Source organism: Parajatrophihabitans canadensis (genome assembly GCF_053764775.1).
In genome coordinates this window covers 3,257,179-3,314,849 of record NZ_CM132445.1, presented here as the reverse complement: position 1 = coordinate 3,314,849, position 57,671 = coordinate 3,257,179, and the positions used below count along the sequence as shown (strand labels likewise).

The 57,671-nt window shown below is 63.6% G+C and carries 50 protein-coding genes and 1 tRNA gene (1 of these 51 running past the window's edge); 40 read left to right on the top strand and 11 right to left on the bottom strand.

The window, feature by feature from the left end; all coding sequences use genetic code 11:
- The 8 genes from murC to ACSMXN_RS16025 all read left to right on the top strand — a co-directional run.
- Positions 1 to 623, top strand: partial view of a UDP-N-acetylmuramate--L-alanine ligase gene (gene murC / locus ACSMXN_RS16060; RefSeq protein WP_022912772.1) — the 3' portion only. Its footprint begins 967 nt before the window's first position; only the last 623 of its 1,590 coding nucleotides appear in the window; its start codon lies off the left edge, out of view; the stop codon is at positions 621 to 623.
- 98 nt (positions 624 to 721) lie between these two features.
- Positions 722 to 1,351: an FtsQ-type POTRA domain-containing protein gene (locus ACSMXN_RS16055; RefSeq protein ID WP_196811234.1), complete on the top strand. Its 630-nt coding sequence runs from the start codon at positions 722 to 724 to the stop codon at positions 1,349 to 1,351.
- A gap of 184 nt (positions 1,352 to 1,535) precedes the next feature.
- Positions 1,536 to 2,732, top strand: coding sequence for a cell division protein FtsZ (gene ftsZ, locus ACSMXN_RS16050; protein ID WP_022912774.1), 1,197 nt, complete (start codon positions 1,536 to 1,538; stop codon positions 2,730 to 2,732).
- A 44-nt stretch (positions 2,733 to 2,776) separates the two neighbouring features.
- Positions 2,777 to 3,511, top strand: coding sequence for a YggS family pyridoxal phosphate-dependent enzyme (locus ACSMXN_RS16045; protein ID WP_027139316.1), 735 nt, complete (start codon positions 2,777 to 2,779; stop codon positions 3,509 to 3,511).
- A 53-nt stretch (positions 3,512 to 3,564) separates the two neighbouring features.
- The gene (locus ACSMXN_RS16040; RefSeq protein WP_022912776.1) at positions 3,565 to 4,068 is read left to right on the top strand and encodes a cell division protein SepF; all 504 of its coding nucleotides are present in this window, start codon (positions 3,565 to 3,567) and stop codon (positions 4,066 to 4,068) included.
- Positions 4,069 to 4,186: 118 nt separating this feature from the next.
- Positions 4,187 to 4,498 (top strand): YggT family protein, encoded by a 312-nt coding sequence (locus ACSMXN_RS16035; protein WP_022912777.1) that lies wholly within the window; start codon positions 4,187 to 4,189, stop codon positions 4,496 to 4,498.
- 222 nt (positions 4,499 to 4,720) lie between these two features.
- Positions 4,721 to 5,710, top strand: coding sequence for a DivIVA domain-containing protein (locus tag ACSMXN_RS16030; RefSeq protein ID WP_022912778.1), 990 nt, complete (start codon positions 4,721 to 4,723; stop codon positions 5,708 to 5,710).
- A 38-nt stretch (positions 5,711 to 5,748) separates the two neighbouring features.
- On the top strand, positions 5,749 to 6,201 hold the full coding sequence (locus ACSMXN_RS16025) for a hypothetical protein (RefSeq protein ID WP_022912779.1): 453 nt from the start codon (positions 5,749 to 5,751) through the stop codon (positions 6,199 to 6,201).
- Positions 6,202 to 6,269: 68 nt separating this feature from the next.
- On the opposite strand, the gene ileS is transcribed toward ACSMXN_RS16025, so the two are convergent.
- On the bottom strand, positions 6,270 to 9,497 hold the full coding sequence (ileS, locus tag ACSMXN_RS16020) for an isoleucine--tRNA ligase (protein ID WP_022912780.1): 3,228 nt from the start codon (positions 9,495 to 9,497) through the stop codon (positions 6,270 to 6,272).
- Positions 9,498 to 9,897: 400 nt separating this feature from the next.
- Complete coding sequence (locus ACSMXN_RS16015; RefSeq protein ID WP_196811252.1) at positions 9,898 to 10,872, bottom strand: hypothetical protein; 975 nt, start codon at positions 10,870 to 10,872, stop codon at positions 9,898 to 9,900.
- Positions 10,873 to 10,936: 64 nt separating this feature from the next.
- Between ACSMXN_RS16015 and ACSMXN_RS16010 the strand changes: the two genes are divergently transcribed.
- The 3 genes from ACSMXN_RS16010 (at position 10,937) to ACSMXN_RS16000 (ending at position 12,991) form a co-directional block, all read left to right on the top strand.
- Positions 10,937 to 11,413, top strand: coding sequence for a TraR/DksA C4-type zinc finger protein (locus ACSMXN_RS16010; protein WP_027139318.1), 477 nt, complete (start codon positions 10,937 to 10,939; stop codon positions 11,411 to 11,413).
- Positions 11,414 to 11,483: 70 nt separating this feature from the next.
- Positions 11,484 to 12,065: a signal peptidase II gene (lspA, locus tag ACSMXN_RS16005; RefSeq protein WP_022912783.1), complete on the top strand. Its 582-nt coding sequence runs from the start codon at positions 11,484 to 11,486 to the stop codon at positions 12,063 to 12,065.
- A complete protein-coding gene (locus ACSMXN_RS16000) occupies positions 12,062 to 12,991 on the top strand; it encodes an RluA family pseudouridine synthase (RefSeq protein ID WP_022912784.1) in 930 nt (309 codons plus the stop codon). Before lspA ends, ACSMXN_RS16000 begins: the two co-directional genes overlap by 4 nt.
- 24 nt (positions 12,992 to 13,015) lie before the next feature.
- On the opposite strand, the gene ACSMXN_RS15995 is transcribed toward ACSMXN_RS16000, so the two are convergent.
- The gene (locus ACSMXN_RS15995) at positions 13,016 to 13,387 is read right to left on the bottom strand and encodes an antibiotic biosynthesis monooxygenase family protein (protein ID WP_022912785.1); all 372 of its coding nucleotides are present in this window, start codon (positions 13,385 to 13,387) and stop codon (positions 13,016 to 13,018) included.
- Here ACSMXN_RS15995 and ACSMXN_RS15990 point away from each other — a divergent pair.
- The 6 genes from ACSMXN_RS15990 (at position 13,377) to ACSMXN_RS15965 (ending at position 20,389) form a co-directional block, all read left to right on the top strand.
- A complete protein-coding gene (locus ACSMXN_RS15990; RefSeq protein WP_022912786.1) occupies positions 13,377 to 13,505 on the top strand; it encodes a hypothetical protein in 129 nt (42 codons plus the stop codon). The two genes, ACSMXN_RS15995 and ACSMXN_RS15990, sit on opposite strands and share 11 nt — an antisense overlap.
- 49 nt (positions 13,506 to 13,554) lie before the next feature.
- Positions 13,555 to 17,109, top strand: a complete 3,555-nt coding sequence (gene dnaE, locus ACSMXN_RS15985) for a DNA polymerase III subunit alpha (RefSeq protein ID WP_022912787.1) — start codon at positions 13,555 to 13,557, stop codon at positions 17,107 to 17,109.
- 38 nt (positions 17,110 to 17,147) lie between these two features.
- A complete protein-coding gene (locus tag ACSMXN_RS15980; protein WP_022912788.1) occupies positions 17,148 to 17,594 on the top strand; it encodes a cupin domain-containing protein in 447 nt (148 codons plus the stop codon).
- Positions 17,595 to 17,649: 55 nt separating this feature from the next.
- The gene (locus ACSMXN_RS15975) at positions 17,650 to 18,303 is read left to right on the top strand and encodes a hypothetical protein (protein ID WP_022912789.1); all 654 of its coding nucleotides are present in this window, start codon (positions 17,650 to 17,652) and stop codon (positions 18,301 to 18,303) included.
- A 96-nt stretch (positions 18,304 to 18,399) separates the two neighbouring features.
- Positions 18,400 to 19,671 carry an amidohydrolase family protein gene (locus ACSMXN_RS15970; protein WP_081649046.1) on the top strand — a complete coding sequence of 424 codons (1,272 nt, stop codon included), beginning with the start codon at positions 18,400 to 18,402 and terminating at the stop codon, positions 19,669 to 19,671.
- Positions 19,672 to 19,777: 106 nt separating this feature from the next.
- Positions 19,778 to 20,389: a hypothetical protein gene (locus ACSMXN_RS15965; RefSeq protein WP_155958322.1), complete on the top strand. Its 612-nt coding sequence runs from the start codon at positions 19,778 to 19,780 to the stop codon at positions 20,387 to 20,389.
- On the opposite strand, the gene ACSMXN_RS15960 is transcribed toward ACSMXN_RS15965, so the two are convergent.
- On the bottom strand, positions 20,390 to 21,133 hold the full coding sequence (locus ACSMXN_RS15960; RefSeq protein ID WP_155958323.1) for an LON peptidase substrate-binding domain-containing protein: 744 nt from the start codon (positions 21,131 to 21,133) through the stop codon (positions 20,390 to 20,392).
- A gap of 58 nt (positions 21,134 to 21,191) precedes the next feature.
- On the opposite strand from ACSMXN_RS15960, the gene hisD reads away from it, so the two are divergent.
- Genes hisD through priA form a run of 5 tightly spaced genes read left to right on the top strand, consistent with a single transcriptional unit; the run spans position 21,192 to position 25,889 of the window.
- Complete coding sequence (gene hisD / locus ACSMXN_RS15955; protein ID WP_455407779.1) at positions 21,192 to 22,574, top strand: histidinol dehydrogenase; 1,383 nt, start codon at positions 21,192 to 21,194, stop codon at positions 22,572 to 22,574.
- Positions 22,571 to 23,803, top strand: a complete 1,233-nt coding sequence (locus ACSMXN_RS15950; protein ID WP_022912794.1) for a histidinol-phosphate transaminase — start codon at positions 22,571 to 22,573, stop codon at positions 23,801 to 23,803. The genes hisD and ACSMXN_RS15950 overlap by 4 nt, the downstream gene beginning before the upstream one ends.
- Complete coding sequence (gene hisB / locus ACSMXN_RS15945; RefSeq protein ID WP_022912795.1) at positions 23,800 to 24,402, top strand: imidazoleglycerol-phosphate dehydratase HisB; 603 nt, start codon at positions 23,800 to 23,802, stop codon at positions 24,400 to 24,402. The genes ACSMXN_RS15950 and hisB overlap by 4 nt, the downstream gene beginning before the upstream one ends.
- A gap of 3 nt (positions 24,403 to 24,405) precedes the next feature.
- Positions 24,406 to 25,152, top strand: a complete 747-nt coding sequence (hisH, locus tag ACSMXN_RS15940) for an imidazole glycerol phosphate synthase subunit HisH (protein ID WP_022912796.1) — start codon at positions 24,406 to 24,408, stop codon at positions 25,150 to 25,152.
- Complete coding sequence (priA, locus tag ACSMXN_RS15935; RefSeq protein WP_022912797.1) at positions 25,149 to 25,889, top strand: bifunctional 1-(5-phosphoribosyl)-5-((5-phosphoribosylamino)methylideneamino)imidazole-4-carboxamide isomerase/phosphoribosylanthranilate isomerase PriA; 741 nt, start codon at positions 25,149 to 25,151, stop codon at positions 25,887 to 25,889. Before hisH ends, priA begins: the two co-directional genes overlap by 4 nt.
- A 14-nt stretch (positions 25,890 to 25,903) precedes the next feature.
- On the opposite strand, the gene ACSMXN_RS15930 is transcribed toward priA, so the two are convergent.
- Positions 25,904 to 27,511 (bottom strand): FAD-binding protein, encoded by a 1,608-nt coding sequence (locus tag ACSMXN_RS15930; RefSeq protein ID WP_022912798.1) that lies wholly within the window; start codon positions 27,509 to 27,511, stop codon positions 25,904 to 25,906.
- Between the two features lie 112 nt (positions 27,512 to 27,623).
- Between ACSMXN_RS15930 and hisF the strand changes: the two genes are divergently transcribed.
- The gene (hisF, locus tag ACSMXN_RS15925; protein WP_027139321.1) at positions 27,624 to 28,397 is read left to right on the top strand and encodes an imidazole glycerol phosphate synthase subunit HisF; all 774 of its coding nucleotides are present in this window, start codon (positions 27,624 to 27,626) and stop codon (positions 28,395 to 28,397) included.
- A gap of 81 nt (positions 28,398 to 28,478) precedes the next feature.
- On the opposite strand, the gene ACSMXN_RS15920 is transcribed toward hisF, so the two are convergent.
- On the bottom strand, positions 28,479 to 30,398 hold the full coding sequence (locus ACSMXN_RS15920) for an FAD-binding protein (RefSeq protein ID WP_022912800.1): 1,920 nt from the start codon (positions 30,396 to 30,398) through the stop codon (positions 28,479 to 28,481).
- A 158-nt stretch (positions 30,399 to 30,556) separates the two neighbouring features.
- On the opposite strand from ACSMXN_RS15920, the gene ACSMXN_RS15915 reads away from it, so the two are divergent.
- The 9 genes from ACSMXN_RS15915 (at position 30,557) to trpA (ending at position 39,933) form a co-directional block, all read left to right on the top strand.
- On the top strand, positions 30,557 to 31,681 hold the full coding sequence (locus ACSMXN_RS15915; protein ID WP_022912801.1) for a LuxR C-terminal-related transcriptional regulator: 1,125 nt from the start codon (positions 30,557 to 30,559) through the stop codon (positions 31,679 to 31,681).
- 88 nt (positions 31,682 to 31,769) lie between these two features.
- Positions 31,770 to 32,501, top strand: a complete 732-nt coding sequence (locus ACSMXN_RS15910; RefSeq protein ID WP_022912802.1) for a response regulator transcription factor — start codon at positions 31,770 to 31,772, stop codon at positions 32,499 to 32,501.
- On the top strand, positions 32,498 to 34,156 hold the full coding sequence (locus tag ACSMXN_RS15905) for a sensor histidine kinase (protein ID WP_081649047.1): 1,659 nt from the start codon (positions 32,498 to 32,500) through the stop codon (positions 34,154 to 34,156). The genes ACSMXN_RS15910 and ACSMXN_RS15905 overlap by 4 nt, the downstream gene beginning before the upstream one ends.
- An 83-nt stretch (positions 34,157 to 34,239) precedes the next feature.
- Positions 34,240 to 34,692: a phosphoribosyl-AMP cyclohydrolase gene (hisI, locus tag ACSMXN_RS15900; RefSeq protein ID WP_022912804.1), complete on the top strand. Its 453-nt coding sequence runs from the start codon at positions 34,240 to 34,242 to the stop codon at positions 34,690 to 34,692.
- Positions 34,689 to 36,206, top strand: coding sequence for an anthranilate synthase component I (locus ACSMXN_RS15895; protein ID WP_022912805.1), 1,518 nt, complete (start codon positions 34,689 to 34,691; stop codon positions 36,204 to 36,206). Before hisI ends, ACSMXN_RS15895 begins: the two co-directional genes overlap by 4 nt.
- Complete coding sequence (locus ACSMXN_RS15890) at positions 36,203 to 36,802, top strand: Trp biosynthesis-associated membrane protein (RefSeq protein WP_022912806.1); 600 nt, start codon at positions 36,203 to 36,205, stop codon at positions 36,800 to 36,802. The genes ACSMXN_RS15895 and ACSMXN_RS15890 overlap by 4 nt, the downstream gene beginning before the upstream one ends.
- A gap of 76 nt (positions 36,803 to 36,878) precedes the next feature.
- Positions 36,879 to 37,691, top strand: a complete 813-nt coding sequence (gene trpC, locus ACSMXN_RS15885; RefSeq protein ID WP_022912807.1) for an indole-3-glycerol phosphate synthase TrpC — start codon at positions 36,879 to 36,881, stop codon at positions 37,689 to 37,691.
- A gap of 209 nt (positions 37,692 to 37,900) precedes the next feature.
- Positions 37,901 to 39,139 (top strand): tryptophan synthase subunit beta, encoded by a 1,239-nt coding sequence (gene trpB / locus ACSMXN_RS15880; RefSeq protein ID WP_022912808.1) that lies wholly within the window; start codon positions 37,901 to 37,903, stop codon positions 39,137 to 39,139.
- Positions 39,136 to 39,933, top strand: a complete 798-nt coding sequence (gene trpA, locus ACSMXN_RS15875; RefSeq protein WP_022912809.1) for a tryptophan synthase subunit alpha — start codon at positions 39,136 to 39,138, stop codon at positions 39,931 to 39,933. The genes trpB and trpA overlap by 4 nt, the downstream gene beginning before the upstream one ends.
- A 72-nt stretch (positions 39,934 to 40,005) precedes the next feature.
- Here trpA and ACSMXN_RS15870 read toward each other — a convergent pair whose 3' ends face one another.
- Positions 40,006 to 40,815 (bottom strand): SDR family oxidoreductase, encoded by an 810-nt coding sequence (locus ACSMXN_RS15870; protein WP_022912810.1) that lies wholly within the window; start codon positions 40,813 to 40,815, stop codon positions 40,006 to 40,008.
- A 169-nt stretch (positions 40,816 to 40,984) separates the two neighbouring features.
- Here ACSMXN_RS15870 and lgt point away from each other — a divergent pair, with 169 nt between their 5' ends.
- The gene (gene lgt, locus ACSMXN_RS15865) at positions 40,985 to 42,067 is read left to right on the top strand and encodes a prolipoprotein diacylglyceryl transferase (RefSeq protein WP_022912811.1); all 1,083 of its coding nucleotides are present in this window, start codon (positions 40,985 to 40,987) and stop codon (positions 42,065 to 42,067) included.
- A complete protein-coding gene (locus ACSMXN_RS15860; protein WP_022912812.1) occupies positions 42,036 to 42,767 on the top strand; it encodes a VIT1/CCC1 transporter family protein in 732 nt (243 codons plus the stop codon). The genes lgt and ACSMXN_RS15860 overlap by 32 nt, the downstream gene beginning before the upstream one ends.
- Here ACSMXN_RS15860 and ACSMXN_RS15855 read toward each other — a convergent pair.
- Positions 42,696 to 43,466, bottom strand: a complete 771-nt coding sequence (locus ACSMXN_RS15855) for an ion channel (RefSeq protein ID WP_022912813.1) — start codon at positions 43,464 to 43,466, stop codon at positions 42,696 to 42,698. The genes ACSMXN_RS15860 and ACSMXN_RS15855 overlap by 72 nt on opposite strands.
- Entirely contained in the window at positions 43,463 to 44,179 is a 717-nt protein-coding gene (locus ACSMXN_RS15850) for an ankyrin repeat domain-containing protein (RefSeq protein WP_022912814.1), read from the bottom strand. Before ACSMXN_RS15850 ends, ACSMXN_RS15855 begins: the two co-directional genes overlap by 4 nt.
- A gap of 185 nt (positions 44,180 to 44,364) precedes the next feature.
- On the opposite strand from ACSMXN_RS15850, the gene gltB reads away from it, so the two are divergent.
- From gltB to tesB, 4 genes are all read left to right on the top strand, one after another.
- Positions 44,365 to 48,996, top strand: a complete 4,632-nt coding sequence (gene gltB, locus ACSMXN_RS15845) for a glutamate synthase large subunit (protein ID WP_027139327.1) — start codon at positions 44,365 to 44,367, stop codon at positions 48,994 to 48,996.
- 130 nt (positions 48,997 to 49,126) lie between these two features.
- Positions 49,127 to 51,004 (top strand): Na+/H+ antiporter, encoded by a 1,878-nt coding sequence (locus ACSMXN_RS15840; RefSeq protein WP_022912816.1) that lies wholly within the window; start codon positions 49,127 to 49,129, stop codon positions 51,002 to 51,004.
- A 57-nt stretch (positions 51,005 to 51,061) separates the two neighbouring features.
- Positions 51,062 to 52,492, top strand: coding sequence for a pyruvate kinase (gene pyk, locus ACSMXN_RS15835; protein WP_027139328.1), 1,431 nt, complete (start codon positions 51,062 to 51,064; stop codon positions 52,490 to 52,492).
- Positions 52,482 to 53,390: an acyl-CoA thioesterase II gene (gene tesB / locus ACSMXN_RS15830; RefSeq protein WP_022912818.1), complete on the top strand. Its 909-nt coding sequence runs from the start codon at positions 52,482 to 52,484 to the stop codon at positions 53,388 to 53,390. The genes pyk and tesB overlap by 11 nt, the downstream gene beginning before the upstream one ends.
- 52 nt (positions 53,391 to 53,442) lie before the next feature.
- Here tesB and ACSMXN_RS15825 read toward each other — a convergent pair whose 3' ends face one another.
- A complete protein-coding gene (locus ACSMXN_RS15825) occupies positions 53,443 to 54,867 on the bottom strand; it encodes an aminotransferase class V-fold PLP-dependent enzyme (protein WP_027139329.1) in 1,425 nt (474 codons plus the stop codon).
- A 200-nt stretch (positions 54,868 to 55,067) separates the two neighbouring features.
- A tRNA-Leu gene (locus ACSMXN_RS15820) sits at positions 55,068 to 55,149 on the bottom strand.
- A 96-nt stretch (positions 55,150 to 55,245) separates the two neighbouring features.
- On the opposite strand from ACSMXN_RS15820, the gene ACSMXN_RS15815 reads away from it, so the two are divergent.
- Positions 55,246 to 55,908, top strand: a complete 663-nt coding sequence (locus tag ACSMXN_RS15815; protein WP_081649065.1) for a response regulator — start codon at positions 55,246 to 55,248, stop codon at positions 55,906 to 55,908.
- A gap of 424 nt (positions 55,909 to 56,332) precedes the next feature.
- Complete coding sequence (locus ACSMXN_RS15810; RefSeq protein ID WP_022912821.1) at positions 56,333 to 57,532, top strand: branched-chain amino acid ABC transporter substrate-binding protein; 1,200 nt, start codon at positions 56,333 to 56,335, stop codon at positions 57,530 to 57,532.
- Positions 57,533 to 57,671 lie beyond the last annotated feature (139 nt).

Sequence of the window (57,671 nt, the reverse complement as noted above, 5' to 3'; positions counted from 1 at the left end):
CGCTCAGCCCTGAGCCGCATCGCATCCGGGTCGGGGCTCTTATCGGCCACCACATGGCCCTCAACGCGTCGGCCGCCTTTGCTTTGTCGGTCGCGCTGGGCATGGACCCTGACAAGACAGCGGAGGCCTGGCGTGGTTTTCAGGGCGTACATCGTCGATTCGAGTTCCGCGGTTCAGCGGGTGGCGTCAGGGTGTACGACGATTACGCCCATCATCCGACGGAGGTGCGTTCGGCTCTGACTGCAGCGCGATCGGTGCTCTCGGGCGACGGGCGTCTCGTCGCGGTCTTTCAACCGGGCACGTACAGCCGGACGCAGACCTTTGCCAAGGAATTCGCCGAGGCCATGGCTGTCGCCGATATTGCTGTCGTCATGGACATTTTTCCGGCGCGTGAGGAGCCGATCCCGGGGATCACCGGCGCTCTGGTGGCCGAACAGATTCCGCTTGAACCCGACCACGTGATCTACGAACCCAGTTGGGGGGCCACCGCGCGCCGGATCGCATCAGTCGTGCGGCCTGGGGACGTCGTGATGACGATGGGGATCGGCGACGTGCACCTGCTCTGTCCGGAGATCCTGGCAGAGATCACTGAGCTGACTGCGACTGGGATCGAAGACCTGTGAACCGCGTTACGTCTCGTCCGGATGAGGTGCAATCGGAAGGGGTTTCGCGAACGCGGACAGATCATTCTCCGTGGGCACGAAAGTGGTTGATACTGGGCGTGCTCGTCGTCGTCGTTGCCATCCTGACCTGGGTAATCGCGTTCTCGAGTCTGCTTGGCGCCACGTCGGTCAAGGTGACGGGCACGAAGTTCCTGTCGACGGCGCAGGTAAGGCAGGCGGCGGCGATCAAGCAGGGGACGCCGCTAATACGACTTGACACCGCGGCAGTCACGCGGCGGGTCGAAGCGTTGGCCGAAGTGCAATCAGCGCAAGTCACAACGAGCTACCCCAACGCGGTCAGCATCTCGATAGTCGAGCGCACCGCCATTGGATATCGCAGCACCGGGGGAGGGTTCTCGCTTGTAGACGTTGACGATGTGGCCTTTCGCCCGGTGCAGGTACCACCTACCGGTCTGCCTCGACTCGACGACGGGGCAACGTCTTTCGCGTCCAACGTGGCTACCGTCGCGGGATCGCTCAGCCCCGCCGTCGCGAAGCTGGTTCTGAGTATCGCGGCACCCACCGCTGAAACCATCACACTCACGCTACGCGATGGTCGTACTGTGTTATGGGGTGACACGGATCGCAGCGAAGACAAGGCCAAACTCCTGCCTGCGCTGCTAACTCAGCCTGGTCGCCTGTTCGATGTCAGTGACCCCGACACGGTAATCAGCCGTGGCTCGAATTGATCGAATCGGTGTCCACATCACCAACATCTGAATGCTGCGACCGAGGGACAATTGATCTGCATTGCGGCGCGCCTGCTTGTACAAGTCGATCCGGCAACTACCTTCGCAATATCGCCTAGGTTGACATAACGTTAAGGGTCTACCTGAGGGTGAGAGTTCACACCGACGATCGAAAGAGTGCCTCATGACTCCACCGCACAACTACCTGGCCGTCATCAAGGTCGTCGGTGTCGGCGGCGGCGGCGTAAATGCCGTGAACCGCATGATCGAGCAGGGCCTCAAGGGCGTTGAGTTCATCGCGGTGAACACCGACGCACAAGCGCTGCTCATGTCGGACGCCGACGTGAAACTAGACGTCGGTCGAGAATTGACGCGCGGTCTGGGTGCCGGTGCGCAACCCGACGTGGGCCGGAAGGCCGCCGAAGACCACCGCGATGAGATCGAAGAGGTGCTCAAAGGCGCGGACATGGTCTTTGTCACCGCGGGCGAGGGCGGTGGCACCGGCACCGGCGGCGCGCCTGTTGTAGCGAGCATCTCGCGCAAGCTGGGGGCGCTGACGATCGGCGTCGTAACCCGACCGTTCTCTTTCGAAGGTAAGAAGCGGGCAAATCAGGCCGAATTAGGCATCGAGCAACTGCGCGCCGAGTGCGACACGTTGATCGTGATTCCGAATGACCGGCTGCTCCAGATTTCGGATAACAACGTCTCGGTCATGGACGCATTCCGCAGCGCCGATCAAGTCCTGCTATCCGGTGTCCAGGGCATCACCGATTTGATCACCACGCCGGGCCTCATCAATCTCGACTTTGCTGACGTGAAGAGCGTCATGAGCGGAGCGGGGTCTGCGTTGATGGGCATCGGGTCGGCGCGCGGCGAGGGGCGCGCACGCGCGGCGGCAGAGATGGCGATCGCGTCGCCGCTGCTCGAGGCGAGTATGGAGGGTGCCCACGGAGTCCTGCTGTCGATCTACGGTGGGTCAGACCTTGGTCTCTTCGAGATCAACGATGCGGCTACCTTGGTCGCCGAATCTGCTCATCCGGATGCGAACATCATCTTCGGTGCCGTCATCGACGACACCTTGGGCGATGAGGTCAAGGTCACGGTCATCGCGGCGGGGTTCGATTCGGGTCAGCTGCCCTATAAGAAGGTCGAAGTCCGCCGAGAGGGCGACGCGCCCGCTATGGGTCCGAGTGCAGGTGCTTCAGTCACGCCCGATTCGGTCTCCCGACCTTCACTACCGGCCGGTTCATCTGTCACGGCTGGCGGCACGACCTCGAGCACCGTAAGCCCCGGCTCAACGTGGACGCCGAGCCCTTCGGCGGCTCGCAAGCCGGTGAACGTGGACGAGGACGAACTCGACGTTCCCGATTTTCTCAAATAGGACCGCCTCGGCGGCGAGAGCATGAACACCGAAGAGCAGTGACGATGCTTACTCATGCGGAGCTTACTGATACGGACCGCTCAGCACAGCTGGAGACGAATCTGGCTGCGGTCCGCGATCGGATAGCGCAAGCTTGCCAAGCCGCGGATCGATCGCCGGACGAGGTGCGTCTGGTTGCTGTCACGAAGTTCTTCCCAGCCCTCGACGCGGCGATCTTGGCCGCCCTGGGGGTTTCGGACCTCGGTGAGAGCCGCGATCAGGAGGCCGCCGCCAAGGCCGCCGCAGTCGCGGGAATGACCGATCAGCGGGTTGATTGGCACTTCGTCGGCCGGTTGCAGACGAACAAGGCTCGGTCCGTTGCCGGCTACGCCAGCTTCGTCCATAGTGTCGATCGGGTCGAGTTGCTCAAGCCTCTCGCAACGGGCGCGGCGCAAGCGGACCGTCAGAATCTCGGCGTATTTGTACAGGTCAGTCTCGACGGCGACGTGTCGCGCGGCGGCGTTGTCGGCACCGACGTTCTCCGACTGGCTGGCGAGATCGTCCGTCACGAGTCACTCAGGTTGCAGGGTGTGATGGCAATCGCACCCTTGGGGGCCAATGCCGACCGGTCGTTCGCTGATTTGGCGGTGATTTCTGCTCGACTCAGTTCGGAGTATCCAGGCGCCACGATGATCTCCGCAGGAATGAGCGGCGACCTCGAGGCCGCAATCCGCCGGGGTGCGACACACGTTCGAATCGGTACGGCGTTGCTTGGCCGCCGAGCGCCAACTTTCGGATAACGTCGCGACGCAAGTAGCGGGTAGTAAGTGCAGCACCGACACAGGAGGACGAGATGGCTACAGCCTTTCGGAAGATGGGCGTCTACCTCGGGCTAGTCGAGGACGACGACTACGCCGACGGGACGGAGTCTTACGGTGCGCTCGCTCGCGACCCGCATTACTCGCGCCGGGAGGTCGACGTTCCTCAGCAACGTGGCTATGAGAATCATGGTGCCCAGGCTGATCAAGCGCATGCGGCGGAGGCCTACGACGACTACGACGTCGCCTACGAACAGCCGACGCAGCGGATCACCACGCTGCATCCGCGGACGTACAACGAAGCCAAGACGATCGGCCTGCAGTTTCGCGCCGGCACTCCGGTGATCATGAACCTGACGGAGATGGACGACGCAGACGCCAAACGGCTGGTCGACTTCGCAGCAGGCCTTACCTTCGGTTTGCACGGCAGCATCGAGCGCGTCACTCCCAAGGTTTTCCTGCTCAGTCCTCACAACGTCACCGTGACCGCGGCCGACAAGCAACGAATCGCCGACACCGGTTTCTACAACCAGAGCTGAGTCCGCTACCACCAAAGCCGCCGCCGTCGAATGGCCCCGGTACTCGGCTCGGGCTGAGCGAAGGACAAGCGGCGTCGCGATGGTGCTGCAATGAGCGCGGCACAACTAGACTTGATCTATGTCGACGTTCTGGGCTGCAATTGGACTTGCCCTACTGGTCTTCTATTTACTGGTGATTGCCCGTCTGGTCGCGGAGACTACCCGCAGTTTCGCGCGTTCGTGGCGGCCGGCGGGCCTGACCGCAGTAGGGCTGGAAGTCGTTTACTCGGTAACAGACCCACCGATGAAGCTGCTGCGCAGGATCATCCCGCCGCTCCGACTTGGTGGCGTCAGCCTTGATCTCAGCGTCATCGTGCTCTTCATCATCATCATCATTTTGCAGCAAATCGTCGGCTCTCTTGCCGGTGCCAGTTATGGTCCGAGCCACTGATTTCGGTCCCGGCGGTCGCGTCGGGGCATACATTTCTATGGTGGAAAATGCCCGTCCTGCGCACGTAACGCGTCGTGATCGGTATTCTCTCTTTGCGTTCACTTAGACCAATCGAGCGCACAGGGGCTACCTTTGCGGGTGCCGCTGTACTCCGTCCGTCCGATCTCCAGGTCGAAATGCTCCAAAACAGGAGCGTTTCAACCCGACACATGAGGTGAATCGATGCCTTTGACACCCGCCGAAGTCCACAATGTGGTCTTCAAGAAGCCCCCGATCGGCAAACGCGGGTACGACGAAGAAGAGGTCGACGCTTTCCTCGACATCATCGAGGTCGAGCTCGCCCGACTGATCGAGGAGAACAAAGATCTCCGCGATCATGCAGACAAGGTCGGCAGCGCGCCGGCAGACAGCGCTGGTCAAGGCGCCGACGTCGCGGCACTGAACGCCGCTCGCGACGAGAATCGCAAGCTGGCCGCCCGCGTCAACGAACTGGACACGACGCTCGCCCAAGCCAAGCAGGCCGCCGCCAAGGCGCAACAGGACCTCACCGCTGCTCAGCAGGAGCTTGCGGCGTCACGTCAGCGGGCGACCGCGGCCGGCGGTGACACGGCGGCACTGGCAGCTGCTCGCGACGAGAACAAGCGCGTTGCCGCTCGGGTGACTGAACTCGAAGCCGCGCTCAACCGCGCGCAGCAAGAGCTGAACGCTGCGCGTGCTGCCGCTCAGGCCGCTCCTAGCGCAGCGCAGGCAGCGGCGCCGGCTTCCTCGGGCGTGGCACAGCTCAGCCAGGCCGAACGCGTTCTCGCGCTGGCCCAGCAAGCAGCTGATGAGCAGACCGCCGCCGCTCGCGCGCATCACGAGAAGACGATCGCCGAGGCGAAGGCGCATCAGGACCGCGTTCAAGCCGAGGCGCGCGCGTTCCACGAGAAGACCGTGAGCGAAGCTCAGTCCCGGGCAGACCAGCTGGCCCGCGAATCTCAGGCGAAGGCGGCCAGCACTGTGCAGGAGGCCGAACAACGGGCCGCACAGATCACGACCCAACTCGAGCAGCGCAAGGCCGCTCTCGAGAAGCGTCTCGAAGAACTACGCACCTTCGAGCACGAATACCGTTCGCGGTTGAAGAGCTACCTCGAATCTCAGCTGCACGATCTTGATGCCAGTGGCAAGGCCGAACCGGCAGACGATCGCGGCCAGGGCGATGGCAACGGCTGATTAGAGCCGCGCCATTGTGAGATCGCCGGAGCGGCGCCATGCAGTTTGCGATTCTGCTGCTGCTCGTCGTTGCCCTCGGGCTCCTAGTCATAGGCATCGTTGCAAATAGCGCGGCGCTCGTGACCGCATCGATTGTTATCAGCGTGCTCGCTGCAATGGCAGTGTTGCGAATACGACGGCTCCGCAGCCGCGCTCTCACTGTGTTGGCTGCCGGTGCTGCGCCCGGCCAACGGGCGGAACCTGAAGCACGGCAGGCCGGACTGGCAAAGAGCGCCGGCCCGGCGGAGCCGGCGATGGCTGAGACCGTCGCCCCGCTATCGCGATCTGGGGACGTGATCGTCCGAGTCGTCCATGGCAGGCCCCGCTACCATCTGTCGAGCTGCGAGTTCATCAACGGCCGCGCCAGCGCCCCCGTCGCACTGACGCGAGCCGTAGAAGATGGATTCACGCCATGCGCGCTCTGCGATCCGGATACGGCCCTCGGTAAATAGCATGGATCGCAAGACATTGCGTTAACCGAGGCGGGGGCCACACCCCGCGTACGAGTGTGACTCGTCGGTCAACTGTTGATGCGTGCCAGCCAGAGGTGAAGCCCCAGGTCCTCCTCGGTTGACTCGGCAAAGTCGGCTGGAACAGCGGGAGCGCCCTCGACCAGTTCGGTCGCGAGGACTTCGCGGGCAAGCTCATCGGCATGTTCGCGAATGGCCTGCGCTGGTTCAGGTGAGCCTCCGACACGCCAATGCAAGGAGATCCGATCGGTCACGTCATAGCCAGCGTTCTTGCGTGCCTCCTGCACAAGTCGGATCACATCGCGCAAGATGCCCAGCCTACGTAGCTCGGGGGTGAGCTCCAGATCGAGCGCGACCGTTTCGGAGCTGTCGCTGGCCACCGCCCAACCTGAACGCGGGGTCTCCGTGATCAAAAGATCGTCAGGGCCGAGCGTGACCACTTCGCCCTCGACGCGGACCCGAGCTACTCCGGCTCGCAGGTCGCGCACGAGGGCGGTCGGCTCGAGCTGAGTGATGGCCGCAGACACGAGCTTGGTGCGGGGCCCAAAACGTGCACCGAGGGAGCGAAAATTCGGTTTCACCGTGAGATCGACAAGTTCGCCGGCGTCCGCGAGGTTCGCGAGCTCCAGCACATTGAGCTCGTCCATCACCTCAGACTTGAGGGACGGCGGCAACGCCGCCCAGCCAGCTGCCGAGATCAGTGCGCGGCCAAGGGGTTGGCGGGTCTTCGCCTTCGCCTCGGCACGAGCAGAACGCCCCAGCTCGACGATGCGGCGTACCAAAGCCACCTGCTCGGACAGGATGATGTCGACGTCCGCATCGGCCGCCGGCCACGATGCCAGATGTACCGACTCGATTCCGCTCGGCTCGGCGAACAACGCATGCCAGACCCGTTCGGTAACAAAGGGCACGAACGGCGCGAGCATTCGGGTCAGTACGTCCAGGCAGTCATGCAGCGTCTGCAGTGCTTCGGGATCACCTTCCCAGAATCGGCGCCGCGATCGCCGTACGTACCAGTTCGAGAGATCGTCGATCAGGCCTGCGAGCGCCTTGCCTGCGCGCGCCGGGTCATATGCCTCGAGTGCGGCATCGACTTCGACAGCCACGCGGCGGGTTTCGTTGCGAGCCCACCGATCAAGCGGGGTGGCCGCCGCCGCGCCGTCGGCAGACTTCGAAGCGGCGGGAGCCGGATTCCAGCTGTTCGCTCGGGCATACAGCGACTGGAAGGAAGCTATCGACCAGTAGGTGCGAAGTACCTTCGACGCGATCTCTTCGAGGTTCTTGTGGCCCACCCGGCGCGCGGACCAGGGCGATCCGCCGGCAAGCATGAACCAGCGCACGGCGTCGGCGCCGTGCTGATCCATGAGAGGGATGGGTTCGAGGATGTTGCCGAGATGCTTACTCATCTTGCGACCGTCCTCGGCCAGAATGTGGCCCAGGCAAACAACGTTGCGATAGCTGGATTCGTCGAACACCAAGGTGCCGACGACCATCAAGGTGTAGAACCAGCCCCGGGTCTGATCGATGGCTTCGGCGATGAAGTCCGCTGGGTAGTTCTCGCGTGCGAGTTCGGCGTTGCGGTGCGGGGCCCCGAATTGAGCAAAGGGCATCGAGCCGGAATCGAACCAGCCATCGATGACCTGCGGCACGCGGCGGAAAGTGCCCGCGACACCGGGCAACGTGAAGGTCGGCGCATCAACGAAGGGACGATGTGGATCGAGGTCATGCAAGTCCTCGCCGCTGAGTTCGGACAACTCGGCGAGCGAGCCGACGCAGACGAGGTTTTCCGGATCGAGGTCGTTGCGCCAGATCGGCAAAGGTGTACCCCAGTAGCGATCGCGTGACAGCGCCCAGTCGATGTTGTTGTTGAGCCAGTCTCCATAGCGCCCGTGCTTGATGGTGTCTGGGTACCAGTTGGTCGCCTCGTTCTGAGCCAGCAGCTCCTGCTTACGCTCCGTCGTCCGGATGTAGAAGGACGGCAGCGCGTAGTACATCAGCGGGGTATGGCATCTCCAGCAATGTGGATAGGAGTGCTCGTAGTTCACATGCCTGTAGAGCAGGCCGCGCGCTCGAAGGGTTGCTACCAGCGTTGAATCGGCGTCTTTGAAGAAGACTCCGCCGACTTCGGGCACATCAGCCAGGAAGTGCCCGTCCGGGCCGATCGGATTGACGACCGGCAGGCCATAGGTGCGACTGATCGCGAGGTCATCAGCGCCGAAGGCGGGCGCCTGGTGCACGAGGCCTGAACCGTCCTCGGTGGTGACGTAGTCGGCGAGCACAACATAGTGCGCGGGATTGTCCGCATCGCCGATCGGGATGTAGTCAAAGGGACGCTGGTAGGTCCAGTGCTCGAGCTCGCGTCCGGTGAAGCGGGCCAGTTCGGTGTAGTCGGCCCCGCCCAGTGCCTTTGCGAGCAGCGGCTCGGCAACGACGAGGGTATCGACCGATGACTCGGACTCGGCCGTCTCGCCCTCTACGGTCTGCACGACGACGTAGGTAACGTCCGGGTTGACGGCAACCGCAGTATTGGACACCAGCGTCCATGGTGTGGTCGTCCAGACGAGCAGGTCCGCCTTACCAGCAAACGGCCCCGAGGTGAGCGGAAACTTCACGTACACCGACGGATCGACGACTGTCTCGTACCCCTGCGCAACCTCGTGTTCGGACAGGCCTGTGCCGCACCGTGGGCAATACGGCGCTACGCGGTGACTCTCGACGAGAAGTCCTTGGTCAAAGATCCTCTTGAGCGCCCACCACACTGACTCGATATAGGAGGCGTTCATCGTCCAGTAGGCGTTGTCGTAGTCCGCCCAGTAGCCCATGCGTTCACTCATCGCAGTGAACTGATCGACGTTTCGTTGCACCTCAGCTCTGCACTGGGCGTTGAACTCGGCAATGCCGTACCTCTCGATATCCGGCTTGCCCGTGAAGCCAAGCTGTTTCTCGACCGCGAGTTCGACGGGGAGCCCGTGACAGTCCCACCCGGCCATCCGCGGGACGTGATACCCCTTCATGGTCTTGAAACGCGGGAAGAGGTCCTTGAACGCGCGGGCTTCGATGTGGTGCGTGCCTGGGGTTCCGTTGGCGGTCGGCGGTCCTTCGTAAAAGGTGAAGGTAGGGCCGTTCTCGGTCTGTTCCAGGCTGCGATCGAAGACCTTGGCCGTCCGCCAGAACTCGATGATTTGTCGGTCGTTGGCAGCGAGATCGATGTGGGCCGGCAGCGCCTCGTAGCTGCTCACATACGGCGTAGCGGCCTGCGAGGTGGGCAATTCTGCCATCGTTGTTCTCCTTCACCTGGGCTGTGGCCCGAGCAGACGCTGGCTCTCAGGCCCTTCGGTGAAGGGACGACAGCTCTCGCTGCCGCGGTACCACCCCTCTTGACCGCTCGATCGTGCTGACCGGCCCGCTCTTCAGTGCTGCGCTCGGTTCTACTGGGGCTGTGAGCCTGTTCTTCCGAAACTCCGAGGTGATTTCACGTGCGGAACGTAACCCCGGGCTCGCACCGTCCCCAGGTCGCTGGTGTTCGTTTCCGTCGCTACTCGTCCTCATCGACGTCCGGCAACAGTCTACTTGGCCCCACAACTTTGTCTCGCGGCCGAATGCTGCTCATTCTCGGCACCCGCCCGATTCACCCTCATTAGGGGAGAATGACATTTGGCGCGGCCCCTAGCGCTTAGATCATCTCGCTCGTATTCTGAGCGCTTTGCTGGACCACGTGACATGGTCGAGTAACAACGATGGGAAGCGACGCCATGGCTGGTGTTCTGAACCGGATAGAGCAGGTCCGAAGCGGGCTGGCGGCTCCGGGTCGGACGCTGCCGCGGCAGTTGGTGACATTGTGAGGGGCGCCGATATCACCGGTATCGGTGTTGGGGTCCTTGGCGACGATGCTTCGCCGACTTCTCTGCCGACAAAGAAGTCAGCAAGGAAGCCGGCAAAGAAGACACATCCAGCGCAGGCACGAAGAGTGGTCGCGGCGAAGACGCTGGCGCCGGCCAAGAAATCACCATCGGCTAACAAAGCAGCCGAGCCAGCGAAATCACCAGAAAAGGCGGCGCCTGTGACCGCAGTGCGATCAACTCCGGCGAAGAATTCAACCGCGAATCGTTCGGTCCGCAGTGCGGACCAAACCGGGAAGGCCGGGTCCACCAACGCTGGCGCGCCAGCACAAAAGGCACAGCCGAGGCAAAAGACACCGGCTAGCAAGGCGTCGGCCAAGGCAACGGCGGCGGCAAAATCCGTCGCTCCTGCCAAAGCACCTGCGCCAACGCGGAAAGCGGCAGCCGTGAAGAAGGCTGACATGGCTGAGGCGTCGGTGACGGCCAAGAAAGCGTCGCCAGCCAAAGCGTCGCCAGCCAAAGCGTCGCCAGCCAAGAAAGCTTCGCCATTGCGAAAGGCTTCGCCGGCAAAGAAGGCTGCCCCAGCCAACGTTGCGCCGGCAGACGCAGTCTCGGTTGCATCGAGGCCGAGCAAGGCCGGCCCAACCAAGAAGGCAGCGCCGGCCAAGCCTGCAGCCCCCACGAAGACTGCAGCGCCCGCGAAGGCTCGTTTGGTCAAGGCAAGTGCAACCAAGGCTGCCCCAGCCAAGAACGCTGCCCCAGCCAAGAACGCTGCCCCAGCCAAGAACGCAGGACCAGTCAAGAACGCGGGCACAGGCAAGGATGGGGGACCAGCGAAGAAGTCGGGACCAGCGAAGAGTGGGGCGTCGGGTGCCGGCGTGGCTGAGGCAGCTCAATCAGCCGAGGGCGTTGAAACGACAGAATCGACCGCCGGGGCGACCCCTGCCAAGAAATCTGCGTCAACCAAGAAGGCCGCCATCGTCAGCGTCTCCGAACTGAGCCTCGCAGAACTGGGGGAGCTGCGCAGCCAATTGGAAGCCGAACTCGTTGAATTGCAGTTGGAGTACGACCGGTCGGTTGCCGAGATGAACGATCTTCAGCAGAACAACACCGATGGGGCCGGAGACGATCAAGCCGATGCCGGCAGTAAGACGTTCGAGCGCGAACAAGAGCAATCGATCGTGGCCAATCGACATGACCTGATTGCTCAAATCGAGCGCGCTATCAGGCGCATCGATCTGGGCACCTACGGCCTCTGCGAGAACTGCGGTCGGCCGATCCCGAAGGCGCGCCTACAAGCGCTGCCAATGGCGACGTTGGATGCTGAGTGCAAGGCGCGGGAGGAGCGTCGCTGAAGCGACCGGGAAGCGAGCAGAACCGCCAGCGGCGGAGCGGGTGCCCACTTCGATAGGGGAGAATGGGAGTGTGAGCATCCCGGACCTCTCCAGCAGCGGGTTTGGCAGCGGCCCAACCGAACGCGGCCAGTCCAAGACCCGACTGTCGGTGTTCTTCGCCGTAGCGAGCCTCGCTATCGCGGCCGATCTGGTGTCGAAGTTGTTGGTTGTGGCCAACATCCAGGAGAACGACCGCCCAATCAGGCTCTTGGGTGGGGCGGTGTATCTAGTCCAGGCGCGCAACAGCGGTGCGGCCTTTTCGGTAGGCACCGGAGCGACCGTGATCCTTACCGCGATCTCGCTCGTCGTCGCGGCAGTGATCGTTCGTGCGGCTCGACGACTCACCTCCACCGCCTGGGCAGTCTCGCTCGGCCTGGTCTTAGGCGGCGCGATCGGGAACCTGATCGATCGGTTCTTTCGAGCGCCCGCACCGGGCAGAGGCCACGTCGTCGACTGGATTTCGCTATTCGCTTCCGACGGGCATGTGTGGCCGATTTTCAACCTCGCAGATTCCTCGATCGTGATCGGGGGAGCAATAGCGGTCTACCTCTCCGTCCGGGGGATCGACTTCCATGGTGAACGCGGTCCGGCCTTCGCGAGCCCGAAGGTATGACCGACACGCGGATGATGCCGGTGCCGGACGGCCTCGAGGGACTGCGACTGGACATCGCGATTTCCAGAATGTTCGGCCTGTCGCGGACGGTTGCGGCTGATCTGATCGACGACGGATCGGTAACGCTCAACGGCGCCAGTCCGGCGCGCTCGGAGAAGGTCAAGAGCGGTTCCTGGCTCGAAATCACGATCCCGGAACCCGTCAACCTCGCGGCCGCGCCGCCGGTGTCCGTCGACGGGTTGACGATCCTGTTCGAAGATGACGACCTCGTGATCGTAGACAAACCGGTCGGCGTGGCCGCTCATCCGACGATCGGCTGGAGTGGGCCTACCGTCTCGCAAGGGCTGGCAGCGATGGGCCTTCGCATTTCGACGTCCGGCGCAGCAGAGCGCCAGGGCATCGTTCACCGGCTCGATGCCGGCACGACCGGCGCGATGGTGGTGGCCAAGAGTGAGTTGGCCTACACCAAACTCAAGCGAGCTTTCAAAGAGCGGACGGTTGAGAAGTTGTACTCAGCACTCGTCCAAGGTCATCCCGACCCGAGTAGCGGAACGATCGATGCACCCATTGCGCGCCATCCGTCATCGGAGTGGAAGTTCGCCGTGGTTGCCGGTGGCCGTGACAGCGTCACCCACTATGAAACCGTCGAGGCCTACCGGGCAGCGTCGCTGCTCAACATTCACCTTGAAACCGGCCGAACGCACCAGATCCGGGTGCACATGGCCGCACTGAAACACCCATGTTGCGGCGACCTTCTCTATGGAGCCGATCCGGTGCTGAGCCGCAAGCTCGGTCTCGACCGGCAGTGGTTGCACGCGCGCTCGCTCGGATTCGAACATCCGACGACCGGGCAGTGGCTGGAGGTCACGTCGCCATTTCCAGCCGACCTCCAGCGCGCCCTGGACGTCCTCGAAGCTGAGAGCTGAGACCTGGACCAGTGCGATCAGGTATCAGTTGGCTGGCGATGAACCGCCGGAGACCTTGTACGACCACAGCTCGGAGCTGACGCCGACATGGCCCTGGCCGTGAGCGTGTGCCTGCCCGGACGGGCCGGCGTCGGAATCACCGCTCGGCTCCGATGCCGCCGACGAGCGGTGCCCGTGGCCGAAGGCAGGCGACTGTACCCACGCGTTGAACGAGTCCTCGTCGCGCCATCGGGTAATGACCAGCCAGGTGGTGCGCTCGTCAGTGGGCTGGAAGAGTTCAAATCCCTCGAAACCATCGGCGTCGTCCACCGCGCCGGCTCGGGCGGCGAACCGCTTTGCGAGCTCGTCGCCGCTGTCGCGGGGGACGGTGATGGCGTTTATCTTTATGACCGACATGGTGGTCATCGTGCCAGAACAACGAGACACGCGCGACACGCCGAGGCTGGTACTCGTTGTCGGTGCCGGGGTGCAGAATCAAGTCCGCTGGCCAGCCCGAGCGATGGGCGCCACCTGATTGAGACGAGGGCCGTCATGTCTGGTTTTCTGCGCAACCGTGAGACAGCATGAGCGGTCCGGCTGGGTCGAACGACTCCTTTGTGCACCTGCACAACCACACCGAGTACTCGATGCTCGACGGGGCAGCCCGCCTCAAGGACTTGTTCGAAACCACTGCTCAGATGGGCATGCCAGCCCTGGCCATGACCGATCACGGCAACGTCTTCGGTGCCTACGATTTTTACAAGCAGGCCAAAAATGCCGGCGTCAATCCCATCATCGGGATGGAGGCCTACCTGACCCCGAACACCCATCGCGGCGAGCGAACCCGGGTCAAATGGAACCAGGGCGGTGACGACGACGTCTCTGGTGGCGGCGCTTTCACCCACATGACGATGCTCGCCGAGTCCACCGAGGGGATGCACAACCTGTTTCGGTTGGCTTCGCGCTCCAGCCTCGAGGGGTTCTTCTACAAGCCACGCGCCGACCGGGAATTGCTGAACGACTATGCCAAGGGTCTCATTGCGACCACGGGCTGTCCGTCGGGTGAGATTCAAACCTGGTTGCGAATCGGAAATTACGAGAAGGCCGTAGCGAGCGCCGCCGAGTTCCGCGACATCTTCGGCGCGGGTAACTTCTTCCTTGAGCTGATGGACCACGGTCTGGCGATCGAGACCCGGGTGCGTGATGGCCTGCTGCGCCTCGGCAAGGACCTCGAACTGCCGTTGGTGGCCACCAACGACCTGCATTACACCCGGCCCGGTGACGCCGCAGCCCATGAAGTGTTGTTGTGTGTGCAGTCGGGCAAGACGATGCAAGACGCAAACCGTTTCAAGTTCGACGGGGACTCCTACTACCTCAAGTCGCCCGCCGAGATGCGGTCGCTGTGGGCAGACAAGTACGACTTGCGAGAAGCCTGCGACAACACGCTGCTGATTGCTGAGCGTTGCCACGTGGAGTTCAACGAGTCCGCGAACTACATGCCCAGATTCCCCGTGCCGGACGGAGAAAACGAGACCTCGTGGTTCGTCAAGGAGGTTGAGAAAGGCCTGATTCACCGGTATCCCAGCGGGATTCCGGACGAGGTACGTAAGCAGGCGGACTACGAAGTCGGCGTCATCGTCCAGATGGGTTTCCCCGGCTACTTCCTGGTCGTCGCCGACTTCATCAACTGGGCAAAAGAGAACGGCATCAGGGTGGGACCTGGCCGTGGTTCCGGCGCTGGATCGATGGCGGCCTATGCCATGCGGATCACCGACCTCGACCCACTGCGCCACGGGCTCATCTTCGAGCGATTCCTAAACCCCGACCGTGTCTCGATGCCCGACTTCGATGTGGACTTCGACGAGCGCCGTCGCGGCGAGGTCATTCGTTACGTCACCGATAAATACGGCGACGATCGCGTTGCCCAGATCGTCACTTACGGCACGATCAAGGCCAAGCAGGCGGTCAAGGACGCAGCCCGGGTACTGGGCTACCCATTCGCGATGGGCGATCGCATAACCAAAGTGATGCCGCCGCCGGTTATGGGCAAGGACGTCCCGCTGTCCAAGATCTTCGACACGAGTCACGACAGGTACGGCGAAGGCGGCGAGTTCAGGGCGCTATATGACGCCGACCCAGAGGTGAAGAAAGTCGTCGACACCGCCAAGGGTCTGGAGGGCCTGAAACGGCAGTGGGGTGTGCACGCAGCGGGTGTGATCATGTCGAGCGAGCGACTCGTCGATGTCATTCCGATCATGCGCCGCGAGCAGGACGGCGCGATCATCACGCAGTTCGACTATCCGTCCTGCGAGCAGCTCGGCTTGATCAAGATGGACTTTTTGGGGTTGCGGAACCTCACGATCCTCGACGATGCGGTCGACAACATCAAAGCAAACCGCGACATCGAACTGGTCTTGGAGGAGCTGCCGCTGGACGATCGCCCTACCTATGACCTGCTCTCACGCGGTGACACCCTGGGGGTGTTCCAACTGGACGGTGGCCCGCTGCGTGCCCTGCTGCGGTCCATGCGCCCGGACAATTTCGAAGACATTTCTGCGGTTATCGCGCTGTACCGGCCTGGGCCGATGGGCGCCAACTCTCACAACGAGTACGCAGATCGCAAGACCGGCCGGAAGGCTGTCACCCCGATTCACCCTGAGCTCGCCGAGGCCTTACAGGACCTGCTTGGCGATACGTACGGCCTGATCGTCTACCAAGAGCAGGTCATGGCCATCGCTCAACAGCTGGCCGGTTACACCCTTGGCGCTGCCGATTTGCTGCGTCGGGCCATGGGTAAGAAGAAGAAATCCGAACTCGATGCGCAATACGAGAACTTCTCCGGGGGCATGGCAGCCAAGGGTTATTCAGCGGGTGCGGTCAAGACCTTGTGGGACATTCTGCTGCCGTTCTCTGACTACGCATTCAACAAGGCTCATTCGGCGGCTTACGGGGTGCTGTCGTACTGGACTGGCTACCTCAAGGCGAACTACCCGGCGGAATACATGGCCGCGTTGCTCACCTCGGTCAAGGACGACAAAGACAAGATGGCCACTTATCTCGCCGAGTGCCGTCGCATGGGCATCAAGGTGCTGCCGCCGTGCGTGAACGCATCCGATGCGAACTTCACGCCAATAGGGAGCGATATTCGGTTCGGCCTGTCGGCGGTTCGCAACGTTGGCGGCAACGTCGTCGCCTCCATAACGTCTTCCCGTCGGTCCAAGGGGGAGTACACCGACTTCGCCGACTACTTACGCAAGGTCGATGCGGTTGGCTGTAACAAGCGCACAGTCGAGGCGTTGATCAAGTCCGGCGCGTTCGATTCCCTCGCTCACACGCGTAGGGGACTGATCCAGGTCTATGAACAATCCATCGATGCTGTCGTCGACACCAAGAAGGCCGAGGCAATCGGGCAATTCGACCTCTTTGGGTTTGGCGGATTGGACGACACCCCGATGGACACCCCCCAGGCCGACGTGTTCGCAGTTCGCGTCCCCGATGGGGAATGGGACAAGACCGTCCTGCTCAACTTCGAGCGGGAGATGCTTGGGCTCTACGTATCTGATCATCCGCTCTTCGGGGTGGAACACATTCTCGCCACCGCCGCTGAGGTGACGGTCGCAGACTTGCAGACCGACGCCGTCAACGACGGGCAGAGCGTGACCGTCGCCGGGATCTTGTCGTCGGTGACCAGGCGAATGACAAAAGACGGCAAGCCGTGGGCTCAGGTGACGCTCGAGGATCTCGAAGGTGCCGTCGAGGTGCTGTTTTTCCCAGCGTCCTACCTTCAAGTGGGCATGAAGGTGGCTGAAGACGCGATCGTGGTGATCAAGGGCCGCGTCGACGCCCGTGAAGACACGATTCGTATCATCGGCGCTGACTTGACGTTGCCAGACCTGAGCCAGGGGCCGAACGGTCCAATTCGATTGCAGATAGCCCCGGCGAGGTGCACGCCGCCGATCGTCGAACGACTACGTGACGTTCTGCGCGGGCATCCGGGCACAACTGAGGTCCATCTCGAACTCGTCAATGGTGATCGCCGACACCCGTTCAAGCTTCCGGACGGGCTCCGGGTTACTGCGTCCCCGGCGCTGATGGGAGATCTAAAGGCGCTCCTCGGCCCCAATTCGGTTGCCGGCTAGCCAAAGTTGCTGGCATTTCAGACGGGAGCGCTGACGCCGTGACATTTCTTGCCGTGCCTGGAGGCCAGCCAGCGTTTGCCTATGCCGGGCAGCCGATGGACGTTCTCGCGGGACTCGACGGGCAGCCAGCCGGTTTCGCGGTGGCGAACATGACGATGCCGCCACACTTCGCGGGCCCGATTCCGCATGCGCACGACGCTTTCGACGAAGCGATCTATGTGCTCAGCGGGCAGTTGCATGTCCTGACCGACCGTGGTGAGAGGGTCGCTGAGGCCGGTCAGTTACTCGTGGCGCCACGAGGGCAGCGGCACGGTTTTCGCAACCCGAGTGACAGCCAGGTCGTGGTGCTGGGTCTGTGGTCACCGTCCGCGGCGGGATTGGCCTTCATGCGCGATATCGGCAGCGCGTTGCCCGCCAGCGGGCCGCCTGATCCGACACTGATGGCCGAGATTTACGAACGTCACAGCAGCCGGTTGCTGCCCTGAGCGAACACCCACTGCTCCTTGCGAACTCAGTGACCGACTCAAGCGTTCAACAGGTATGAGTTATGAAATTCGTCCCGGGAGACCCGACGATGACTCGTCCCGGCACGAACGGCCGATTTACGACGAGCACATCGTGATCAACGGCGCGTCGACCGGCGAACCCACGTTTGGCCGTCCGGCTGATGGTGGCATGGCCAACGGTGGGGTCTTCCAGCCTGTCAATACCGGCCCGGAACTGTCGCAGGTGGTTCTGCGCCGTTATCTGGTAACCCGAGCAATCGGTGCCTCGGTGGTGCGAACAGTGCACTGGTTCGGAATCGCGGTACTCGTGCTCGCGGTCCTTGTTTGGTTCGCAGGCGTCGAGTGGCTCGCAATCCTGATCGGGTTGGCAGCGATCTTCATCTTGCTGACTCGCGCGGCACTCTCAGCGATCCAACGTCGTATTTCTGGCGTAGACGGCATGGGCCCGGCGGCTCGAGAAGTAGACAAGCTCGTCGGGCAGACCAGAAAGGGCCTGCGCTCGGAGCTACGGCGAATCGGCCTGCCGGCCGCGCCGTGGGGGCCCACCCTGGTCGGATTGCGACTGATTCGACCCACAAAGCGCGCTGAGACGGTTCAGAAGCTGACCAAATTCGACCTCACGCAGGTCGTCCCGAGCAGCACGTTGGACGAACTCGACCTGGTGCTGCGAAACTCCAAGATCGTGTAACGCTCGGCACCGCTACGGTTCCGAGCGTTACACGATTCGGTCTGGGGACTATGCGCCTTACCGGGAGTCGTGGCCAGAAGCTGTCAAGATGAACAGATGTCCCCACCCCCGCGGCCGGAGCGAACCGGGTGGCTGGCCAGAGGCATGCGGTTGTCCTTTGGAGTGGCGAGCCGCGCGCAAGCCGGGCTGGCGTCGGTGCGGGTTCGGCAAGGTGAGGCGGGCGGCGCGCCCACCCGAGGCATGGCGTTTGTGGGCACGGTATGGGCGGGCGCCGATTCGGAGCCACGTCCTGGCATCGTGATCGTCGACAGCGGGGGACGGGTTGCGACGATTTCGTATCACGATTCCGACGGTGGGCCGCCCGGACGCTCGGGCAGTGTCAGCCCACTACCGAGGGACCTGCTGGTGCTCGGCGGCGAGGGTCATTGGGTAGTCCCGGGAATCGTTGATGCCCACGTACACCTTGGATTTGATGTCGGCGCCGATGGCTCGGCGGTTAGTGGCATCGACAGCGGGCTGGTTGGTGTCCGAGACCTCGGGGCGCCCATGCGTTGGGCCGGGCGATGGCAAACCGGCCACCGTTCACGGCCCGCTGGAACGCCTGCAGTCGCCGTGTCGGGTCCGATACTGACGGCTCCTGGTGGTTATCCCTCGCGAACCTGGGGAGCTGGGGGCTACGCGGAGTTCGTGTCATCGCCTACCCGAGCAAGGTCGATCGTGCAAAACCTCGCGGCAGAAGGCGTCGATCTGATCAAGGTCGCGCTCGAAGCCGGCGTTGATGCCACGCCGGTGCTCGAGCCGACAATCCTGCGGGCAATCGTTGAAGCAGCGCATTCGGCCGGGTTGGCCGTCGTGGCTCATGCGCTCACCGCGGATCTCGTGTCACGTGCACTCGAAGCCGGCGTCGACGAGTTGGCGCATACGCCAACCGAACGCCTCGACGAGCGGATGATCATGCGAATCGCGACCAGCGGCGTGTCGGTGACCTCGACGCTGCAGACCTTCTTCTCAACCGGGTCAGGCCCGGCCGCCGCGGCCAACGCTGCCGATCTCGTCGCCGCCGGCGTGATCCTGCGCTACGGCACAGACTTGGGCAACGCCGGCACCCGGACCGGGGTAGATCCTCGCGAACTCGACCGGCTGGCTGACACCGGGCTGGGGCGACTCGGGGCGCTCCGCGCCGCGACCGAATGGTCTGCCGCCGCACCAGGAATGCGATCACGAACGGGAACACTTCGACGGGGCGAACCGGCCGCGCTTGTCCTGTTGCCGTTCAGTCCGCTCGCCGAACCGGGGGTTTGGCGGACACCGGCTGCTGTCTACCTGGACGGGCGGCTTACGGTGGGACAGACCGGTGCGAACTGGTGAGGGGCTACTGATCCAACGAACAACGGCACGACCGGACAACCGCAACACCGAACTGTCGACTCACCGACAACCGATTCACCCGGGCACTAAGGAGCCGAAGCATCCGATGATCTCCGCGGCCTCTCCGACGCAGCCCGTTGAGCTGTTGAAGTCACTGCGCCCGGCGGCGATCGTCCTGCTGGTCCAGCTTGCTCTGGGTGCTCTGGCCGGGGCGGTTTGGCTGGCGTGGGCGCCACGCACGGTGGCCTACGTTGTGCCCGGTGTTGGGAACTCGACGATTCTGATTCCTGACGAGACCGAGAATCAGATAGCGGGTGACGGGCGGTTTTTCGTCCTGTGCGTCATAGTCGGCCTCATCATTGGCCCGGTGGCATGGCTTTACGTCAAGGGCCTTCGCGGGCCGATCATGTTGGCTTTCGTCCTCGTCGGCGGCCTGCTGAGCTCGTTGCTGGCACGTTTGATTGGTGAGACGTTCGCTTCCGGCAAGAACAGCGGCGCTGTGCGCACTGCGATTCATCCGCCACTGACTCTGCATTCCACGCCGATGCTGTTCGTGCAGTCATTTGCAGCAGTGTTGGCCTACGTCGTTTTTGCCGGCCTATCGTCTGACCCCGCCTTCACAGCGCCCAACCAATCGGAGGCCTCAGACGGCTCGGACACCTCCGACGCCGGCGGACTGAGCGGTGACGATCCGCATGCGGAGTCGGTCAGCGGCTGATCAACCTCTGCGGTTGCCGCTTCGAAAGGCGCTGGCGGGTGCCGGGATCGCGCGCAGATGGCGGACCAGAATGGTCTCCCGCCGCAAGATACGGCGGCCAGCCGACAAGCGCGTCGCAGTATCGGGGCACGCCAGCAGCAGTTGTCTGTCTTCTAGCGGAAGCGACGGCAGCTCGGCAATCGCATAGGACAACGACCGATCGGAGCCGCCAGGCGGCGAGATCTCCGAGACCTGCAATGAGCCACTCGAGATCGCGCTGAGCGCCGCGAGATGGCTCGCCCAAGCTTGCCGAGCCGCGGCGACGTCTCCGCTGGCAATATCACCGTCGGGCTCGCCGAGGTAGTGGACTTCTGCGACCAGGTAGGGCTGCGACGTCGTGTCGATCGATTCGATCACGAAGCGTCGATCGCCAAGTGCAGCTACGTCGCAACGGCCGTCGGCGTGCGGAACGATGTCGGTGATTCGTGCAGTCGTCCCGACTTCGTGTACGTCCGACAGTTCGCCGACCTCCCAACCCTGGCGGAGCGCGACGACGCCGAACATCGGTGCGCCTGCCGTTGGCTGGCTGTTCTCGCCGAGCAGATCCGACATCAATTGGCGGTATCGCGGCTCGAAGACATGAAGCGACAGCGACATTTCCGGCACTAGAACGGTGCCAAGGGGGAAGAGCGGCAGCATTTCGGTCTTGTTCGACTTCGATGCCGACGGATCTGCCGGTGGCTCGGTCGGCGGTGTCTGCTCCACTCCGCCACCGTACGGCCATTTGGTCGGGCAGGCTCGCCAAAGTCAGTGGTCTGACGCCATTAGACTCAACGTTGTGTTGCGCCGCGTCGATCTCCGTACCGTCCCAGCCGGTCCTACGCCACCCGGATCTGTTCGAGCTGCTGCGAGTGACCGCGCCTTCGCAACTGAAGTTCGCCGAGTGCTGCCGCGAGCCGCCGTCGACGTCAATTCAGCCCTGGCCGCAGTCACCCCACTCGTCGAGGCCGTGCGCGACCGTGGCTACCCCGCAGCACGGGAAGCCACCGAGAAATTTGACGGGGTCGATGTCGCCGAACCCCGGGTGCCGGCTGAGGCGATCGAAAAGGCGCTCGCCAATCTGGATCCCGCGGTACGTGCGGCCCTCGAGGAGTCAATTCGCCGGGCCCGACTGGTGCATTCTGAGCAACGCCGCACCACGGTCGACGTGCAGGTGGTTCCGGGCGGGCAGGTTACCGAGAAGTGGATCCCAGTTGATCGGGTTGGCCTGTACGTGCCAGGCGGTCTGGCCGTCTACCCGTCTTCTGTCGTGATGAACGTGGTGCCTGCGCAAGAAGCGCGGGTGCCCTCCCTGGTCGTTTGTTCGCCGCCGCAATCGGAATTCGACGGGCTGCCGCACCCGGCTATTCTCGCCGCCTGCGCACTGCTCGGGGTCGATGAGGTGTACGCCGTTGGCGGTGCGCAAGCGATCGCACTGCTGGCTTATGGAGATCCAGGGACGAATACGAACGCGCCGATCGACCCGGTCGACGTCGTTACCGGTCCTGGCAACATCTATGTTGCCGCTGCGAAGCGATTGCTGCGAGGTGTCGTGGGTATCGACGCCGAGGCCGGACCGACGGAGATTGCGGTGCTGGCCGATAAGACCGCGCACCCTGCGCACGTCGCAGCGGATCTGATCAGTCAGGCCGAACACGACCCGATCGCGGCGTCAATTCTGGTCACCGACTCGATCGACCTGGCCGACGCAGTTGACGTCGAGATCGCTCGACAGGTTGCTGCCACCAAGCACGTGGAACGCGTGTCCACCGCATTGTCTGGTAATCAGTCGGCAACGGTCCTGGTCGATGACGTCGAGCACGGTCTCGCGGTCGTGAATGCTTACGCAGCCGAACACCTCGAGGTGATCACCGCGGACGCGCGTTCGGTTGCCGAAAGGGTCCGCAGCGCTGGCTGCGTCTTCGTCGGGCCGGACTCGCCGGTCTCGTTGGGCGACTACTGCGCTGGCTCGAACCACGTCCTGCCTACCGGTTGCACTGCGCGGCATGCATCCGGATTGAGCGTGCAATCGTTTCTCAAGGGCGTGCACCTTGTCGAATACAGTCACGCCGCGCTGTCGGAGGTAGCGGGCCACGTCATCGCACTGGCTGATGCTGAAGATCTGCCTGCACATGGCGCCGCGGTCAAGGTTCGGATTACTCGATGAATTCGGCGAAGCCGGTGGCCGCCGGTTCGCCGCCGATCCCCGCGGACCGGATCACCCTCGACGATTTGCCACTGCGTGAGGATTTGCGAGGCGCAGAGCCATACGGTGCGCCGCAGCTCGACGTCCCGGTATTGCTGAATGTCAACGAGAACCCGTACCCGCCGAGTGAGTCCGTGGTAGCTGATGTCGCTGCCGCCGTCGCCCGAGCAGTTCGCGACATCAACCGATATCCGGACCGCGATTTCCTCGGGCTACGGGCGGATCTTGCCGATTTTCTGGCTGAGGACACCGGTGTGGTACTGAGCCCGCACCAGGTCTGGGCGGCGAACGGCTCGAACGAGATCATGCAACAGTTGCTACAGGCTTTTGGCGGCCCGGGCCGAACGGCGCTGTCGTTCGCGCCGACCTACTCGATGTATCCCGAGTACGCCCGCAATACCCATACGAACTGGGTGGCCGGCCTGCGTGAGGCTGATTTCAGCATCTCGGCGGACCACGCGGTCCGGCTGATCACCGAACACCAGCCTTCGGTTGTCATTCTCACGTCGCCGAACAATCCGACCGGTACCGCGTTACCGCTATCGCTGGTCGAGGACGTGTTGGCGGTGGCACCCGGGGTGGTTGTTGTCGACGAGGCGTACGCCGAATTCCGCCGCGAAGGCGTACCCAGCTCGGTGAGCCTGCTCGCGGTGCACGGCAACCTCGTCGTCACCCGCACGATGAGCAAGGCCTTCGCCTATGCCGGTGGTCGGCTCGGCTATCTCGCTTCGTCGGCTGCGGTGGTGGACGCCGTGCGAATTGTCCGGTTGCCCTACCACCTTTCGGCCATTCAGCAGGCAGCGGCACGAGCGGCCCTTTCACATCGAGCCGAGGCGTTGAAACATATTGATGAGTTGCGCTCCGAACGGGCTCTCACAACCGATTGGCTGGCGTCGGCCGGTCTGGAGGTAGCCGAGTCCGATGCGAACTTCCTGCTTTTCGGTCGATTCCAGGATCCGCACGCAATATGGCAAGCCCTGTTGGACCAGGGCGTGCTCATTCGTGAGGTCGGCCCGGCCGGTTGGCTGCGAGTATCCATCGGCACACCTGCGGAGATGAACAGCTTTCGGATGGCGCTGGAACAGGCCCTTGGCGGCGGATCGGGGACTGATTCGACTGCAGCTGTGGTGGTGGGCCAAGATAGTGCCGATACTGTCGGAGCACCGAAGACAGAGGGAGCCCGTAGGTGAGCCGTATCGGCCGAGTTGAACGCACTACCGCTGAGACGAAGGTGCTCGTCGAGATCGATCTCGACGGCGCTGGCCACACAGACGTCAGCACCGGGGTGGGTTTCTACGACCACATGCTGACGTCCTTCGGCAAGCATGGCCTCTTCGATCTGACCGTGCAGGTCGAAGGCGACCTGCACATCGACTCTCACCACACGGTCGAGGACGCCGCGATAGGTCTCGGTCAAGCCTTCGCGCAGGCTGCAGGCGAAAAGGTGGGTACCCGGCGTTTCGGTGACGCGGTGGTACCGATGGACGAAGCCTTGGTGTCTGCCGCAGTGGACCTCTCCGGTCGGCCGTACCTCGTACACAACGAGCCCGAGGGGGCGCCGCCGTACATCATCGGACAGGATTCCTCCTACGCGACCACGCTGACCAGGCATGTCTTCGAGTCGTTCACCTATCACGCAAGGGTGGCTCTGCACGTGACGGTGCATTACGGCCGCGACTGGCACCACATCACCGAGGCTCAATACAAGGCCGTCGCCCGGGCGCTGCGAACAGCGGTTGAGCTCGACCCACGCCAGCCGGGCGTGCCATCGACGAAGGGCGTGCTGTAGCCAGTGCGAATTGTTGTCCTCGACTATGGGTCGGGCAATGTGCGTTCGGCGGTGCGTGCTCTGGAGAAAGTCGGCGGTGAGTTGATTGCTGACTCGCACGGCAACGCTGGATCGATCACGGTTGACCTCACCGCCGACAGCCGGGCGGCGATTGACGCCGACGGCCTGCTCGTCCCCGGAGTCGGTGCCTTTGCCGCCTGTATGGCGGGGTTGAATGCCGTTGGGGCGCAGGCGATTCTGCGGGAGCGACTCGACGCCGCACGACCCGTGCTCGGCATCTGCGTAGGTATGCAAGTGCTGTTCGAAGCTGGCATCGAACACGGAATCGAAACGGCTGGATTGGGCTTTCTGCCCGGCCGCGTCGAGCAATTGAGAGCACCGGTCATTCCACACATGGGGTGGAATACCGTCGACCCCGCTGAGGATTCCGCGTTGTTCGCCGGTGTGGCGCAGGGAACCCGTTTCTATTTCGTCCATTCGTACGCAGTGCATTCCGCTACCGGCGACTCCGCGAGGACGAATACGGCTTCTTCAATTCAGCCGTTCAAGGCAAGCCTGACCGAACACGGTGAATCGTTCGTCGCGGCCGCTGAATCGGGCCCGCTGTGGGCAACGCAGTTCCACCCGGAGAAGTCCGGTGCGGCGGGCCAAGAATTGCTCCGGAACTGGCTGCGCTCTTTGCCGGCGTTTCAAGCCAGCGCCCAGTCCGAGCAAACTAAGACTCTGTCCCACGGTCGAGGAGAATCATGAATCTGGTCTTGCTTCCCGCTGTCGACGTCGCCGACGGCACTGCGGTCCGCCTCGTGCAGGGAGCCGCCGGAACCGAGACTTCTTACGGCAGCCCACTCGACGCGGCCCTGGCCTGGCAAGCGGGGGGCGCAGAATGGATTCACCTGGTAGATCTCGATGCCGCGTTCGGTCGGGGCGACAACCGGGAACTTCTCGCCGACGTCGTCGGGCAGCTTGATGTCGCAGTCGAGCTCTCCGGTGGGATACGCGATGATGCATCCCTCACAGCCGCGCTCGCGACCGGATGTTCTCGCGTGAACCTCGGCACCGCCGCGCTGGAGTCGCCGGACTGGGTCCGTTCGGCGATTGCTGAGTACGGCGACCGGATCGCGGTCGGACTCGACGTACGCGGCACCACCCTTGCCGCTCGGGGATGGACGTCGGAAGGCGGCGATCTGTTCGAGACACTTGCGCGACTCGATGCCGACGGGTGCGCTCGTTACGTCGTCACCGACGTGCATCGCGACGGAACGTTGACCGGGCCGAACCTCGACCTGCTACGAAGCGTGTGTGCCGCAACGGACAAGCCCGTCGTCGCCTCCGGAGGCGTCTCGTCACTCGAGGATTTACGTGCGCTGGCGACTTTGACCGGTCTCGGAGTCGAAGGCGCCATCGTGGGCAAGGCTCTCTACGCGGGAGCATTCACCTTGCCGGAGGCGTTGGCGGCGATGTCTGAGGTCGGCTCTGCGACGTCTTAGTCCCCACCGACTGTTCACGCTTTTATCGCTTGCGCAAAGGTAAACAGGCCGTCCGGGTCGTATTGTTTCTTGACACTCTGCAGCCGCGGATAGTTGGACCCCCAGTACGCAGTGCCGTAATCGGCGATGCTGGCGTCGGCGTAGTTGACATAGGCCGACGGGCCCGTCCAGGGCAACAACCCGGTTCGTTGCCCCCGGACGTAAGCATCGAACGGGGCTGGTGACGCGGAGCCGTTCGGTCCGTTCATCGACGCCCAGGTTGCCGTGTACTGAACCAGCGCCAAGGCCTGCCGGTGGACGAAGGCGGTTTCCGAGGCGGCTACATCAGCAACGGCACCGCCGAGCGCGTCAAAGGACACTCCGCCTTCAACGAGATGTGCCACGTTCATGCCGGACTGGACGGCGGCGACGGCAGCCGCGACCCCGGCGCTAGGAAGAGGTTGGCTCAGCACGGCCGACGTCGCCGAAAACGGTTGTCGCTTCTGGGGTGTCATGGCGTCGGCGAGGCACTGGGTCGCGCTCTCGCCTGAACATCCGGCCTCGAGAAGCATCGCGCCGGCATAGTCGAGTGAATTCACGACATTGGTGGACGGTGGAACCCCGATGGCTGCCAAGAGTGGTGCGAGCTGACCTGGTAACGCTGAGGGCGGACCGATCCAGGTGCCCGACACGGTGGCGCGAAGCTGCCCCTGAGCGGGATCGGCAAGTAGCTTGCAGGTCGTCCAGAGCTTGTTGTCGATGCGGCCCAGCCAATGCTGCCAGCTGCCGAGGACTTGGCTGGCGTGCGCGAAGTCCCATTGCAGGTAGAAGGTCTGAACGGTGGGTGCGGGCTGAACCCGAACCGTCCACGCGGTGACCACCCCGAAGCTTCCGCCACCGCCACCCCTTAACGCCCAGAACAGGTCTGGGTCGCGCGCCGCTGTTACTTCCCGGAGCTGGCCATCGGCCGTGACCAGCTGGACGGATTGCACGGCGTCACAGGTCAAGCCGAATGCGCGGGTCAGCACGCCGACCCCGCCACCGAGGGTGAGGCCGGTGACGCCTACCGTCGGACACGAGCCCGCGGCGAGCGCGACGCCCTTTGCTGCAAGCGCGGCGTAGACCGACGCCAATTTCGCACCGGCACCGATTCTGGCGGTTTTGGCGCCGGTGTCGACTTGGACGGTGGAAAGCCGGGATACATCGACGACCAGGCCGGGACCGGTCGACCAGCCGCCGTAGGAATGTCCACCTGCGCGTAAGGCCAACGCCGCCGCACCGCTGCCGGCGAATTGCACGCAGCGCACCACATCAGCTGCCGAACCAACCTGCGCGATCGCCGCGGGTTTAGCGGTGGCGTCGAAGCGCGGGTTGTACAGCTGCGCTGCCGCAGCATAAGCGGCATTGCCGGGGAGCAACAGCGGTGTGGAAAGTTGCTTGGACAGTGCAGCCAAACTCGGCCGAGCAGGGGTCGAGGAAGTCGAGTTCGGCGTGCTGGTCGCCGCGGGCTTGGATTTGGCTGGGGTGCAGGCGGCAAGCACGCCGGTGAGGCCTAACCCGCCGGCGCCGAGCAGCAAGTGCCGCCGCGACAAGGCTTGATCGAGTCGCGCTGGCTGGACCCGATCGGGATTCGAGGTCTCCATCGAGTTCAACGTAGACCGGCCCTGGCCGACGCCGATGGCGACGCGCCCGCCGGCGCCCGGGCTTGCGCGAACGCAATCAACCGGTCAGATGGTCGTACGGCAGAATGTGTTCGTGCCCGTTGCCGTTCGCGTCATACCTTGCCTGGACGTCGATGCTGGACGCGTCGTGAAGGGTGTCAACTTCACCGGCCTTCGCGATGCCGGGGATCCGGTCGAGCTGGCCCGTCGTTATGACGAGGAAGGCGCCGATGAACTCACCTTTCTCGACATCACCGCATCGTCGTCCGGGCGCGAGACGACCTATGACATTGTTCGCCGCACCGCCGAACAGGTGTTCATCCCGCTCACCGTGGGGGGTGGGGTGCGCTCGGTCTCCGATGTTGACGCCCTGCTGCGGGCCGGTGCCGACAAAGTCGGCGTCAACACCGCAGCCATCGCCCGGCCCGAGGTGCTCACTGAGATCGCCGAGCGGTTCGGGCGACAAGTGCTGGTGCTCTCAGTCGACGCCCGCAGGGTGCCGCCGGGCGCCGTGCCGACCGTCTCGGGGTTCGAGGTGACGACGCATGGTGGCCGCCGCGGAACGGGCATCGACGCGGTCGAATGGGCGCATCGAGCCGCAGAGCTCGGTGCCGGAGAAATCCTGCTCAACTCGATGGACGCCGACGGCACCCGAGACGGATTCGATCTGCCTCTGATCCGGCTCGTGCGGGCTGCAGTTTCGGTGCCGGTGATCGCGAGCGGGGGAGCGGGCAAGGCCGACGATTTCGCGCCCGCCGTTGAGGCCGGCGCGGACGCCGTGTTGGCCGCCAGTGTCTTCCACTTCGGCACGCTCACGATCGGGGACGTCAAGCGGGACCTGGCGGCGCACGGCGTTACCGTGCGCTAGCCCTACCCCATCGGTCGCAGCCATGGCGAGCTGCGACCGCCTGCGTTGATTATTTCGCTGTTACCGGAACGGATGATTCTCCTACTGCAGCGGATGATTCGCTCGGATCACGCCCAGCGGATCGACCTGATCCCGAATCGCTATGAGTCGGGCAAGGTCAGTCGGTGAGTAGAACCGGCTGGCGGCCGTTGTCGATTCGCTGAAGTTGGCATAGGTGCGCTCGGCGGCCCAGGGCTGCAGGGCGTCGATCAACTGCGCGACGTCCTCGCTCACGGCGGCGTGAGTGGCGGCGTCCGGTGCGACGCCTACACCAAAGGCAAGGAAGCGACCAGGCAGATGATCGACCACGCCGCCGCCTGCGGCCGGTCGGCCCAGCGCGCCACCAAGAAGTCGGATGTCCACAGCGAGAAGCGTGGTGTCCGCTGCCGGGCCCGCGACGGCAAGGATGGAGTCGATGGCTTCGACGGGCATGTCCTGCAAAATCAAGCCATCGCCGGCGCAGGGCGTTGGAGTGGGCGGGTCCATGTGAATCTGAGCCAGGTCGGTCGTCGGCATTTCCCCGAAGAGATCTACCACCGGTGCGAGTGCCCGCAACGGCGCCAGAAGCTCCGCTGCTCGACCCTGCGGTGCATCGATTGCCCCGTCGATGACGACAAACGACTGACCGCGTAGAAAATCTGGTAGTTCGGGCAGCGGAGGCATACGTAGCAAACGGACGCACGCGGTCACGCAGTCGTCAAGATCTCGGGTCCACTCGTCAAAGGCTAGAAACACCTCGCGCGCCCGGTCGATCGGGAACAGCAGCGAGCCTGCCGTCACCTCTGCGATCGGATACGCCTGGAATTCCAGACCAGTCACGACGCCGTGATTCCCGCCGCCACCGCGTACCGACCAGAAGAGATCGGGCTCGTGGTCGGCATCCACTCGCCGGATTCGGCCATCGCCAGTCACGAGCTCGACTGCGGTCACGCTCGAACAGGCCAGTCCCCGGCTTCGTCCCAACCAGCTGTAGCCGCCGCTCAGGGTGTAGCCAGAGATGCCGACGTCCGGTGATGATCCGGACAGCGCGGCGTAGCCGGTACCGGCGAGCACGGCGTTGACGTCGCCCCAGAGTGCGCCAGATCCTGCGCGAACGGTCTGTGTAGTGATGTCGAAGACGACGTCGTTCAGCTCGGCCGTGCGCAGCAGGATGGTTCCGCGAAGATCACCCAGGGGGCCGGGATTATGGCCGCCGCTCTGCGGTGCGACTCGAAGGTTGTGCGACGCCGCGTATCGGATAACGGCCGCGACGTCAGCTGTGTCTGCGACAAAGACGACAGCCTCTGGCCGCTGGTCAACGGCCAGGTTCCAGGCACTGCGGGCGTGATCCCAATCGACATCCGTCGGCGTCACGATTCTGCCGCGGATGCATGATGCCAGCGCATCGAAAGACTCGTGTTGCCGGCAGGAGATCGCATAGTTGCAGTGAACGGAAACGGCGTCGTCGAGGATTCGGCACACGGCGTTCAAGGAGCTATGGGACGGCACGTCGATGGTCAGCATTGGGCGGGCGTGATCGGCCACTGTTCGAACGGTAAATTCGCCCAGCTTGGCCTCGATGCCGGCAATGATTGAATGATTGGCTGCCATAACGTGCACGGTGCTGTGACCGCCGCGCAATTCGACACCTTGAGCGACAAGTCCGGCACCGTCGTGATGAACGGTCACGATGTCGTCGCAACTGACGTCGGAGGCAAACCAGGGCGCGGTAGTCAGCCGCGCCGCGCCATTACCCATGAGCTCACAGCTGATCGTTTCGGCCTCGTACGGCGGCCAGTTTTCTTCCCGCTCGAGATAGAACAGCACATCGGCAGTGGGGTAACCGGTGTCGCCGTAATCTGTCTGCAGCGCGTGATCGCGCCCTTTGGCTACGGTCTGGCCGATCGTGTTGTGCACCGTGCTGCCCACCGCGTTGTGCATCGTGCTGGCCGAGGCGCTCGGATGCGCCTGGTTCGTCGTCATCTCTTCTCCCTAATCGGATTGGGTCTATTGCTTGTCGTAGCGAAACGATCCAGGTCAAAGAGACGCGAGGGTATCCCGCAGATACATGGACTTTCCAAGATTGGCCCCCCTCAATTGGGGGATATCGCGGCGCGCCTTGTTCTGTCATTCTTCATGTCATGAAGCAGAGCTCTGCCTTGGACGCGATGCCACCGACGCTCGTCAAACGTCGTCGTGAAGAGCTGATCGACGCAGCAGAAAGGGCATCGAACGTCGATACGATGCTTGCGGAGATGTCGCAGCGGCTGCGCGAGATCATTCCGTTTGCCGGTTCGTGTTGGTTTGGTACTGACCCTGGCACGCTGTTCGCGACGCTTCCGGTGCGGATCGAAAACATCGCTGACGGTCACTGTCACACTTATTGGGAAAGGGAATTCCTCGTCGAGGACGCGCTGCTCTTTCGTGAACTGGCCGGTCAAGCGGCCCCGGCCGGGACGCTCTGCGCTGCCACCGAGAATCTGCCCCAGCGCAGCACGCGATACCGCGAGTTCATGGCGCCACAGGGTTTCTCCGACGAGTTGCGCTCGGCCCTGCGCACCGGCGGCTCGACCTGGGGATTGGTGTGCTTGCTACGAAATGAGGGCGAACCCCCCTTCACCGAACGAGAAGTCACATTTATGGCAAGCCTCTCCGAACCGTTTGCCCGGACAATGCGTGGCAAAGTTCTTCTTGCCGCAGCCGTGCGCGCTCCAGCAGCGACAGCGCCAGGCCTGGTGATGTTCGACCAGCAAGGTGTCATGACCTCGCTGAATGAGTCCGCACAGTCCTGGCTCGAAGACATCGGTGCGGGTCAGACGCACCCGGACGATCCGCCGGTTGCGATCATTACCGTCCTGGCCCACGCCAGGGCGGTCGCCAGCGGGCGCCAGCGCGGTTCGGCGATGCTGCGAGTGCGAGGGCGATCCGGCCGTTGGGCGACGCTGCATGCAAGTTGCCTCAACGGGGTCGACGGCGCGCCTGGCCCGACCGCGGTCGTGATCGAGAGAACCGCGCCGTCTGATCTTCGGCCGATCCTCGAACAGGCTTACGGGCTGTCCGCACGCGAGCAGCAGGTGACGCAGCAACTCGCTCGGGGCGCGGCAACGTCTGCGATCGCGCGCGAGCTGCAATTGTCCGAACACACGATCCGAGATCACATCAAGACGATTCTGGCCAAGGTCGGCGTCGCCAGCCGGGCAGAGCTTGCTGCGCATCTCTTCGCCGAGCACCACGAGCCAGAAATGCATGCGGCTGTGCACTCGTGACCCGCGCGAAATCGCGCGGTAGACTGCACACAGTCTATTCACAGAGAAAGCCCAGGACATGCCTACACTCACACGGCAAGCTCACAGTATGAGTTCTTCCCTGAGTGTTGCGCAGCCATCGTCCTCCTCGCGTACCAAGCGCAAGGTGCTTGTCGTCGACGACGAGGAAAACGTAGTACACCTGGTGGCGTCGGCTCTCCGCTTCGACGGCTTCGACGCAGTGACAGCTGACAACGGCTCGAGTGCGCTCGCCGCAGTTGCCGAGCACGCACCGGACCTGGTCGTCCTGGACGTGATGATGCCGGGGCTCGACGGGCACGCCGTATTGCAGCATCTGCGCTCGGCCGGCTCCGCTGTTCCGGTCATCTTTCTGACCGCGCGCGATACCGCGAGTGATCGAGTCAATGGGCTGCGCTCAGGGGCAGATGACTACGTCGTCAAGCCGTTCAGCGTCGAAGAGCTGCTGGCTCGGGTGCACGCGGTGCTTCGACGTACCGCTGCCGACGAGGGCAAGGACGGCGTGCTGAAGGTTGCCGACCTCGAACTCGATGAGAACAGCCATGAGGTGACCCGCGCCGGCGAAGAGGTTCATCTGACCGCGACCGAGTTCGAGTTGCTGCGTTACCTGATGCGCAACGAGCGCGTCGTGCTGTCTAAGGCTCAGATCCTGGACCGGGTGTGGAAGTACGACTTCCAGGGCCAGTCAAACATCGTTGAGCTCTACATCGGTTACTTGCGCAAGAAGATCGACCATGTCGAGCCCAAGCTCATTCACACCGTTCGCGGTGCGGGCTACGTGGTCAAGGCGCCGCGGGTGTGACCCACCCGCCGCCGCGCGAAGTCGGCGAGACGACTGGTCTGATTGAGATTACTCATCGCACGGAACCAGTTGAGAGTTGGACGCCGCCACCACCGGCAGGGCCTACGTATCAAGAACCATCGGCTAGACGCCGCAGGTTTCTACCGAACAGCCTCACCCAGCGACTTGTGGTCGGGGTGGTCACGCTCGTCTTAGCGATCGTCGTCGTGTCCGGGGCGGCCACTTACGCATTGCTGAGGCCCTTCCTCATCCAGCGACTCGATCAACAGTTGAGTTCGATAGCGTTGGAAAACTCCAACCAAATCTTGCAGTGCTTTCAAAGAGGCACCTTTCAAGCGGGAACAGCGGAGGGGTGCACACTCGGGGCCAGCAGCGGCGATCAGGTGCTGCCGGCGTCAGTCGACGAGTGGTTCGTCGCATACAACTCGGACGGTGACGTAGAGCTGCAGCCAAAGCGCAGCCGTGCGACGTCCCTAAAGTTGCTCTCCTTGTCGCAGTCCGATATTCGCCGAGTCCTTGCGAATCCGACGAAATCCCGGACGGTGACCACGACTGACGGATCCCAGCTGAGGGTGACGGCACGCAGCATCTTGCCGCCGGGGCAAGACAGCTACACGATCGTGACCGGGCTGTCCACGAACGAGGTCCGTCATACCCTTCGGCGGCTGCTCCTGATTGAGGTCGCCATCGGCGCCGCGGCGGTCGCGCTCGCCGCCGGTCTGACCGCGTGGGGTGTGCGTGCCGGATTGCGTCCATTGCTTCGGGTGACTCGCACCGCGCAAGAGGTGACCGCCGAACTCGGGCCTGACGGAGCTGGTCTGGACCGGCGAGTTCCGAACGCCGATCCCACCACCGAGGTCGGCCAGGTCGCCTCGTCGGTCAATACTCTGCTCGGCGCCGTCGAAAATGAGTTTGCAGCCCGAGTGCGAAGCGAGGACCGGATGCGGCAGTTTCTCGCCGACGCCTCCCATGAGCTTCGCACGCCGCTGACCTCTATTCGTGGCTACGCCGAACTCTCCCGCCTGAAAGGTCAGTCCACCGACTCATCCGATGACCCGATGCGCCGTATCGAGGTCGAGGGCACCCGGATGTCACGCCTCGTCGAGGACTTGCTCGTGTTGGCACGTGGCGATGACCGGACCAATGAGCTACGTCAAGAGCCGGTGTCGGTCGAAGGTCTGCTAAACGATGCGCTACGCACAGTCGAATCTGCGCATCCAGAAAGGCGGTTTGACCTCGTGAATCCGGGCGAAGCCGTCGTCATCGGCGACCGTGACCAACTGCTGCGCTTGCTGCTGAACTTGCTCAACAACGCGGCCGTCCACACCGACCCAGCCGGGCCGATACGCCTCGAGGGCATCCGAGGCCGCACACCAACCGGGCCTGCTGTCGCCCTCCGGGTCGTCGACGCCGGCCCTGGCCTGCCGCCCAGCGAAGCGGCACACGTTTTCGAGCGCTTCTGGCGGGCAGACAAGGCGCGCAGCCGGGCTAAGGGCGGCAGCGGCCTGGGGATGGCCATCGTGGCCCAGATAGCGGCTGCGCACGGTGGTTCGGTGGACTTCGCATCAAGCGTCGAGGGTGGAACGACCGTCACCGTGACGCTGCCGTTGGCCCCGTCCGGGACAAACACAACAACCGGCGGCGGCCCGGCATGACAAGCAGGTCGCGGACGCCTAGCCCACCCGTTGGACAACCCGGGTAGCAACCGGGCAACACCGGACACGGCAGAATCGTCTGTATGTCGTCACCCACGGCCTCTCCCAAGGGCCCGTCCAACGGTTCGCGCGCGGTCCGCCCGTCTGACTTGAACGAGCACGTCGCAGCTCGTCTCAAGCGCGGTGCTGACGGTCTCGTCGCGGCCGTCGTCCAGCAGTTCGACACCGGCGAGGTCTTGATGGTGGGCTGGATGGACGACGAGGCGCTCCATCGCACGCTGACCACCGGCCGTGCGACGTACTGGTCGAGGTCGCGGCAGGAATACTGGGTCAAAGGTGACACCTCCGGGCACGTTCAGTACGTGAAATCAGTTGCGCTGGACTGCGATGCTGATGCCTTGCTGGTGAAGGTCGACCAAATCGGTCCGGCTTGCCACACTGGCGATCACAGCTGCTTCGACGCTGGCGCCCTGGAAGCAACGGTGCTGGAAGTACCCCGACAAGCGGAACCTCAGTCAGAAGGAGTGCCAACATGACGGTCGCTGGTACCGGCATGCGGCCAAGCATTGACCGAGCGCAGTTGACAGATTTGGCCAAGACCCATCGGCTCGTCCCGGTCACGCGAACCCTGTTTGCCGACTCCGAGACAGCGGTCGGTGTCTACCGGAAGCTCAGTGGTGGTCGCCCCGGCACCTTTCTGCTCGAATCAGCGGAGCCCGGAGCGTCCTTCTCGCGTTGGTCGTTTGTCGGCGTGAACGCGATCGCCACCCTGACGGCAGCCGGCTCCGCTGGCGTCTGGACCGGCGGCATCCCGGACGGTCTACCTACCGCCGGCGATCCATTGGAGTTACTGGCAGCATCCGTGCGAGCGGTCCAAGCTCCGCGATTGCCGGGATTGCCGCCGCTCACCGGGGGTTTTGTCGGATATCTGAGCTACGACGTCGTCAGGCGGATCGAGAAACTACCGGAGATCGCGCCGGACGAGTTGCACCTGCCGGAGCTTGCGATGCTGCTCGTCACCGATCTCGCAGCGGTCGACCATCACAACTGCACGATCACCCTCATTGCCAACGCGCTGGTAAATCCGACCATGTCGGAGGCCGAGCTGGATGTGGCTTACGAAGACACCCAGCTTCGGTTGGACGCGATGGCCCAGGATCTCGCGGCGCCCAGCGATTCGACCGTCGTGCCCTTGGTCTCCGTGCCGCCCAAGCAGGCCGAGTCCCGGACCGCCCCGGGCGATTTCGAGATCGCGGTTGAACGTTGCCTGGAGGCCATTCGGGCCGGCGAGGTGTTTCAAATCTTGCCGGGGCAGCGGTTCATCGCCGAGACCTCAGCGAGCGCGTTCGACGTCTACCGGGCGCTCAGGACGCTCAACCCGTCGCCGTACCTGTACTTCCTGCATTTCGAGGACTTCGACATCGTCGGTTCCAGCCCCGAAGCTCTGGTGACGGTCGCTGACGGAACGGCAACCATCCATCCGCTGGCAGGCACCCGACCGCGCGGCGCCGATGCAGCTGAGGACGCGGAACTGGTTAGCGAGCTGCTGGCCGATCCGAAGGAGCGGGCTGAACACGTCATGCTCGTTGATCTGGCCCGTAATGATCTCGGCAGGGTTTGCGCGCCGGGCACGGTGAAGGTCGTCGAATTCGGCGTGGTCGAACGTTACAGCCACGTCTGGCACATCGTGTCGACGGTCGTGGGCGAGGTGGCGGCCGACAAGGACGCCTTTGACGTCTTCGCGGCTTCGTTCCCGCACGGCACGGTGTCGGGTGCTCCCAAGGTTCGGGCGATGGAGCTGCTCGAAGAAATCGAACCGGTGCGCCGGGGCATCTACGCCGGTGCCGTCGGCTACTTCGACTCTGCCGGCGACATGGACCTGGCGATCGCGATCCGAACGGCGGTGATGACGGGCGGCAAGGCGTTCGTCCAAGCGTCCGCCGGCATCGTGGCCGACTCCATCCCGGCGAACGAGGAGGCTGAGACGCGCAACAAGGCCCGCGCGGTGCTGCAAGCCATCGCCACGGCGGAGACGTTGAGTCCACGGTGAGTGTGTCTGTCCGGCCGAAATCGGACAGTCGCCGCGAACTCATCGGCGCGGTCGTTCTGATCGTGCTGGGTGGCGCGGGTGTCCTGTTCGGCTGCAGCAGAGTCTGGCTGTCGCTGTCAGCAGCCCGGCCTGCTCCGTTCGGTCCGCTAACGGCCGAAGTCAAGGGCCGCACGGAATTCGCGGCACTCGCTGGACTCTCGATCGTCACCCTGCTCTCCGCGGCGCTCATTCTGGTGACGGGAAGGTGGGCGCGCACCGGACTCGGCCTGTTGCTGATGATCGTCGCGCTGGCTTCGGGCTGGTATGCCGTGCGCGGCCTTACGGTGCCGGGCGCGGCCCGGTTGCAGGAACTGCTGGGCGGCGCGGCCAAGGTCGACCGGCAGCCAATTTCGGCGCACACCCACCCCTTCTGGCCGGTCACGTCGGTTGTCAGCGCTGTTCTGTCGTTTATCGGTGGCCTTGCCGTGCTGTTGCGCTGCTCGAAGTGGTCATCCGGCCTTGCTACCCGGTACGAAGCCCCGGCAGAAGCGGCCAAATCGGACGATCCGTGGCGCCTCCTGGACCGCGGTGAAGATCCGACAATCATCGATCGCTAGCATCGGCTGCGACGACTGATCGATCCAGCGCCGAAGAGGGTCGGTAACTGGAGTCCGCCTCGACCGAGGGAGCATCGTGTCCAACGTCCTCGACGACATCATTGTCGGCGTACGCGAGGACCTCGCCGCGCGTGAAGCGTTGGTCAGCCTGGACGAGGTCAAGGCTGCGGCGCAGGCCGCGCCGCCAGCCTTGGACGCTTTCGCGGCCCTGCGTGCCCCTGGGGTCGCGGTGATTGCCGAGGTCAAGCGACGCAGCCCGTCCAAGGGCGCGCTGGCCGAGATTTCTGATCCCGCAGGCTTGGCGTCAGAGTACGAAATCGGTGGCGCCCGGGTGATCAGCGTGCTCACCGAGCGGCGTCGCTTCGGCGGGTCGCTCGGCGACCTCGATTCTGTTCGAGCCTGCGTGGCCATCCCGGTACTGCGTAAAGACTTCGTGATCAGCTCGTACCAAGTGCATGAAGCTCGCGCTCACGGCGCCGACCTGGTCTTGCTGATCGTGGCTGCCCTGGAACAAAACGCACTCATCGGACTTCGCGAACGGATCGAATCGCTGGGTATGACCGCACTCGTCGAGGTACACGACGAGGAGGAGGCCTCCAGGGCCCTCGATGCCGGTGCTCGAGTCATCGGCGTGAACGCCCGCAGTCTCAAGACCCTCGAGGTCGACCGGTCGATCTTCGAGCGAATCGCTCCGGGAATGCCGAGCGGAGTGGTCAAGATAGCCGAATCCGGCGTGCGAGACGCCCACGACCTGCTCACTTACGCCTCGGCGGGCGCTGACGCCGTACTGGTCGGCGAGGGCCTGGTGACCTCAGGTAATCCGCGTCAGGCGGTAGCTGACCTGGTGACAGCCGGTTCTCATCCCGCGACGCCTCGGACCTCCCGATGAAGGCGCGAGCAATGGTGTCGACTCTGCGCCCGCTCTCCGCGACCCTGATCGGCTCGGCGACCCTGCAGGATCCGGCTGTATCAAGCGGGCGATGGCGACGCTGACGGTTTCGTCCGCGCCCTGCCCCACCCCAGCAAAGCCTTCCGTTCAGGAGTATTGCCATGACCATCAGTTCGTCCCCTTCGCCGTCTGACTCTGTCGCCCACTCAATGTCAGAAACCGCTGTTCCCGACCGCACTGGCCACTTCGGGCCGTATGGCGGCCGGTTTGTCCCTGAGGCGCTGGTTGCCGCCCTCGACGAGATCGACGTCGAATTCGCGCGAGCCCAGGCTGATCCGGTGTTTCGCGGCGAGCTGACGCGGCTCTTGCGCGACTACGGCGGCCGCCCATCACCGCTGTCTGACGCCGAGCGATTCTCCGCGCATGCCGGTGGCGCTCGGGTGCTGCTCAAGCGCGAGGATTTGAACCACACCGGCTCGCACAAGATCAACAACGTTCTCGGCCAAGCTTTGCTGACGAGGCGGCTCGGCAAGACCAGGGTCATCGCCGAGACCGGAGCAGGCCAGCACGGGGTGGCGACCGCGACAGCGGCTGCTCTCTTTGGGCTGGAATGCACCGTATATATGGGCGAAGAGGACACCAGGCGCCAAGCTTTGAATGTCGCCCGGATGAAGCTGCTCGGGGCCGAGGTCGTCCCGGTTTCAACTGGTTCGCGAACGCTGAAGGACGCGATAAACGAGGCATTCCGGGATTGGGTCGCCAATGTCGACAACACGCACTACTTGTTCGGCACGGCGGCAGGACCGCACCCCATACCGCTGATGGTGCGCGAGTTCCATCGGGTCATCGGTCAGGAGTCGCGGGCCCAAGTCCTCGAACGGGTCGGTCGGCTGCCTGATGTCGTTGCCGCCTGCGTCGGGGGAGGCTCGAACGCGATCGGGATCTTCTATGACTTCATTCCCGATGCCGGCGTCCGACTAGTTGGTCTTGAAGCTGCCGGTGACGGCGTCGAGACCGGCAGGCACGCGGCGACGATCACCGGTGGCTCACCTGGGGTGCTGCACGGCGCCCGTTCTTATCTGCTTCAGGACGCGAATGGCCAGACCATCGAGTCTCATTCGATCTCTGCGGGTCTGGACTACCCCGGGGTCGGACCGGAGCACGCCTGGTTGCACGACACCGGACGGGCCGAATACCGCCCGGTGACCGACAAGGCAGCAATGGATGCGTTTTCGCTGCTTTGCAAGACAGAAGGCATAATCCCGGCGATCGAGAGCGCGCACGCTCTGGCCGGTGCCCTCGACCTTGGCAACGAACTCGGCTCCGATGCGGTGATCCTGGTGAATCTGTCCGGCCGCGGCGACAAGGATGTCGAAACGGCATCGAGATACTTTGGCCTGACGTCGGAACTCACTGGGCAAGAACTCATCCCCGGCGATCCGGCATGAGCGCCCTGGCGCAAGTCCTCGCCGACGCCCGCGCGGACAATCGGGCTGCGCTGATCGGCTACCTCCCCGTTGGCTATCCGGACGTCGCGCGCTCGATCGAGGCGATGGTGTCTATGGTCGCCGGCGGCGCGGACATCATCGAGGTCGGAGTGCCGTACTCCGATCCGGGCATGGACGGCCCCACCATTCAGGCAGCCGTCGATCCGGCGGCTCGGGCGGGCGTCAACCTGCAAGACGTGTTTGCTGCTGTGTCGGCGGTTCACGAGGCCGGCGCGGTAGCCGTTGTGATGTCGTACTGGAACCCCATTGAGAAGTATGGGGTTTCGCGGTTTGCGGCTGACCTTGCGGCGGCTGGAGGTGCTGGTGCCATCACGCCTGACCTGATCCCGGAGGAGGCGGGGGAGTGGACAGCCGCCAGCGATAAGCACGATCTCGATAGGGTCTTCCTCGTCGCTCCGTCCTCGACGGACGCCCGGGTGGTATCGACTGCAGCAGCTTCGCGAGGGTTCGTCTATGCAGCGTCCACGATGGGCGTGACTGGAGTGCGGGCGGCAGTCAGCCGTACGGCGACGGATCTGGTCTCCCGGGTTCGCACCCTGGCGCCAGACATCGCGGTGTGTGTCGGACTGGGCGTGTCGAATGCCGATCAGGCGGCCGAGGTTGCCGCCTTCGCCGATGGCGTGATCGTCGGATCGGCCTTCGTGCGGTGCCTGCTCGATTCGCCTGATGCGGCAGGGGTAAAGGCGGCGGGTGTGCTCGCCCAGGAGCTTGCCGCCGGGGTACGGCGCCCCTGATTCAGCTGCTACGCACTGTGACAGCTACGCATTGTGACGGCTACGCAGTGAACAAATACGCATTGTGAACAGCTACGCATCGCGAACTCTTCGGGCCCTGACTTCGATCTCTCGGTTTACGTACGCATCGGCGTCGCTGGCCAGCGACTGCCAAAGTTCGGCCGCGCCGGGCGTCGAAACCACGAACAACTGATCGTCCTCGATTGCCTTCGCGATCTGCTCGCCGGCTTCCTCCGCCGGTATTGTCGGCAGGTCTGGTGAGCTGATGTCGCGGTGGTCGCCGAAGAAACGCATTCCTTCGCCGATGTTGGTTTGCACGCCGGCCGGACAGTAGACGGTCACGCCCACTCCGCGCGGTTTGGCAAACAATGCGAGGTTTTCCGACAGATTGATGATTGCGGCCTTCGTGGAGGCGTAGGGCAGTCGGTCGAACGCATAAGGGATCAGCCCGGCTGTCGAAGCTGTGTTCACGATGTGGCCGGAGCCTCGTTCGAGCATCATCGGTACGAAGATATGCATGCTGCGAACCACGCTCAAATAGTTCACGGTCACCGTTCGCTCCCACTCCTGCAACGGAATGTCGGTGGGAAGTCCCAAGGCCAGCAGGCCGACGTTGTTCATCACGATGTCGACTCGCCCGAACGCCGCCACACCCTGCTCACGCAGATTCGTCAGGTCATCGATGTCGGAAACGTCGCAGCGAATCGCCAGGCTGCGCCTGCCAGCCGCCTCGATTTCGAACGCCACCTCGGCCATTCGCTCCTCGTTGAGATCGGCGATGACGACATCGACTCCGCGGCGTGCCAGTGAGAGTGCGGTGGCGCGACCGATGCCACTGGCCGCGCCGGTGATCACGGCGACCCGATTCGACAGCTCCTTCATCGGAGGTCCTTCCCTTCAAAGACGCCGCACTGACATTCGAAATGCCGCGATGAGATTCTGGGCGAGCCGGACGTTACGCGATCATGCTCCGCACGACGGGCAAGCCAAGAGGTGGCCGGTGGCTTGCCCGTCGTGCGGTGCCCAACGGGCGGCCATCTACGGTTAACGGGTGCAGAGACTTGAAGCGGCCATCCCCAGCCCGACAGTCAGCGTCATCCGCCTCGGTCCGCTCCCGATCCACATCTACGCGCTCTGCATAGTCGCTGGCATCTTGCTCGCGATATGGCTGACAAACCGCCGCTGGCGTGCACGCGGAGGTGGCGAGCACGATGTCGGTGATGTTGCGGGCTGGGCCGTCATCTTCGGCATCCTCGGCGGCCGGATCTATCACGTCATCACCGACCCGGAGCTCTACTTCGAAAAGGGCCGGCACCCACTTGATGCTTTCAAGATCTGGGACGGTGGTCTGGGCATCTGGGGCGCGATCGCGCTGGGTGGCGTGGGCGCCTATATAGGTTGTCGCCGGCACAATTTGAGCTTCGTCGCGTTCGCAGACGCCGCGGCGCCCGGGGTTATCTTTGCCCAAGCGCTAGGCAGGCTGGGGAACTGGTTCAACAATGAGCTCTACGGCAGGGCAACGACGCTGCCCTGGAGGCTCGCGATCCACGACATGGACGTCGCTAACGGGCGCCCGCAACCTTGCACGTTCGGCGATATCGGGAAATCGATCTGCGGCTACTATCAGCCGACTTTTCTCTATGAATTGATATGGAACGTCGTGGTCGGGGTGCTGCTGCTTTGGGCCGATCGACGATTCCGGCTCGCCCGCGGGCAGGTTTTTGCGCTTTACGTGATGGGTTACACCGCGGGGCGGTACGTGATCGAATCGCTGCGTTCGGACCACGCCAACCACATTCTTGGCATGCGGGTGAACAACTGGGTGGCCATTCTGGTCTTCCTCGGCGGACTGGTGATCTTCATTCGGCAGCGGGGCAAGGAGCGAAGTACGGCTCGAAAGGGGCCGCCGGCAGCTGCCGGCGGCGGCGCGCTGGCCGCGGAGACCTCGCCTGCCACAAAGTCTTCGCTGGCCGCAGAGTCGGACTTAGGCGGTCCTGACTCGAACCTGCCCGCCGCGCCGGACCTAGCATCGGAGCATGCAGTTGACCCCGAGTCCGGGAAGCCGAGCGGCGAGCCCGCGCCAGTCGGAGAGGCCGGTAACGATGCCAGCGGATCTGCATCACCCGATCGGTGATGCCGAACACGAGATCGGTCACGAACATCGGGATGTTTCGGGCGGCTGGCTCCGTCCGACCGTCTTCGGCATGGTGGATGGGCTGGTCTCGAACTTCGCGATCGTGGCATTGATTGCTGCTGCCTCCGACACGGCGCGTCCAGTCATACTGGCCGGCGTTGCCGGGCTGGTCGGCGGTGCGATATCGATGGGCAGCGGCGAATATATATCCGTCCGCAGCCAGAACGAGTCGATGCAGGCGGAGGTCGATGTCGAGCGCCGAGAGCTCGTGCACAACACCGACGCCGAACTGGCCGAGCTGACCCAGATCTACATCGATCGTGGTGTCGATCCAGAGCTCGCGCAACTCGTGGCCGAACAGCTGTCCCAAGATCCCCAGCAAGCGCTGGAGATTCACGCCCAGGAGGAGCTCGGCGTCGATATCTATGACCTCCCGGATCCGCGGGTCGCTGCGATTTCGTCATTCGTCGCCTTTTCGATCGGCGCCTTCATCCCCCTGGCGCCGTTCTTCTTCGCCGCGAAGGTGCTTCCGATCGCGGCGGTTCTCGCCTTGGTCGGCCTGTTCGTGACCGGGGCGATCACCTCTCGATTCACGACCCGGTCGTGGTGGTATGCCGGCAGCCGGCAACTATTGATCGGGCTGGTCTCCGGCGCGGTTACGTACGGCATCGGCAGCCTGTTCGGTACTACCGGCGGCTAAGGCGCGGTTCCGGGCTCGGGCGACGGTGAGGCCGACCATCCACGACACGATCATGGCGACGTAGGCGAGTCCGGCCAGTTGCTCGATCATGACGAAGCTGCGGGCGTGCGGTTGTACGGGCAACACGTCGCTGAGTCCCGTCGATGAGAGCGTGGTGAAGCTGAGAAAGAGCAGCTCCATCCAGGTGCGATCTCCTGCCGGATTGGTAGCGATGAACGAGCCGGGCCAGACGATCTGGGTCACCATGAACAGGTGCGCGAACGCCCACGCGAGCAGCGTGAAGGTCGCACCGACGGCGTAGAGCTCGTCGCGCGTGATGGTGAAGTCCGCAAGCATGTAGGTGATGAGGCTGCCCGCGGCATAGAAGTAGAAGACCGCTTCGAATCCCGAGCCCCAGCCGATCCAGATGCGGCTGTCATCGATGACCTGCAGAACGGCGAAAATCGCTGCCGGCACCCCGAGCAAGACTGATACCCACACTGTCCAGGCGGTCGTTTCCACAGCCCAGATCGCCAGCGCGAGCACGACCAGACCGAACATCGACACTGCTGACGAGCCCGCCCGAGAATCGCCGAAGAACGGATAGATCAATACGCCGAGCAACTGGACTGCGAGCAGGACGGCTGACGGCTGGCCTCGCAACCGGTCGAGCAGCGTTTCCGACGGCCGGCTGCCGGCCAGGCGCGAGCTCGCCGTCATGCGTTGTCGATGAGGTCGCGAATCGCAACACCGGTCGTGTCGGAGGGCAGCTCGGCCGCCAGCTGCCGCGCCGACACCCCCTTGTCATTCGAGATCGACGGGTCGGCGCCGGCTGCCAGCAGAGCCTTGACCGATGGCAGATCGTTGTTGGAAACCGCAGCATGCAGGGGTGTCCAGCCACCGCGCTGCTGGGCATCGATCGGCGCATCAGAGGCGATGAGCAGCCAGACGAGTTCGGAATGACGCCCCGCAGTCGCGGCGTGCAAGGGCTGTAGGTGTTGCGGGTTTCGCGACGGCTCGTCAGCTACTGCATCGGAGTCCAACAGCACCCTCGCCGCTTCCGCCCGGCCGAAATATGAAGCCAGGTGTAACGGTTGCCAGCCGTCGGCTGACCAGGAGTCCACCACCGTTGCGTCTGCCGTGATCAGCTCCGCCAGCCGATCGGTGTCGTCGAACGCGGCAGCCTCGAAGGCGCTCAGTGAACCGGTCCGCGCAGCTAATTCGTCAGCGAGTGGTGCATGGCCGTGGTAGAGGGCAGTGAGAGCCGCCGAAGCGCCCTCCGGGCTTGCAACGCTCAAAAGCTCTGGGGTTTCGTCCAGTAGCCGGCGCACCTCGGCCAGATCTCCCTCTCGGATGGCAGCGAAGAAGGCCTTGCTGTCGAGGTCAGAGACATTCAGATCAGGCACACCGTCAGTGGACTCGCCGTTGGACATGCCAACACTCTGCCATTTTCTGGGCGTTCACGGGTCACGCGAGATGGCTCACAGATAACCCGTTCGCCCCCGCTGGACCTGCCCAGGTAATCTTGAAAAAAAGCACCATGTTTCGGGCCGACGCTGTCCCGCTTGATTCAGCCGAGGGCCCGGAAAGTCGAGCCCTCACGAGCGAGGGAGCACGCGTGCAATTCTCCGCAGTGCCCGCAGCGCAGGGTCTTTACGATCCGCGCAATGAAGTCGACTCCTGTGGCGTCGCGTTTCTTGCCGACCTCAAGGGTCGGCCGCGTCATTCGTTGGTCAAAGACGCGCTCGTCGCGCTGCACAACATGGATCATCGCGGTGCCGCAGGCGCTGAACCGTCCAGCGGCGACGGCGCCGGCTTGACGGTGGGTATCCCCGACGAATTCCTGCGCGCGGTGTGGGCTGAGAACCCGGAGACCGCCGGCGTTGAGCTGCCGAGCTTGGGCTCCTACATCACCGGAATTGCGTTTCTGCCGACGGACTCCGCGCAGCGCGCCCGCGTCAAAGAGGTCGTCACCGACACCGCCAAGGACGAGGGCCTGGAGTTGCTGGCCTGGCGCGAGGTTCCGACCGTCTCCGACGATTTGGGCCCCACTGCCCTGAGCGTGATGCCGGTGTTCGAACAGCCGGTGTTCAGCGCGCCCGATGGGGTGAGCGGCCTGGCGCTGGAACGCCGGGCATTCGCGCTGCGTAAGGTCGCCGAACGCCTCGTCGGGGAATCGGGCGATGAGCTCTACTTCCCGTCGCTCTCCTCGCGAACAATGGTCTACAAGGGCATGCTCACGACTGCGCAGCTTGCGACCTTCTATCCAGACCTGTCCGATGAACGATTCACCACGGCGATCGCGTTGGTACACAGCAGGTTCTCGACCAACACATTCCCGTCGTGGCCGCTGGCGCAACCCTTCCGGATGATCGCCCACAACGGTGAGATCAACACAGTTGGTGGAAACCGCAACTGGATGCGCACCCGACAGGCCATGTTGGCCTCGGACGTGCTCACCGGACCGGATGGCTCGGCCGAGATCAGCCGACTCTTCCCGATCTGCACACCGGGGGCCTCGGATTCCGCATCCTTCGACGAGGTACTGGAACTGCTCCATCTTGCCGGGCGGAGTCTGCCGCATGCGGTGTTGATGATGATCCCCGAAGCGTGGGAGAACGCCGCCGAACTCAGCCAGCGAACTGGGCAGGGCATGGACCAGGCGCGACGCGATTTCTACGCATTTCACGCAGCCCTGATGGAGCCCTGGGATGGCCCTGCCTGCGTGACGTTCACCGATGGCACGGTGATCGGGGCGGTTCTGGACCGCAACGGTCTGCGCCCGGGTCGTTGGTGGCAGACCTCCGACGATCTGGTGATCCTGGCCAGCGAGGCCGGTGTGATCGACATCGACCCGGCCACCGTTATCGCTAAAGGTCGTCTGCAGCCGGGACGGATGTTCCTGGTCGACACCGCGGCCGGTCAGATTCGTGATGACGACGAGATCAAATCCGGCTTGGCGGCCGAGCAGCCGTACGGCGAGTGGCTGCACGCCGGTCTGCTGCATCTGAACAAGCTTCCGAGTCGCGAACACGTCGTACACACACACGAGTCAGTACTGCGGCGGCAACAGTTGTTCGGCTACACCGAGGAGGAATTGCGCATCATCCTCAAGCCGATGGCAACGGCAGCCGGTGAGCCGCTCGGGTCGATGGGCACTGATACCCCACTGGCCCTGCTTTCCAAGCGTCCGCGGCTGCTCTTCGACTACTTCTCCGAGCTGTTCGCCCAAGTCACCAACCCCCCACTCGACGCCATTCGCGAAGAGCTCGTGACCTCGTTATCGGGATCTATCGGGCCCGAATACAACCTGCTTGATCCAACGGCGGCGTCCTGTCGCCAGATCGTCCTGCCGGCGCCGGTGCTCGACAACGATGACCTGGCCAAGATCTGGCACGTCAACGCTGACGGCGACCTCCCTGGCTTCCAGTGCGCGCTCATCGACGGCCGCTACCGGGTGCACGGCGGCGGCCCGGCGCTGACGGCAGCCCTGCAGCGCGTGCGCGAGGAATGCTCTACCGCGATAGATGCCGGCGCGCGGATTCTCATCCTCTCCGATCGTGACTGCGATGCCGACCATGCGCCGATCCCGTCGTTGCTGCTCACCTCTGCGGTGCACCACCACCTCGTTCGGACCGGTCAACGGACGAAAGTAGGTCTCGTGGTAGAGACCGGCGAGGCTCGCGAGGTGCACCACATCGCGTTGCTGATCGGCTACGGCGCGGCCGCGGTCAATCCGTACCTCGCATTCGAGACCATCGAAGACATGGTTGTTTCCGGCATCATCGAAGGAGGTGTGACCGGAGCCAACGGCGCGAAGGCGGACCCGAAGCCGGCATTGACCAAGTACATCAAGGGTCTTTCCAAGGGCGTCCTGAAGGTCATGTCAAAGATGGGCATCTCCACGGTCGCCTCGTACACCGGTGCGCAGGTCTTCCAGTCCTTCGGATTGTCAGACGAGGTCATCGACGAGTACTTCACCGGTACGGTCCACAAGTTGGGTGGTATCAGCCTCGAAGTCATCGCCACCGAGGTAGCTGCTCGGCACGCTCAGGCCTTCCCGGCGACGCCGACCGCGCGTGCGCACCGCAAGCTCGAGATCGGCGGTGAGTACACCTGGCGGCGTGAGGGCGAGATCCACCTGTTCAACCCGGACACCGTGTTCAAGTTGCAGCACGCGACTAGGCAACGTCGTTACGACACGTTCGGTGAGTACACCGCTGAGGTCGATCGGCTCAGTCGCGAGGGTGCGACGCTGAGGGGCCTGTTCGAGCTCAAGATCGGTCGGCGCGCGCCGGTTCCGATCGACGAGGTCGAACCCGTCTCCGAGATCGTCAAGCGATTCGCGACCGGTGCGATGTCCTACGGCTCCATCTCCGCCGAGGCGCATGAAACCCTCGCGATCGCCATGAACCGGCTCGGCGCTCGTTCGAACTCAGGGGAAGGCGGCGAAGACGCCACGCGCTTCACTCCCGACGAGAACGGCGACCTTCGCCGGTCGGCAGTGAAGCAGGTCGCATCGGGCCGTTTTGGTGTCACCTCGCACTACCTGGTCAACGCCGACGATCTTCAGATCAAGGTCGCGCAGGGCGCCAAGCCCGGTGAGGGCGGTCAACTGCCCGGGTACAAGGTGTACCCATGGATCGCCCGCACCAGGCATTCGACTCCGGGTGTCGGTCTCATCTCGCCGCCCCCACATCACGACATCTACTCGATCGAGGACTTGGCTCAGCTGATTCACGATCTGAAGAATGCGAACTCGGCGGCTCGTATTCACGTAAAGCTGGTGGCAGAAAACGGCGTCGGAACGGTCGCGGCGGGCGTGTCCAAAGCGCATGCCGACGTAGTTCTCATCTCCGGCCACGACGGCGGCACCGGCGCCGCGCCGCTCACCTCGCTCAAACACGCGGGCATGCCATGGGAGTTGGGCCTGGCCGAGACACAGCAGACGCTGATTCTCAACGGTCTGCGTGATCGGATCACGGTTCAGGTTGACGGTGCTATGAAGACGGGACGCGATGTCGTCATCGCCGCGTTGCTTGGGGCCGAGGAATACGGGTTTGCCACCGCGCCGCTGGTCGTTTCGGGCTGCGTCATGATGCGGGTGTGCCACCTGGACACCTGCCCGGTCGGCGTCGCGACCCAGAATCCCGTGTTGCGGTCTCGGTTTACGGGTAAACCGGAATTCGTTGTGACCTTCTTCGAATACATCGCCGAGCAGGTCCGGGAGATCCTCGCTTCGCTCGGATTCCGGACGCTTCAGGAGGCAATCGGTCACGCCGAGTTCCTGGACACGGCGGCTGCAATCGACCATTGGAAGGCAGACGGCCTCGACCTGACCCCCATTCTCACGATGCCTGACCCGCCACCGGGCACGGCTCTGACCAAGCGGGTCGAGCAGGACCACGGCCTGGATGCCGCACTGGACAACACCCTCATCCAGCTGTGCGAAGGCGCGTTACTAGACGGGACACCAGTCGCCCTGGAATTGCCTGTGCGCAACGTGAACCGCACGGTGGGCACCATGCTCGGGTCACTGGTCACGCGTCGCTACGGGGCCACCGGACTGCCGCCAGGGACGATCGACATAACGCTGCGGGGTTCGGCTGGCCAATCCCTCGGCGCGTTTCTGCCCTCGGGTGTGCAGATCAGGTTGTTCGGCGATGCCAACGACTATGTCGGCAAAGGCCTGTCCGGTGGCACGATCTCAGTTCGTCCACACGAGCAGGCGACCTTCGTGGCCGAGAACAACGTCATAGCCGGCAACGTCATCGCCTACGGTGCGACATCAGGTGAGCTCTACCTGCGAGGCATCGTCGGGGAGCGCTTCTGCGTCCGCAACTCTGGTGCCACCGCAGTCACTGAAGGCGCGGGCGACCATGCGCTGGAGTACATGACGGGCGGTATCGCGGTCATCCTGGGCCGCACAGGTCGTAATTTGGGTGCTGGGATGTCGGGCGGCATCGCCTTTGTGCTCGATCTGAATACCGACCTGGTCAATGGCGAGCTGGTTGAGATCGAGGAGGTATCGGCAGATCAAGTCGATACTCTGCACACCATTCTCGCGCGGCACTCCGAACTCACCTCATCAACGATCGCTGCGGCGTTGCTCGCTGACTTCGACCAGGCTGTGGGTCGGTTCTCGGTGATCATGCCGCGGGACTACAAGCGGGTCATCGAGGCAACGAAGAGCGCAATGGCAGAGGGGCGCGACGTCGACGAAGCCGTGATGGCGGCAGCACAGCGCTGACGCGTCCGGTCGCATGGAGCGGCTGGACAAATGTGCCACCTGCACCGACGGCGTGCGTTGATTGATGTGATTGCCTGCACCGAACGGATGGCCCGGCCGCGGGCAGCCGCCTGACTGCGAGGATTGAGCCATGCATCTGGCGACCGGGCTCGTGCTGCTCGTCGCTGCCGCGGCGTCGGTAGCCGTGCTTGCACGACGTTTCGGGCTGTCCGAACCGCTGGTGCTCACAGCGGCGGGCGTCCTCGGGTCGTACCTGCCGTTCATCCCCGACGTCAAGATCACCTCGGATCTCGTTCTCGTCGGCTTGCTGCCACCGCTGTTGTATACGACCGCGATTCGAAGTTCGTTGGTGGACTTCAAAGCAAACAGGCGGGCCATCGGCTTGCTCTCGGTCGGCCTCGTCATCTTCACAGCCTTCGGCGTCGGGGTTGTGACGTGGTTGGTGCTACCAGTGCCGTTCGCCGCTGCGGTCGCGCTCGGCGCGGTGGTTGCGCCACCTGACGCCGTGGCCGCCTCGGCGATCGCCCGACGGGTCGGCATGCCGCGAAGAATGATCACGATTCTGGAAGGCGAATCACTACTCAATGACGCGACAGCGTTGGTGGCCCTGCGCACCGCCATCGCAGCGGCGGCAGGCTCGATCAGCGTGCTGCACGTCGCCGGCGACTTCCTCTGGGCGGCCTGCGGCGGCGTCCTCGTCGGTGTCGTTGTCGGGGTGGTTTTGGGCCAGCTCCGTCGTCTGTTCACCGACCCGGTACTCGACACGACGCTGTCGTTTCTAGCGCCGTTCGCCGCCTATCTGCCGGCGGAGGGGTTGCACGCCTCTGGGGTGCTCGCGGTGGTGGTGACCGGCCTGATCCTGGGCCACCGTGCACCGGTGTGGCAGAGCGCCGCGTCTCGAATCGCCGAGCGGACGAACTGGCGGACCGTCGACTTCGTGCTCGAGAGCTCGGTGTTCCTGCTCATCGGTCTGCAGGTCCGAAACATCGTCAACGATGCCTGGAATGCCGGCCTCGCACATCCGCAGATCATCGGAGCGTGCGCGGCCATCTTGGCTACCGTCATCGTGCTTCGCTTGATCTGGGTGTTCCCCGCGACGTACCTGCCGCAGCTGATTCCCGCTATCCGCCGGTCCGAAACGCCGCCCGCCCCGCGACAGGTCGCGGTCGTCGGTTGGGCCGGTATGCGCGGCGTGGTGACGTTGGCGGCCTCCTTCGCGCTGCCCCCGTCGCAATACCGTTCAGTCCTCATCCTCGCCGCGCTGGTCGTCACGGCGGGCACACTCCTGATTCAGGGCACGACGCTACCGATGCTCATCCGTCGGCTGAACCTACGCGGACCGAGCCGGGCTGAGGACGCACTTCAGCTGGCGGGGTTACTCCAACAGTCGGCGCTGGCTGGACGCCTAGCCTTGGATAAAGCGGCGGCACACGCCGATCCCCCGATCTCTGAAGACATCCAGGCACAGTTGCGCCGCCGTCTCGACGAACGCACGAACGCGGCATGGGAACGGCTCGGCCCCAACGAGTCGGATGTGATTACGCCGAGTGAGCAGTACCGCCGGGTGCGCCTGCAAATGTTGTCAGCCGAACGCGCCGAGGTACTGCGAGTCCGCGATACCGGCCAGCTTGATCAAGAGGTGTTGCAGGCGGCAATGGCCTTGCTCGACCTCGAGGAATCGACCATCGACCGGCTGAGCACGGCTGAAGATGAGATCCGTGAGGAGCCCCTCTTGCCTCCGACGGCCGCCGAAGCTTGCGAGCACCTCCAGGCGGCGCCGATAACCCAGCGTCCTGACCACCCCGGACAGTGCACCGAATGCATCGAAGAGGGTCTGGAGTGGGTGCACTTGCGGATGTGCCTGACGTGCGGGCACGTCGCCTGCTGCGATTCGTCCCCCGGTCAGCACGCTGACCGGCACTATGACCGGACTCAGCATCCGGTGATGCGCAGCGTGGAACCCGGCGAGGCGTGGCGATGGTGCTACGTCGACGCCTTGCTCGGGTAGGCCGCGAACGTGATGCGCCTGACAACGTGTGGCCGGTAACGTTTAGGGTTGAGCACCGTGAGCCGTCGAGCAAAGATCGTGTGCACCCTGGGTCCCGCCACTGATGCGCCTGAACGCACCCGTGCTCTGGTCGAGGCGGGTATGGACGTAGCCCGCCTGAACTTCAGCCACGGCGAGCACGCAGATCATGCGGGCCGCTTCCATGCGGTGCGTTCGGCCGCCGAACTTGCCGGTCGCAACGTCGCCACGCTCGCCGATTTGCAGGGCCCGAAGATTCGGCTGGGCCGCTTCGCTGACGGACCGGTCGTCTGGGCTACGGGCGAACGGATCAGGATCACCGTCGAAGACATCGAAGGTGACCACGATCGGGTGTCCACGACGTACAAACAGCTGGCGGCTGACGTTCGCCCTGGCGACAAGCTGCTGGTCGATGACGGCAACGTCGCCCTGGTGGCGGTTGCGATCGAGAACGGTACGGACGTGGTGTGCGATGTCGCCGAGGGCGGCACCGTGAGCAACAACAAGGGCCTGTCACTTCCCGGCGTGGCCGTCAGCGTGCCCGCGTTGAGCGAGAAGGACATCGACGACCTCGAATTCGCGCTGCGACTGGGCGTCGATTGGATCGCATTGTCATTCGTGCGATCGGCTGATGACATCAAACTCGTGCATCAAGTGATGGACCGTATCGGCATACGCCGTCCGGTCATCGCCAAGATCGAGAAGCCCGAGGCAGTCGACCGGCTCGTCGACATCGTCCTGGCCTTCGACGGTGTCATGGTCGCCCGAGGTGATCTCGGCGTGGAGATGCCTCTGGAACAGGTGCCGATCATCCAGAAGCGGGCCGTGGCGATTTGCCGTGACAACGCCAAGCCGGTCATCGTCGCAACCCAGATGCTCGAATCGATGATCAGCCACTCCCGTCCGACCCGAGCAGAGGCGTCCGATGTCGCCAACGCGGTTCTCGATGGCGCGGACGCGGTGATGCTCTCCGGCGAGACGAGCGTAGGGACGTACCCGATTCAGACCGTCGCGACGATGGCGCGGATCATCACCTCGGTAGAGGAGAACAGCGTGGATGTTGCGGCGCTGCTGCACGAGCCTCGCACCCCTGGCGGCGTTATCGCCAAAGCCGCAAAGGAGATCGGCGATTCACTCGGCGCGACAGCGCTGGTCGCGTTCACCCAGAGCGGTGACACAGCGCGGCGCCTCGCCCGGTTGCATGCGCATCAGACGGTGCTCGCCTTCACGCCGGAGCAGAACGTCCAACGACAATTGGCCCTCTCGTGGGGGGTTGAAGCACACCTCGTCTGGACAGTGCACACCACGGATGAGATGGTGCGGCAGGTCGACTCGGCCTTGTTGGCGCAACGGGTGTGTCGCCCCGATGATTTGGTGGTTATCGTCGCAGGTACACCACCATCGACTCCCGGAGCGACGAACACCATCCGCGTCCACCACATTGGAGGCGTCCTGCAACGTGACCGCTGAGGCCGAACCAAAGCTGCCGACAGGTCAGGCAGTCGTCGACGCTCTGGTCGACCTCCTCGACCTGGAGCCGATCGAGGTGAACATCTTTCGGGGCACGAGTCCGAAGGTGGCAATGCAGCGCGTGTTCGGCGGGCAGGTGGCAGGCCAAGCGCTGGTAGCAGCTGGGCGAACCGTGCAGGCCGATCGCGTCGTGCATTCGCTGCACTCCTATTTCATCCGGGTTGGTGATCCCAACGTGCCGATTGTCTACACCGTCGAGCGCGTTCGTGACGGTGGTTCGTTCTCCGTCCGGCGGGTCATTGCCGTGCAGCACGGGCTCACGATCTTCATCCTGTCCGCGTCCTTTCAGCTCCCGCAAGGTGGCATCGATCATCAGGTGCCGATGCCACAGGTGCCAGAGCCGGAATCGCTGCAAACGTTTGATGAACGCATCCGGGGCTATCCTGCGCTCGAGGCGGTTGCGCGGTACATCCCGCAGCCCTTTGACGTCCGCTACGTCGACGATCCACCGTGGGTACAACGTGATCTAGGGCCGCGAGAGAATCAACCACACCGAATCTGGATGCGCACTAACGGCACGCTGCCCGATGATCCGCTACTGCATGTCTGTGCGGTCACCTTCGCCTCTGACCTGACGCTGCTGGACTCGGTTGTGATACACCACGGGTTGGCAGCACGGCTCGACCCGATCTCGGTGACCTCCCTCGACCACGCGATGTGGTTTCACCGCCAGTTCAGGGCCGATGAGTGGTTTCTCTACACGTCCGAATCGCCGTCTGCGACTGGTGGCCGTGGCCTGGCGACAGGCCGGTTCTTCAGCAAGGACGGTCGCCATGTCGTCAGCGTCGCACAAGAGGGCGTCGTCCGATTGCCCAATGTCACCGAACAGATCTCTTAAAACCTGCGCATCGCACAGTAGTTCACTGCGTAGCTGCTCAGGGCTCAATGGCTCAGGGCTTACGGCTCAGGGCACTGATTTGTTGCCAGACCGCGTAGACGTGGCGCCGTTCGGTCAGCACCGATCCGATTGCCATCCTGATCGCTGTCTTGCCGTTGACGACAGTGTGCGTCAAGTAGGCTTTACCGCTCTGGTTGATCGCGTCGAGAACGGCCCGCGTGGCGTCGTCGCCCTCGGCCAGCCGGAATGTCACCAGCGCGAGAGGATGCGGCGCGACGAGTTCGAATCGTTCGTCGGCATCGAGCCAAGACGCGAATTCTGCTGCTAGTGCAACGTGTTTGCGGATATGTGCGGCGAGACCGTCCGCGCCGTACCAGCGCAGTACCGTCCACAGCTTGAGCGCCCGGAACCGGCGACCCAGTGGCACTTGCCAATCGCGGTAATCGATGACGGCACCGGACTCGGTCGCGGAGTTCCGCAGAAACTCGGGCAAGATCGACAGTGCCCCGATCAAGGCTGCCCGATCTGCTACCCAAAACGCATTGCAATCGAAGTTGGTCAACAGCCACTTGTGCGGGTTCGTGGTGTAGGAGTCCACTTTATCCAGGCCGTCATTGATGAATCTCAACTCCTCGCAGACAGCGGCGACTCCCGCCCAGGCAGCATCGACGTGTAGCCACGCGCCATATTGTCGGGCGAGGTCCGCTAGCGTCGGTACCGGGTCTATCGCTCCGGTACCGGTCGCGCCAACCGATGCGACAACCATGACAGGTTCGTACCCGGCAGACACGTCGTCGGCGAGTAGCGCCCTGAGATGCGCGGGATCGGCCGCTTGAGTCTTTGGGTCGATCGCGATCTTGCGAAGTGCGTCCGAGCCAAGGCCGGCGATCCGGCAGGCTTTCTCGACTGACGAGTGCGTTTGCGACGACGTGTAGACGGTGAAACGGCCTGCTGCCACCCCGTCGGCTTCAGTTGCGCCGTGGCTGACCCGATGTAGCGCGGCGAGGAGCGCCACCAATGCAGCGTCGGAAGCACTCGTCTGGATGACCCCACCGCCGGGCGCCTCAGGAAGGTCGGAACGAAACCGGGGTGGCAGGTCGAGGAGCTGGGCCAGCCAATTCATCACGAGTGTCTCGAGTTCGGTTGCCGCGGGGGAGGTGGCCCACAACATTCCCTGGACTCCGAGTCCGGAGGCGAGCAGGTCACCGAGAATGGCCGGTCCGGACGCGTTGGCCGGGAAGAAGGCAAAGAAAGCGGGGTGTTGCCAATGCGTGATGCCTGGAATGATCACGCGGTCCAGATCGGCGAGGATGCCGGAGAAGCCCTCGCCGTGCTCCGGAGGCTCGGAGGGAAGCTGACCCCGGAGGTAATCCGGTGCTACCTGCGACAGCACCGGAAACGATTCGATTCGCTCGTAATAGTCAGCGATCCAATCGATGACCTCGTGTCCGTGGTGGCGGAACTCGTCAGGAGTCATGTGCTCGCTCATAACAGCTGAACCTACTGATCGCCCGGATTCACCGGTCACTGGGTTTTTACGGCAAGAGCCATGCTGCTGAAACACGCCCGGCCAATCGTTCGGATATGACTGAAGAGCATTGGACGGCAGCGGTCACCGTGGGCGACAAGCCATCGCATACGCACGTGACTTTTCACGTGCGCAGCGATGGATTTCGGTGCCCCCGGTGGGATTCGAACCCACACGCCTTTCGGCAATGGTGTTTGAGACCACCGCGTATGCCAGTTCCGCCACAGGGGCTTGAAGCCAGGCTAGATAGTAGCCCGATAGGCTTTGGCGGCGTGCACCGGTCCAACGGAGTATCGGTCGCCGAGACTAGCGAAGGTAGTGAGCTACGTGGTCGAGCAGGCAACAGCAGCCAACGATGCGGCGTCAGCAGTCGGGTCGGCGTCGGCGCGAGCCAGCGCACAACCGGCCGCCGCCGTTAGCCGACGGGTCCTCATCGCTGAGGACGAGGCGCTTATCCGCCTCGATCTGCGTGAGATGCTCATCGAGGAGGGTTTCGAGGTCGTGGGCGAGGCTGCCGACGGTGAGAAGGCTGTAGAACTCGCGAAGGACCTCCGTCCAGACGTGGTTATTTGTGACGTAAAGATGCCAAAAATGGACGGAATCACCGCGGCTGGGCACATCGCTGGTGCGCGGATCGCGCCGGTCGTCATCCTGACCGCTTTCAGCCAGCGCGATTTGATCGAGCGCGCCCGAGACGCCGGCGCCATGGCCTACCTGATCAAACCCTTTCACAAACGCGACCTGCTGCCGGCGATCGAGATGGCGACGAGCCGTTTTGCCGAGATTCGGGCTTTAGAGGCCGAGGTCGAGGGTTTGCAGGATCGACTGGAGGCCCGAAAGCTGATCGAACGTGCAAAGGGTGTCCTGATGGCCGAGCATCGGCTGTCCGAACCCGAGGCGTTCCGGTGGATCCAGCGGGCTGCGATGGACAAGCGCACCACAATGCGCGCCGTGGCAGAGCTGGTCCTGACCGAGACCGGTCACGGATGATCGGACGAGCGCCTTGGCTGCGAAGACCCATGATCGGATGAGCGCCTTGGCTGCGAAGACCCATGATCGGATGAGCGCCTTGGCTGCGAAGGCGACGTAATCGTCAAAAGTCGACAAAACCCCGGTCAGCGAGTCAGTCAGTGCTGAGATGCGTCGGTTTGGAGTAACAGCCATCGTCACCGCCCGGTACTTTTTTCGTAGAAAACGGACGTCCGTGTTACACCCGACTGCATTACGGACGCGATTTGGTTACGACAGCTCGGTTGTTTTGGATTTCTGACCCGAACGACTTCTTAGCGCGCTAGCGTGCGACGCACAGTTATCCGATATCTGTTCCCACGGACGGATGCCCCAGGACTTCGGTGGCTGTCAGCGTTAAACCCGGTGCCCAAGTCGAGCGCCGAGAACAAGGGAGGAAACGTCAGTGCGGACTCAGTCCCTGGCGAAAATCGCCGTAGTAGGTGTAATCGGTGCGCTCGCGCTCACCGCATGTTCCAACAGCAAGAGCAATGACAAGGGCCTGGCTGGCGGCTCAAGCGGCGCCAGTGGTGGCAGTGGTGGCACGTACACCATCGCGTTCGAAGGGCCGTTGTCCGGCGACAACCAGCAGCTCGGGATCAACGAGGTCAATGCCACGGAACTTGCCATAAACCAGGCAAACGCCAAGGGTGACCTCGGCTTCACGTTGAAACTGCTCAAGGCTGACGATGTGGGTGACCCGTCCAAGGCTCCCGCCGCCGCGGCTCAGGTCCTGCAGGACCCGACGGTCGTCGGCGAGATCGGCCCGAGTTTCTCGGGTGCAACCAAGGCCGTCGGCAACACCTATGGGGACGCGGGCGTCGCCATGATCACCCCGTCGGCGTCAAACGGGACGCTGCAGACGCTGGGCTTCAAGACCTTCTTCCGGGTCATCCCGAACGACAACATCGAAGGCACCCAGGGCGCCGACTGGTTGGCACGTAAGGGCCTCAAGAAGGTCTTCATCGTCGATGACCAGAGCGACTACGGCAAGGGTGTCGCCGACGCCGTGCAGACAGAACTCAAGGCGAAGAACGTGACGACCGTTCGCCAGGGTGTCGCAGCGACGACGACTGACTATGGCGCAATTGCCCAGACCGTCGTTTCATCGGGTGCCGGCGCGCTCTTCTACGGCGGCTACGACGCTCAGGCAGCCCTGTTTGTGAAGGCTCTCAAGGCTGACAACTACAAGGGTGTCATCGCCGGTGGTAACGGCGTCAAGTCTTCGGTGTTCACCAAGGGTGCCGGCGCTGCTGGTGATGGCGTGTTCTTCACCTGTGGTTGCCTCGATGCCACGATCGCTCCGAACGCCAAGCAGTTCACAGCTGACTACACGAAGGCATACAACACCCCGCCTTCGACGTACTCACCTGAGGCTTTCGATGCGACCAACGCCTTGATTCAGGCGATCAAGAACGCCAAGGCCAAGGGCGCAGTCACCAAGGCCTCCGTCTTGGCTGAAGTGAAGACGATCGACTACCAAGGCATCACGACTGAGGTGAAGTTCGGCCCCAACGGCGAACCTGCTGGCACGACCACGGTCAGTCTCTACACGCAGAAGGCGGGCCAGATCGTCTCTGTTGGTCTCCTGAAGGACCAGAGCTAACCCCCACCTGGTAGGGAGCTCAAGTTCACTAAGCGGTGAAGGCTCCGTCGGTTCTGATCGAACCGACGGAGCCATCAGCGCGCCACAACCCTTGCCAGAGCCAGTCGAATACCCGTCGTCTGCATCTCCCGCCCGGAAG

What these genes read in the sequence shown, in the direction of transcription:
- ftsZ (WP_022912774.1), top strand. Translation starts at nt 1,536, where the DNA reads ATGACTCCACCGCACAACTACCTGGCCGTCATCAAGGTCGTCGGTGTC.
- ACSMXN_RS16045 (WP_027139316.1), top strand. Translation starts at nt 2,777, where the DNA reads ATGCTTACTCATGCGGAGCTTACTGATACGGACCGCTCAGCACAGCTG.
- ACSMXN_RS16040 (WP_022912776.1), top strand. Translation starts at nt 3,565, where the DNA reads ATGGCTACAGCCTTTCGGAAGATGGGCGTCTACCTCGGGCTAGTCGAG.
- ACSMXN_RS16035 (WP_022912777.1), top strand. Translation starts at nt 4,187, where the DNA reads ATGTCGACGTTCTGGGCTGCAATTGGACTTGCCCTACTGGTCTTCTAT.
- ACSMXN_RS16030 (WP_022912778.1), top strand. Translation starts at nt 4,721, where the DNA reads ATGCCTTTGACACCCGCCGAAGTCCACAATGTGGTCTTCAAGAAGCCC.
- ACSMXN_RS16025 (WP_022912779.1), top strand. Translation starts at nt 5,749, where the DNA reads ATGCAGTTTGCGATTCTGCTGCTGCTCGTCGTTGCCCTCGGGCTCCTA.
- ileS (WP_022912780.1), bottom strand. Translation starts at nt 9,497, where the DNA reads ATGGCAGAATTGCCCACCTCGCAGGCCGCTACGCCGTATGTGAGCAGC.
- ACSMXN_RS16000 (WP_022912784.1), top strand. Translation starts at nt 12,062, where the DNA reads ATGACCGACACGCGGATGATGCCGGTGCCGGACGGCCTCGAGGGACTG.
- ACSMXN_RS15990 (WP_022912786.1), top strand. Translation starts at nt 13,377, where the DNA reads ATGACCGACATGGTGGTCATCGTGCCAGAACAACGAGACACGCGCGAC.
- ACSMXN_RS15995 (WP_022912785.1), bottom strand. Translation starts at nt 13,387, where the DNA reads ATGTCGGTCATAAAGATAAACGCCATCACCGTCCCCCGCGACAGCGGC.
- dnaE (WP_022912787.1), top strand. Translation starts at nt 13,555, where the DNA reads ATGAGCGGTCCGGCTGGGTCGAACGACTCCTTTGTGCACCTGCACAAC.
- ACSMXN_RS15975 (WP_022912789.1), top strand. Translation starts at nt 17,650, where the DNA reads ATGAGTTATGAAATTCGTCCCGGGAGACCCGACGATGACTCGTCCCGG.
- ACSMXN_RS15970 (WP_081649046.1), top strand. Translation starts at nt 18,400, where the DNA reads ATGTCCCCACCCCCGCGGCCGGAGCGAACCGGGTGGCTGGCCAGAGGC.
- ACSMXN_RS15965 (WP_155958322.1), top strand. Translation starts at nt 19,778, where the DNA reads ATGATCTCCGCGGCCTCTCCGACGCAGCCCGTTGAGCTGTTGAAGTCA.
- ACSMXN_RS15950 (WP_022912794.1), top strand. Translation starts at nt 22,571, where the DNA reads ATGAATTCGGCGAAGCCGGTGGCCGCCGGTTCGCCGCCGATCCCCGCG.
- priA (WP_022912797.1), top strand. Translation starts at nt 25,149, where the DNA reads ATGAATCTGGTCTTGCTTCCCGCTGTCGACGTCGCCGACGGCACTGCG.
- ACSMXN_RS15930 (WP_022912798.1), bottom strand. Translation starts at nt 27,511, where the DNA reads ATGGAGACCTCGAATCCCGATCGGGTCCAGCCAGCGCGACTCGATCAA.
- ACSMXN_RS15920 (WP_022912800.1), bottom strand. Translation starts at nt 30,398, where the DNA reads ATGACGACGAACCAGGCGCATCCGAGCGCCTCGGCCAGCACGATGCAC.
- ACSMXN_RS15915 (WP_022912801.1), top strand. Translation starts at nt 30,557, where the DNA reads ATGAAGCAGAGCTCTGCCTTGGACGCGATGCCACCGACGCTCGTCAAA.
- ACSMXN_RS15910 (WP_022912802.1), top strand. Translation starts at nt 31,770, where the DNA reads ATGAGTTCTTCCCTGAGTGTTGCGCAGCCATCGTCCTCCTCGCGTACC.
- hisI (WP_022912804.1), top strand. Translation starts at nt 34,240, where the DNA reads ATGTCGTCACCCACGGCCTCTCCCAAGGGCCCGTCCAACGGTTCGCGC.
- ACSMXN_RS15895 (WP_022912805.1), top strand. Translation starts at nt 34,689, where the DNA reads ATGACGGTCGCTGGTACCGGCATGCGGCCAAGCATTGACCGAGCGCAG.
- trpB (WP_022912808.1), top strand. Translation starts at nt 37,901, where the DNA reads ATGTCAGAAACCGCTGTTCCCGACCGCACTGGCCACTTCGGGCCGTAT.
- trpA (WP_022912809.1), top strand. Translation starts at nt 39,136, where the DNA reads ATGAGCGCCCTGGCGCAAGTCCTCGCCGACGCCCGCGCGGACAATCGG.
- ACSMXN_RS15870 (WP_022912810.1), bottom strand. Translation starts at nt 40,815, where the DNA reads ATGAAGGAGCTGTCGAATCGGGTCGCCGTGATCACCGGCGCGGCCAGT.
- ACSMXN_RS15860 (WP_022912812.1), top strand. Translation starts at nt 42,036, where the DNA reads ATGCCAGCGGATCTGCATCACCCGATCGGTGATGCCGAACACGAGATC.
- ACSMXN_RS15855 (WP_022912813.1), bottom strand. Translation starts at nt 43,466, where the DNA reads ATGACGGCGAGCTCGCGCCTGGCCGGCAGCCGGCCGTCGGAAACGCTG.
- ACSMXN_RS15850 (WP_022912814.1), bottom strand. Translation starts at nt 44,179, where the DNA reads ATGTCCAACGGCGAGTCCACTGACGGTGTGCCTGATCTGAATGTCTCT.
- ACSMXN_RS15840 (WP_022912816.1), top strand. Translation starts at nt 49,127, where the DNA reads ATGCATCTGGCGACCGGGCTCGTGCTGCTCGTCGCTGCCGCGGCGTCG.
- ACSMXN_RS15825 (WP_027139329.1), bottom strand. Translation starts at nt 54,867, where the DNA reads ATGACTCCTGACGAGTTCCGCCACCACGGACACGAGGTCATCGATTGG.